The 55873-nt window shown below is 68.8% G+C and carries 54 protein-coding genes (1 of these 54 cut by a window edge); 34 read left to right on the top strand and 20 right to left on the bottom strand.

Annotation, left to right across the window (positions count from 1 at the left end; translation table 11 throughout):
- On the bottom strand, nt 1-376 hold a 376-nt coding region (locus tag EBL85_RS03255), incomplete at its 3' end, for an alpha/beta fold hydrolase (protein ID WP_123142158.1).
- Between the two features lie 146 nt (nt 377-522).
- Between EBL85_RS03255 and EBL85_RS03260 the strand changes: the two genes are divergently transcribed.
- Nucleotides 523-1077, top strand: a complete 555-nt coding sequence (locus EBL85_RS03260) for a DUF2939 domain-containing protein (RefSeq protein WP_123139149.1) — start codon at nt 523-525, stop codon at nt 1075-1077.
- A 31-nt stretch (nt 1078-1108) separates the two neighbouring features.
- Here EBL85_RS03260 and typA read toward each other — a convergent pair whose 3' ends face one another.
- The gene (gene typA, locus EBL85_RS03265) at nt 1109-2935 is read right to left on the bottom strand and encodes a translational GTPase TypA (protein WP_190287858.1); all 1827 of its coding nucleotides are present in this window, start codon (nt 2933-2935) and stop codon (nt 1109-1111) included.
- A gap of 395 nt (nt 2936-3330) precedes the next feature.
- On the opposite strand from typA, the gene EBL85_RS17045 reads away from it, so the two are divergent.
- The 5 genes from EBL85_RS17045 (at nt 3331) to draG (ending at nt 7117) form a co-directional block, all read left to right on the top strand.
- The gene (locus tag EBL85_RS17045) at nt 3331-3516 is read left to right on the top strand and encodes a hypothetical protein (RefSeq protein WP_148040250.1); all 186 of its coding nucleotides are present in this window, start codon (nt 3331-3333) and stop codon (nt 3514-3516) included.
- 226 nt (nt 3517-3742) lie between these two features.
- On the top strand, nt 3743-5236 hold the full coding sequence (gene nifB / locus EBL85_RS03270; RefSeq protein ID WP_123142159.1) for a nitrogenase cofactor biosynthesis protein NifB: 1494 nt from the start codon (nt 3743-3745) through the stop codon (nt 5234-5236).
- A 17-nt stretch (nt 5237-5253) separates the two neighbouring features.
- A complete protein-coding gene (locus EBL85_RS03275) occupies nt 5254-5532 on the top strand; it encodes a ferredoxin (RefSeq protein WP_123142160.1) in 279 nt (92 codons plus the stop codon).
- A gap of 75 nt (nt 5533-5607) precedes the next feature.
- Nucleotides 5608-6189 (top strand): nitrogen fixation protein NifQ, encoded by a 582-nt coding sequence (locus EBL85_RS03280; protein ID WP_123142200.1) that lies wholly within the window; start codon nt 5608-5610, stop codon nt 6187-6189.
- Nucleotides 6164-7117, top strand: a complete 954-nt coding sequence (draG, locus tag EBL85_RS03285; protein WP_123139145.1) for an ADP-ribosyl-[dinitrogen reductase] hydrolase — start codon at nt 6164-6166, stop codon at nt 7115-7117. The genes EBL85_RS03280 and draG overlap by 26 nt, the downstream gene beginning before the upstream one ends.
- Here draG and EBL85_RS03290 read toward each other — a convergent pair.
- From EBL85_RS03290 to EBL85_RS03300, 3 genes are all read right to left on the bottom strand, one after another.
- Nucleotides 7105-8433, bottom strand: coding sequence for an SLC13 family permease (locus EBL85_RS03290; RefSeq protein WP_123139144.1), 1329 nt, complete (start codon nt 8431-8433; stop codon nt 7105-7107). The genes draG and EBL85_RS03290 overlap by 13 nt on opposite strands.
- Nucleotides 8430-8888, bottom strand: a complete 459-nt coding sequence (locus EBL85_RS03295; RefSeq protein WP_123139143.1) for a CBS domain-containing protein — start codon at nt 8886-8888, stop codon at nt 8430-8432. The genes EBL85_RS03290 and EBL85_RS03295 overlap by 4 nt, the downstream gene beginning before the upstream one ends.
- Before the next feature lie 296 nt (nt 8889-9184).
- Entirely contained in the window at nt 9185-10063 is an 879-nt protein-coding gene (locus EBL85_RS03300; protein ID WP_123142161.1) for an SIR2 family protein, read from the bottom strand.
- A 257-nt stretch (nt 10064-10320) separates the two neighbouring features.
- Between EBL85_RS03300 and EBL85_RS03305 the strand changes: the two genes are divergently transcribed.
- On the top strand, nt 10321-10932 hold the full coding sequence (locus EBL85_RS03305; protein WP_123142162.1) for an SIS domain-containing protein: 612 nt from the start codon (nt 10321-10323) through the stop codon (nt 10930-10932).
- Here the strand turns inward: EBL85_RS03305 and EBL85_RS03310 are convergent.
- Nucleotides 10881-11690 carry a glutaminyl-peptide cyclotransferase gene (locus EBL85_RS03310; RefSeq protein WP_223806048.1) on the bottom strand — a complete coding sequence of 270 codons (810 nt, stop codon included), beginning with the start codon at nt 11688-11690 and terminating at the stop codon, nt 10881-10883. The two genes, EBL85_RS03305 and EBL85_RS03310, sit on opposite strands and share 52 nt — an antisense overlap.
- 57 nt (nt 11691-11747) lie before the next feature.
- Nucleotides 11748-12152, bottom strand: a complete 405-nt coding sequence (locus EBL85_RS03315) for an antitoxin Xre/MbcA/ParS toxin-binding domain-containing protein (protein WP_123142201.1) — start codon at nt 12150-12152, stop codon at nt 11748-11750.
- Between the two features lie 723 nt (nt 12153-12875).
- Here EBL85_RS03315 and EBL85_RS03320 point away from each other — a divergent pair.
- From EBL85_RS03320 to EBL85_RS03350, 7 genes are read left to right on the top strand one after another with little or no spacing between them, the layout of a single operon-like run.
- Nucleotides 12876-13835, top strand: a complete 960-nt coding sequence (locus EBL85_RS03320) for a MoxR family ATPase (RefSeq protein ID WP_123142164.1) — start codon at nt 12876-12878, stop codon at nt 13833-13835.
- Nucleotides 13836-13843: 8 nt separating this feature from the next.
- Complete coding sequence (locus EBL85_RS03325; protein ID WP_123142165.1) at nt 13844-14758, top strand: DUF58 domain-containing protein; 915 nt, start codon at nt 13844-13846, stop codon at nt 14756-14758.
- On the top strand, nt 14755-15273 hold the full coding sequence (locus tag EBL85_RS03330; protein ID WP_123139137.1) for a DUF4381 domain-containing protein: 519 nt from the start codon (nt 14755-14757) through the stop codon (nt 15271-15273). Before EBL85_RS03325 ends, EBL85_RS03330 begins: the two co-directional genes overlap by 4 nt.
- Nucleotides 15266-16279 carry a VWA domain-containing protein gene (locus EBL85_RS03335; protein ID WP_123142166.1) on the top strand — a complete coding sequence of 338 codons (1014 nt, stop codon included), beginning with the start codon at nt 15266-15268 and terminating at the stop codon, nt 16277-16279. The genes EBL85_RS03330 and EBL85_RS03335 overlap by 8 nt, the downstream gene beginning before the upstream one ends.
- The gene (locus tag EBL85_RS03340) at nt 16276-17316 is read left to right on the top strand and encodes a VWA domain-containing protein (protein ID WP_123142167.1); all 1041 of its coding nucleotides are present in this window, start codon (nt 16276-16278) and stop codon (nt 17314-17316) included. The genes EBL85_RS03335 and EBL85_RS03340 overlap by 4 nt, the downstream gene beginning before the upstream one ends.
- Nucleotides 17313-18536: a tetratricopeptide repeat protein gene (locus EBL85_RS03345; protein WP_123142168.1), complete on the top strand. Its 1224-nt coding sequence runs from the start codon at nt 17313-17315 to the stop codon at nt 18534-18536. The genes EBL85_RS03340 and EBL85_RS03345 overlap by 4 nt, the downstream gene beginning before the upstream one ends.
- A complete protein-coding gene (locus EBL85_RS03350; RefSeq protein ID WP_123142169.1) occupies nt 18530-19933 on the top strand; it encodes a BatD family protein in 1404 nt (467 codons plus the stop codon). Before EBL85_RS03345 ends, EBL85_RS03350 begins: the two co-directional genes overlap by 7 nt.
- Here EBL85_RS03350 and EBL85_RS03355 read toward each other — a convergent pair.
- Nucleotides 19917-21206: an O-antigen ligase family protein gene (locus EBL85_RS03355; RefSeq protein WP_190288030.1), complete on the bottom strand. Its 1290-nt coding sequence runs from the start codon at nt 21204-21206 to the stop codon at nt 19917-19919. The genes EBL85_RS03350 and EBL85_RS03355 overlap by 17 nt on opposite strands.
- Nucleotides 21207-21401: 195 nt before the next feature.
- Here EBL85_RS03355 and EBL85_RS03360 point away from each other — a divergent pair, with 195 nt between their 5' ends.
- Genes EBL85_RS03360 through EBL85_RS03385 form a run of 6 tightly spaced genes read left to right on the top strand, consistent with a single transcriptional unit; the run spans nt 21402 to nt 27194 of the window.
- A complete protein-coding gene (locus tag EBL85_RS03360; RefSeq protein WP_123142171.1) occupies nt 21402-24194 on the top strand; it encodes a monovalent cation/H+ antiporter subunit A in 2793 nt (930 codons plus the stop codon).
- Between the two features lie 5 nt (nt 24195-24199).
- The gene (locus EBL85_RS03365; protein ID WP_123139131.1) at nt 24200-24541 is read left to right on the top strand and encodes a Na+/H+ antiporter subunit C; all 342 of its coding nucleotides are present in this window, start codon (nt 24200-24202) and stop codon (nt 24539-24541) included.
- Entirely contained in the window at nt 24538-26058 is a 1521-nt protein-coding gene (locus EBL85_RS03370) for a monovalent cation/H+ antiporter subunit D (RefSeq protein ID WP_123142172.1), read from the top strand. Before EBL85_RS03365 ends, EBL85_RS03370 begins: the two co-directional genes overlap by 4 nt.
- The gene (locus EBL85_RS03375; protein ID WP_123139129.1) at nt 26055-26549 is read left to right on the top strand and encodes a Na+/H+ antiporter subunit E; all 495 of its coding nucleotides are present in this window, start codon (nt 26055-26057) and stop codon (nt 26547-26549) included. Before EBL85_RS03370 ends, EBL85_RS03375 begins: the two co-directional genes overlap by 4 nt.
- Nucleotides 26543-26812, top strand: coding sequence for a K+/H+ antiporter subunit F (locus EBL85_RS03380; protein WP_005222186.1), 270 nt, complete (start codon nt 26543-26545; stop codon nt 26810-26812). The genes EBL85_RS03375 and EBL85_RS03380 overlap by 7 nt, the downstream gene beginning before the upstream one ends.
- Before the next feature lie 7 nt (nt 26813-26819).
- Complete coding sequence (locus EBL85_RS03385; RefSeq protein WP_123139128.1) at nt 26820-27194, top strand: Na+/H+ antiporter subunit G; 375 nt, start codon at nt 26820-26822, stop codon at nt 27192-27194.
- Here EBL85_RS03385 and EBL85_RS03390 read toward each other — a convergent pair.
- The 8 genes from EBL85_RS03390 to glgB form a co-directional block, all read right to left on the bottom strand.
- Nucleotides 27171-30419, bottom strand: coding sequence for an EAL domain-containing protein (locus tag EBL85_RS03390; protein WP_123142173.1), 3249 nt, complete (start codon nt 30417-30419; stop codon nt 27171-27173). The genes EBL85_RS03385 and EBL85_RS03390 overlap by 24 nt on opposite strands.
- Before the next feature lie 212 nt (nt 30420-30631).
- A complete protein-coding gene (locus EBL85_RS03395; protein ID WP_123139126.1) occupies nt 30632-31108 on the bottom strand; it encodes a molybdenum cofactor biosynthesis protein MoaE in 477 nt (158 codons plus the stop codon).
- A gap of 13 nt (nt 31109-31121) precedes the next feature.
- Nucleotides 31122-31694: an NnrU family protein gene (locus EBL85_RS03400; protein ID WP_123142174.1), complete on the bottom strand. Its 573-nt coding sequence runs from the start codon at nt 31692-31694 to the stop codon at nt 31122-31124.
- A gap of 371 nt (nt 31695-32065) precedes the next feature.
- On the bottom strand, nt 32066-32704 hold the full coding sequence (locus tag EBL85_RS03410) for a class I SAM-dependent methyltransferase (protein ID WP_123142175.1): 639 nt from the start codon (nt 32702-32704) through the stop codon (nt 32066-32068).
- An 84-nt stretch (nt 32705-32788) separates the two neighbouring features.
- Nucleotides 32789-33682 carry an AraC family transcriptional regulator gene (locus EBL85_RS03415; protein WP_190287855.1) on the bottom strand — a complete coding sequence of 298 codons (894 nt, stop codon included), beginning with the start codon at nt 33680-33682 and terminating at the stop codon, nt 32789-32791.
- Nucleotides 33639-34094 (bottom strand): YaiI/YqxD family protein, encoded by a 456-nt coding sequence (locus EBL85_RS03420; protein WP_123139122.1) that lies wholly within the window; start codon nt 34092-34094, stop codon nt 33639-33641. The genes EBL85_RS03415 and EBL85_RS03420 overlap by 44 nt, the downstream gene beginning before the upstream one ends.
- The gene (locus EBL85_RS03425) at nt 34055-34429 is read right to left on the bottom strand and encodes a DUF2288 domain-containing protein (protein ID WP_123142176.1); all 375 of its coding nucleotides are present in this window, start codon (nt 34427-34429) and stop codon (nt 34055-34057) included. Before EBL85_RS03425 ends, EBL85_RS03420 begins: the two co-directional genes overlap by 40 nt.
- 97 nt (nt 34430-34526) lie before the next feature.
- Nucleotides 34527-36785, bottom strand: coding sequence for a 1,4-alpha-glucan branching protein GlgB (gene glgB / locus EBL85_RS03430; RefSeq protein ID WP_123139120.1), 2259 nt, complete (start codon nt 36783-36785; stop codon nt 34527-34529).
- A 238-nt stretch (nt 36786-37023) separates the two neighbouring features.
- Here glgB and glgC point away from each other — a divergent pair, with 238 nt between their 5' ends.
- From glgC to EBL85_RS03465, 7 genes are all read left to right on the top strand, one after another.
- Nucleotides 37024-38295, top strand: a complete 1272-nt coding sequence (glgC, locus tag EBL85_RS03435; RefSeq protein WP_123139119.1) for a glucose-1-phosphate adenylyltransferase — start codon at nt 37024-37026, stop codon at nt 38293-38295.
- A 14-nt stretch (nt 38296-38309) separates the two neighbouring features.
- Nucleotides 38310-38510 (top strand): sulfur carrier protein ThiS, encoded by a 201-nt coding sequence (gene thiS / locus EBL85_RS03440; protein ID WP_123139118.1) that lies wholly within the window; start codon nt 38310-38312, stop codon nt 38508-38510.
- A gap of 120 nt (nt 38511-38630) precedes the next feature.
- A complete protein-coding gene (locus EBL85_RS03445) occupies nt 38631-39428 on the top strand; it encodes a thiazole synthase (protein WP_123139117.1) in 798 nt (265 codons plus the stop codon).
- A gap of 209 nt (nt 39429-39637) precedes the next feature.
- On the top strand, nt 39638-40330 hold the full coding sequence (trmB, locus tag EBL85_RS03450) for a tRNA (guanosine(46)-N7)-methyltransferase TrmB (RefSeq protein ID WP_123139116.1): 693 nt from the start codon (nt 39638-39640) through the stop codon (nt 40328-40330).
- On the top strand, nt 40330-40947 hold the full coding sequence (locus EBL85_RS03455; protein ID WP_123139115.1) for an ATP-binding cassette domain-containing protein: 618 nt from the start codon (nt 40330-40332) through the stop codon (nt 40945-40947). The genes trmB and EBL85_RS03455 overlap by 1 nt, the downstream gene beginning before the upstream one ends.
- A complete protein-coding gene (gene fetB / locus EBL85_RS03460; RefSeq protein WP_123142177.1) occupies nt 40944-41753 on the top strand; it encodes an iron export ABC transporter permease subunit FetB in 810 nt (269 codons plus the stop codon). Before EBL85_RS03455 ends, fetB begins: the two co-directional genes overlap by 4 nt.
- Before the next feature lie 513 nt (nt 41754-42266).
- Nucleotides 42267-43676 (top strand): FAD-dependent oxidoreductase, encoded by a 1410-nt coding sequence (locus tag EBL85_RS03465; protein WP_123142178.1) that lies wholly within the window; start codon nt 42267-42269, stop codon nt 43674-43676.
- Nucleotides 43677-43779: 103 nt separating this feature from the next.
- Here EBL85_RS03465 and hemE read toward each other — a convergent pair whose 3' ends face one another.
- Nucleotides 43780-44844: a uroporphyrinogen decarboxylase gene (hemE, locus tag EBL85_RS03470; protein WP_005222211.1), complete on the bottom strand. Its 1065-nt coding sequence runs from the start codon at nt 44842-44844 to the stop codon at nt 43780-43782.
- Between the two features lie 525 nt (nt 44845-45369).
- Between hemE and uvrD the strand changes: the two genes are divergently transcribed.
- From uvrD to EBL85_RS03505, 7 genes are all read left to right on the top strand, one after another.
- Nucleotides 45370-47556, top strand: a complete 2187-nt coding sequence (gene uvrD / locus EBL85_RS03475) for a DNA helicase II (protein WP_123142179.1) — start codon at nt 45370-45372, stop codon at nt 47554-47556.
- A gap of 32 nt (nt 47557-47588) precedes the next feature.
- Nucleotides 47589-48548: a UDP-glucuronic acid decarboxylase family protein gene (locus tag EBL85_RS03480; RefSeq protein WP_123142180.1), complete on the top strand. Its 960-nt coding sequence runs from the start codon at nt 47589-47591 to the stop codon at nt 48546-48548.
- Nucleotides 48549-48880: 332 nt separating this feature from the next.
- Nucleotides 48881-49357 carry a pantetheine-phosphate adenylyltransferase gene (coaD, locus tag EBL85_RS03485; RefSeq protein WP_062274882.1) on the top strand — a complete coding sequence of 159 codons (477 nt, stop codon included), beginning with the start codon at nt 48881-48883 and terminating at the stop codon, nt 49355-49357.
- Nucleotides 49358-49410: 53 nt separating this feature from the next.
- Nucleotides 49411-49662, top strand: coding sequence for a YfhL family 4Fe-4S dicluster ferredoxin (locus tag EBL85_RS03490; RefSeq protein ID WP_062274879.1), 252 nt, complete (start codon nt 49411-49413; stop codon nt 49660-49662).
- A 358-nt stretch (nt 49663-50020) separates the two neighbouring features.
- Nucleotides 50021-50890, top strand: a complete 870-nt coding sequence (locus EBL85_RS03495) for a Tim44 domain-containing protein (protein ID WP_062274876.1) — start codon at nt 50021-50023, stop codon at nt 50888-50890.
- Between the two features lie 318 nt (nt 50891-51208).
- Nucleotides 51209-52123, top strand: coding sequence for an HDOD domain-containing protein (locus EBL85_RS03500; RefSeq protein ID WP_123139109.1), 915 nt, complete (start codon nt 51209-51211; stop codon nt 52121-52123).
- A gap of 92 nt (nt 52124-52215) precedes the next feature.
- The gene (locus tag EBL85_RS03505) at nt 52216-52959 is read left to right on the top strand and encodes an MBL fold metallo-hydrolase (protein ID WP_123142181.1); all 744 of its coding nucleotides are present in this window, start codon (nt 52216-52218) and stop codon (nt 52957-52959) included.
- Here the strand turns inward: EBL85_RS03505 and mutM are convergent.
- The 3 genes in view from mutM to EBL85_RS03520 are tightly spaced (at most 51 nt apart) and all read right to left on the bottom strand, a layout consistent with a single transcriptional unit that may run on beyond the window.
- Complete coding sequence (gene mutM / locus EBL85_RS03510; RefSeq protein ID WP_123142182.1) at nt 52950-53777, bottom strand: bifunctional DNA-formamidopyrimidine glycosylase/DNA-(apurinic or apyrimidinic site) lyase; 828 nt, start codon at nt 53775-53777, stop codon at nt 52950-52952. The genes EBL85_RS03505 and mutM overlap by 10 nt on opposite strands.
- Before the next feature lie 51 nt (nt 53778-53828).
- A complete protein-coding gene (locus tag EBL85_RS03515; protein WP_123142183.1) occupies nt 53829-54821 on the bottom strand; it encodes a hypothetical protein in 993 nt (330 codons plus the stop codon).
- On the bottom strand, nt 54818-55873 hold the 3' portion of the coding sequence (locus EBL85_RS03520) for a GldG family protein (RefSeq protein WP_123139105.1). The gene runs 309 nt beyond the window's last position; the window shows 1056 of its 1365 coding nt (coding positions 310-1365); the start codon falls outside the window, past its right edge — the gene reads right to left on this strand; it ends in the stop codon at nt 54818-54820. The genes EBL85_RS03515 and EBL85_RS03520 overlap by 4 nt, the downstream gene beginning before the upstream one ends.

Here is a 55873-nt window from a genome sequence, read left to right on the forward strand (position 1 = left end):
ATCTGGCATAGGCCAGCGCCAGGGTCGAGCCCCAGGAGCCGCCGAACACCAGCCAGCGCTCGATGCCGAGGTGCTCGCGGATCCGCTCGATGTCCTCGACCAGATCCCAGGTGGTGTTGGCGCCGAGTTCGGCGTGCGGGCGCGAACGTCCGCAACCCCGCTGGTCGAACAGCACCGCGCGATAGCGCCCGGGGTCGAAGAAACCGCGGTGTGCCGGCTCGCAACCGGCACCGGGACCGCCGTGGAGGAAAACGGCGGGCACACCGTCGCGCCGCCCGCACTCCTCGACATAGAGCTGGTGCCCGTCGCCCACGTCCAACCGGTGGACAGCGAAGGGGTCGGTGATGGGGTGGAGGAATTGCGCTGTGCTCTGCATGGGTCGCTCGGGGTTGCGGTGGACTCGGCACGAGGCCAGGACTCCCCGATGGTACGCAACCACCGTCGATCACGCACCCGCCGCGCCGACGGACGCCATGCTAGCCTTGGGGCGCGGCAGACCGCCGTACACCAAGGACGTCCGTGATGAAGCTCCTCCCCCTGCTACTTGCCGTCGCCCTGCTGCTCGGGCTCGGCTATGTCGCCGCCGGCCCTTACCTGACCGTGGCGCAGATCCGCACCGGTCTCGTCGAGCGCGACCCGGTCATGCTCGAACAGCACGTCGACTTCCCACGGCTGCGCGCCGGGCTCAAGGACCAGCTCAACGTCCGTCTGCTCGAAGAGGCCCAGGACGACGGCGAGACGTCCAACCCGCTCGCGCTGGCGCTGGTGGGCCTGGCCACGCAACTGATCGACAAGGTGGTGGACACCTTCGTCACCCCGGCGGGGCTGGCCAGGATCATGGCCGGCGAGACCCCGGAGCCGGGCGCGGAGCTGCCGTCGGTCCCGGCTGGAGAGGCGGACGCGCCCGACGACGACGGCGGCGAGCGCCGACCCTTCGCCGACGCGCGCTATGTCTACGACGACCTCGACACCTTTTCGGTCTGGGTGCCGACCGAGGACGGGCGTGAACTCCGCTGTGTGCTCGAGCGCGACGGACTGCGCTGGCGGCTGGTCAACATCGTGTTGCCACGGGACTGAGCCCGCGCCAGCCGCCCCGCGCCCGAACCGATCAGAGACCGCGGCTGGCGCGCTTGCGGTCCTGCTCGGTGAGGTGACGCTTGCGCACGCGGATGGCGTTGGGGGTGATCTCGACCAGCTCATCGTCCTCGATGAACTCCAGCGCCTGCTCCAGGGTGAACTTCACCGGCGGGGTCAGCAGGATGTTCTCGTCCGAACCGGCGGCGCGGATGTTGGTCAGCTGCTTGGCCTTGAGCGGGTTGACGGTGAGGTCGTTGTCGCGCGAGTGGATACCGACCACCTGGCCCTCGTAGATCTCGTCGCCCGGCGAGACCAGCATCCGACCCCGCTCCTGGAGGTTGAACAGCGCGTAGCCGAGCGCCTTGCCGGTGGCGTTGGAGATCAGGGCGCCGTTGCGCCGCTCGGCGATGCCGCCGGTGGTGGCCGGACGGTAGCGCTCGAAGACGTGATACTTGAGGCCGGTGCCCGAGGTCAGCGACATGAACTCGGTCTGGAAACCGATCAGGCCGCGCGAGGGGATCTCGTAGTCGAGCCGCACCCGCCCCTTGCCGTCCGGCACCATGTCCTTGAGTTCGGCACGACGCTCGCCGAGCGCCTGCATGATCGCACCCTGGCACTCCTCGTCGACGTCGACGGTGAGCTGCTCGTAGGGCTCACAGATCTCGCCGTCGATCTCGCGGAAGATGACCTCGGGGCGCGAGACGGCCAGCTCGTAGCCCTCGCGACGCATGTTCTCGAGCAGGATCGAGAGGTGCAGCTCGCCACGCCCGGAGACGCGGAACTTCTCCGGATCGTTGCCTTCCTCGACACGCAGCGCGACATTGTGGATCAGCTCGCGCTGGAGCCGGTCCTTGAGCTGGCGCGAGGTCAGGTACTTGCCCTCGCGCCCGGCGAAGGGCGAGGTGTTGACCTGGAAGGTCATGGTCACGGTCGGCTCGTCGACGGTCAGCGGCGTCATCGGCTCGACATGATCGGGGTCGCAGAGGGTATCGGAGACGTTCGGCGCCTCGATCCCGGTGAGCGCGACGATGTCGCCGGCGCTGGCCGAGTCGACCTCGTGACGGTCGAGCCCGAGATAGCCGTAGACCAGACCGATCTTGACCTTCTGCCGGGTGCCGTCGCGCTTGACCACGGTCACCTGCTGATTGGGGCGCACGCTGCCCTGGCGAATGCGCCCGACCGCAATGGCGCCGACGAAGGCGTTGTAGTCGAGGGTCGAGACCTGCATCTGGAAGGGCGCCTCGGGCTTGACCTCGGGGGCCGGGCAGTGCTCGACGATGGCCTGGAACAGCGGGCTCATGTCGCCGTCGCGCACATCGTCCTCGAGTCCGGCATAGCCATTGAGCGCCGAGGCATAGACGATGGGGAAATCGAGCTGCTCATCGGTTGCGCCGAGACGGTCGAAGAGATCGAAGACCTGGTCGATGACCCAGTCCGGACGCGCGCCCGGACGATCGATCTTGTTGACCACCACGATCGGACGCAGACCGTGGGCGAAGGCCTTGCTGGTGACGAAGCGGGTCTGCGGCATCGGTCCCTCGCGGGCATCGACGAGCAGCAGCACCGAGTCGACCATCGACAGCACACGCTCGACCTCGCCGCCGAAGTCGGCGTGCCCGGGGGTGTCGACGATGTTGATGCGATAGTCGTTCCAGCGGATCGCGGTGTTCTTGGAGAGGATGGTGATGCCGCGCTCCTTCTCCAGCGCGTTGGAGTCCATCACCCGCTCCACCGGCCCGAAGCGCTCGCCGAGCGTGCCCGACTGCTGCAGCAGCTGATCGACCAGGGTGGTCTTGCCGTGGTCGACGTGGGCGATGATGGCGATATTGCGGAGTTTCTCGATTTGGTTGCTTGACAATGCCTTATCACTCGTTGACGAGGCGTCGCGCGCCTCTTTGGGTGTTCACTGGGCCCGGGGATTATGGGGCGGACTCCACACGGCCCGCGCCAGGGGCATCACGGCGAGGGATGCGCCCGAACGGGTCCGATCTCGTCGAATATGGACGCGCGGGATGGTCTTCTTGACCCGTGGTCGCGACCAAGGAGTTGGTCGACAGGCACCCGGACGCGCGCAACCGGCAAAGCTGTCGGTCAGCGGCTCGACGATGGAACGGGTGATCACCAGGCGTGCCAGGGTTGGGAATCCATAAGTATACACCGTACGGGCCAGGGCCCAGCAGGGGCGACGAAAAAAAACCTGTCGGCCCCGTCATCATCGTCGCCACCCTGTGCTTCCACCAGCGCGCGGACCGGATGTCCGACCAAGCCCATCTCGAGCGAATGGCGGGGCACGCCAGCCGCGTCGGCAGCCTCGAGACCTACCGGGCGCGGGCCGACGGCAACGCCGATCTGTTCGAGGGCGTGAACATGACGCCCGCGAGCGGCGCCCGCCCGGAGATCTATCGCGGCCTCGGCAACACCCCTGACCTGCGTGACTGACCGCCCGGCGGCGCCGGGAAACACCACCGCGCACTGTACCGATTGTCACAAAGCCCGCCGACACGGCCTGTTGCGATCCCCACAAGGGTCACGGGTCCAACCATTCGACAGACCAAAAAACAGACGGTTAGCGGGACCCTCCCAGTCAGGCACGCTGCTTGCTCATGCACGACAGAACCATTGAATCCGCGGGGCCCGACGCCCCGTCAGTCGTGGAGGCCAGACGATGGAGTCGAAGCAAGCGGGTCACGATCGAAAGACCCCCACCTCGGGTTGCGCTGCGGGGGGCTGCGGTGGCGGGAGCGCGCTCGACCGGCTCCCCGCCGCGACCCGCGAGCGGGTGCGCAACCATCCCTGTTTCTCGGAGGACGCCCATCAGCACTACGCGCGGATGCACGTGGCGGTGGCGCCGGCCTGCAACATCCAGTGCCACTACTGCAACCGCAAGTACGACTGTGCCAACGAGTCACGTCCCGGCGTGGTCTCCGAGCTGCTCGAACCGCAGCAGGCGGCGGACAAGGTGGCGGCGGTGGCCGCCCACATCCCCCAGCTCTCGGTGGTCGGCATCGCCGGTCCGGGCGATCCGCTGGCCAACCCCGAGCGCACCTTCGCAACCTTCCGGCTGATCGCCGAGCGCACCCCGGACCTCAGGCTGTGCGTCTCGACCAACGGCCTGGCGCTGCCCGAGGCGGTCGACACCCTGTGTCGCTACAACATCGAGCACGTCACCATCACCATCAACTGTCTCGACCCCGACATCGGCGCCGAGATCTACCCCTGGGTGTTCTGGAACAACCGCCGCGTGCGCGGTCGCAAGGGCGCCGAGATCCTCATCGAGCAGCAGCAGCTCGGGCTCGAGCGGCTGGTCGAGCGCGGCATGCTGGTCAAGGTCAACTCGGTACTGATCCCCGGGGTCAACGACCAGCACCTCACCGAGGTCAGCCGCGCGGTCAAGGCCAAGGGGGCCTTCCTCCACAACCTGATGCCGCTGATCGCCGAGCCCGAGCACGGCACCTTCTACGGCCTGATGGGCCAGCGCGCGCCGCGCGCCAGCGAACTGCGCGCGCTGCAGACCGAGTGCGCCGGCGACATGGCGATCATGCGTCACTGCAAGCAGTGTCGCGCCGACGCCGTCGGCATGCTCGGTGAGGACCGCAGCGCCGAGTTCACGCTCGAGCGCATCGCCACCCTGGAGATCGACGACGCCGCCGCGCTGGCGCGACGCACCGCCGCACGCGAGGCGATCGAGCAGCGGCGCCGGGGCGTCGCCCCGGCGCTGGTGCCGCTGTCCACGCTGAGCGCCTCCCGCCCCCGCCCCGCCACCCACGCGGCACGCATCGCGGTAGCCAGCAGCGACGGTCGACTGGTCGATCAGCACTTCGGTCATGCCGAGCGCTTCCTCGTCTACGAGGTCGACGAGCAGGGCGAACGGCTGCTCGACGAACGCCCACTCGCGCGCTACTGCAACGGCGCCGAGCACTGCGACGAGGACGACGACGCCCTGGCCCCGGCACTGGCCGCGCTCGCCGACTGCGCCATGGTGCTGTGCTCGCGCATCGGGCTCGCCCCCTGGGAGCGGCTCGAGACGGCAGGCATCCGTCCCAACGGCGAGCTGGCGATGCTGCCGATCGAGCAGGCGCTGCGCGCGGCCCACCGCGAACTCGCCGAGCGGGGCGCCCTGAGCATCGACGAACCCCAGCGCGCCACCCTCAGCGCCTAGCCACGGAGGTCCCCGAGATGGCCCTGAAGATCACCAGCGGATGCGTCAACTGCTGGGCCTGCGAGCCGCTCTGTCCGAGCGCGGCGATCGAGCCCGCCAGCCCACACTTTCGCATCGACCCAGCCGCCTGCAGCGAGTGCGCGGGCGAGTACGCCGACCCGCAGTGCGCGAGCATCTGCCCGATCGAGGGCGCGATCGTCGACGCCAGCGGCGCAGCGCTCAACCCACCGGGTTCGCTCACCGGCATCCCGCCGCGCCTGCTCGAGCAGACACGCGCGCGCATCCAGGCCCGCTGACCCGATCACCGGGTCCGGCAACAGGGACGCCCGCGGACCCGGCACCATCACCAGGAGACCGATGGAGGCGAGACCATGGCCACGCCCTGCCCCGAACGCACCCGCGAGATCCAGCGGATCTTCGTCCGGTTGATGACCCGGGCGATCGGCGCGGGCAACGACCACGCCTTCGCCTGCATGATCGCCAGCCGCGCCAGCGGTCTCGGCGCCCTGCCCCCCTGGCTCGGGCTCGCGCCCGAGGCGTTCAATGCGCTGATGGGCTATCACTTCCCCGGGGTCTCGCCCGAGGTGCTCTCCAGCCTCGAGGGGGTGGCACCCAACCCCGCGCGTGAGGACGAGCGCGCGGAGCTGGTCGCATTGCTCGGCGGCCAGCGCGCCGGGCACACCCACTCGGAGCTGTGGATGGCCGAGGTGGTTGCCGCCGGCTGCCTGGCGACCGATCATCTGTGGCAGGACCTCGGACTGTGGAACCGCCGCGCGCTGACCGCGCTGATGCGTCGCAACTTCCCGCGCCTGGCCATGGCCAACACCGGCGACATGAAGTGGAAACGCTTTCTCTACAAGCAACTGTGCGAACGCGAGGGCGTCTATCTGTGCCGGGCACCATCATGCGAGGAGTGCGCCGACTACCATGTTTGTTTTGGACCTGAGGACTGAGCTCGCCGCCGGCGAGACCACCGCCAATACCATCCACGCCCGCGCCAGCGGCGCCTATCTGGGACTGGCCATCGGCGACGCCCTCGGCGCCACCGTGGAGTTCATGACCCCGACCGAGATCCGCACCCGTCACGGCGTCCACCGCGACCTGGTCGGCGGCGGCTGGCTCAGGCTGCGTCGCGGTCAGGTCACCGACGACACCGCGATGTCGCTGGCACTCGGCCAGGCACTGCTCGACCATGGCCGCGTCGAGGCCGCGCCCATCGCCGAGGCCTTCAGCGCATGGATGCGCACCAAGCCGGTCGACATCGGCCATACCGTGCGCCGGGGCATCTCGCGCTATCGCCGTACCGGCGCCACCGAGGTCCCGGAGAACACCTACGACGCCGGCAACGGCGCCTGCATGCGCACCCTGCCGATCGCGCTCTTCACCCTCGGCGCCGAGGCCGAGGCCGTCGCCGCGGCATGCCGCACCCAGGCCCATGTCACCCATCACAACCCGCTCTCGGACGCCGCCACCCTGACCGTGGTGCGCATGGTGCAGAGCGCCATCCTCGGCGCTACCCGCGAGCACCTGCGCGAGCTGGCCGAGGCACTGATCGCCGAGGAGCCGTGCTTCGCCTTCGATCGCGGCCGGGTCGAGAACCCGAGCGGCTATATCGTCGAGACGATGCGCGCGGTGCTGCAGGCGTTGTTCGCCACCGACGGCCTCGAGGCGGCGCTGATCGACGTGGTCAACCGTGGCGGCGATGCCGACACCACCGGCGCCATCCTCGGCATGATCGTCGGCGCGCTGCACGGTCCCGAGGCCATCCCGCGACGCTGGCTCGACGGACTCGAACACACCAGCGCCACGGCCTGCCGTGAACAGGCTCAGGCGCTGGTGCGTGCCTCGGCGCTGTGCCGAGGCCGCGCTCAGCCGCGATAGAAGTCGAACAGCAGCACGAACACCGCGCTCGCCACCACCAGCCCGGTGAGCATCACCGGGATGCCCACGCGCAGCCAACCGAGCGGGGTGATGCGCGCCTCGGGGATACCGCTGCGCTCGGACTCGGCCACGCAGATGACGTTGGCGGTGGCGCCGATGTGCGAGCCGTTGCCACCGAGCCCGACGCCGATCGCCAGCGCCCACCACAGCGGGGTGATGTTCACCCCCTGCTGCTCGAGCCCGAGCACGATCGGGATCATGGTGACGGTGAAGGGGATGTTGTCGACCACCGCGCTGAGCAGCGCCGCCACCCACATCAGCGCCAGACAGGTGAGCAGCAGCGTCTGCGGGTCCTGCGCCAGCCGCGCCAGCCGGAAGCCGACCCAGTCGAGCAGCCCCGAGGCCTCGACCCCGCCGACGATCACGAACAACCCGGCGAAGAACACCAGCACCGACCACTCGAGCTTGCCGAACAGCGATTCCGGGTCGGGGCGCAGCAGCACCAGTGCCAGCGCCACCGCGATGAAGGCGACATAGGCCGGGAACAGGTGCAGCCGGTGATGGACGAAGAACAGCGCGATCGCCACCCCCAACGCGATCAGCCCGCGCCGCAGCCGCAGCGGATGCTTGATCGCGCGCCGCTCGTCGAGATCGATCTGCGCCCCCGGGCCGCTCGGCGCCAGCTCGCGCCGAAACAGCAACAGGATCAGCACCACCGTGACCGCCCAGGAGACGACGACCAGCGGCGCCATGTGCACCAGGAAGCGGGTGAACTCGATGCCGCCGGCGCTGCCGATCATGATATTGGGCGGGTCGCCGACCAGGGTCGCCGCACCGCCGATGTTCGAGAGCATCGCCTCGGCCATCAGGAAGGGCAGCGGATTGAGCGAGAGGATGCGGGTGATCAGCACCGTCAACGGCGCGAAGATCAACACCGTGGTGACATTGTCGAGGAACATGCTGATCAGGCTCACCGCCAGCGCCAGATAGACCAGCAGCAGCCGGGGGTTGCCGCGCGACCACTTGGCGATGCGGATGGCCAGATAGTCGAAACCGCCGGTGGGCCGCAGCAGCACCACCAGCATCATCATCCCGGCGAGCAGGAACAGGGTGTTGGCGTCGATCGCCATCACCGCCTCGGCCTGGCCGTAGAAGCCGCCGATCATCCCCACCCCGATCATCACCACCGCGCCGATGAGCGCCGCGCTGGTACGGTGGATCACCTCGCCGAAGATCAACACATAGGCGGCGATCATGGTCAGCCCCGCGGCCGCCATCTGGCCGCTGAACTGGGGTGCCATCGCAAGCTCGTTCACGCGCCCTCCTCGTCTCTGGCCAGCATGCAGCCGACGACCGCCATCCGGGTCACCACGCCGCGGTACTCGCCGGCGTCGACCAGGAACAGATAGGAGCTGTTGTAGCGCTCCATGATCGCCAGCCCCTTGATCAGCGGCGAGCCGGCGCTGATCGTCGCCCGGCTCTCGAGCACGTAGCCGCTCGCCTCCTCGGCGAGGATGGCGCGACGCCGCGCCTCGGGCAGGTCGACGTTATCGATGTTGTCGCCCAGATAGTCCGCAGCGCCGACCAGGAAGTCGGGAATGCAGGTGTGTTTGACGATATGACGCAGCGACACCCGGCCACAGATCCGCCCCTCGGCATCGGCATAGGGCAGCCCGCCGACGTTGCAGCGCACGCACTCGCGAAATACCTCGCGCAGGGTCATGCCGGACCTGACCACCAGGGTCGGGACGGCAAGTTCGATCAGCTTCATGGAGATTCAGCCTTCCGCTTCGAGTGACCCCGGATCGCGCGTCGATCCGGGGCTGGACGCGCCCCGCAGGCCCAGGAGCAGGGTCCGTGTCGCGGGGCGCCGCGGCACGAACCGCGCGGCGGAGGCAGGGACGGGGTTGGGCTCACGCCCGTGTCAGCGCCGTGGCGACACCGCCCGTCACCGCAGGTCGTGAGCGGACCCGCCCGTGGCGCCGGGAGCGGCGCCGGGACAGGAGAGGTCGGGGTCGGCTCGGATCGCGCGATCGCGCATGCGGGTCGAGATGTCGCGCGATCAGTCTAGCACCCGAGCGCGCCCGCCGTCGCACAGGCCTCGTCATCGAAATAGGCCAACCCCTCGAGCAGCTCATCCACCCCGGCCTCGACGATGGTGATGCCCTGACGCGCGCAGAAGCGGCGCGCCCTGGGGGTGGGATCGGGGATCAGCGCCCAGCCCGCGGGCGAGGCGGCGGCGTGGATCAGCTCGGTGACCAGCATCCGCTCGGTGTCGCGATCGAGGTTGAGTCCCAGCAGCAGATAGCGCAGCCCGCGCCGACGGGCCTTGACGAACGCGGGGATGGCAAAGCCGCCCATCAGCTCGGTGAGATAGTCGACGAAATCGGCGTCCGAGGCGATATAGGTCGATCCCGGCTCGGGGCTGCCGAGCGGCTTGAACAATACCGGCAACGCCGGATCGACCGCATCCTGATCGACCTCGCGATACCCCGAGCCGTCGTGGACATGGATGCGGAAGCGGTAGTCCGTCCCCCCCACCCGGGCGATGCCGCGCACCAGCACGTGCGGGCGCTCGGCATAGAGGTGCTGGAGCTGGAGATCGCGATTGAGATCGATGACATAGCCGGGAGCGGTCCCGGCCAGCCAGGCGTGCAGCGGTGCCTGCGTCCATGGCCGCCCCGCGTAGGTGGCATCGAGGAAGCGCTGCACCGCGCCGCGCCCGCGCTTGAGCTCGACGTTCATCGCCGCGCGCGAGAACTCCCACATCAGCCGCCGCGACATCGGCCGCCCGCCGTTGAGCGCGAGGATCAGCGAATCGCTGTCGGCCGGGATCGGCTCGCCGCGTTCGCGATCGACCACCCCGGCGAGCGCGCCGGGTCCCAGACAGGGCACCAGCTCGCCCCGCGCAAGGGCATCAACGAGAGATTCCAACAGGCTCGACATCCGGACCTCCGTGGCTGCGACGCTGTATTCAGGTGCAAACCATTGCAAACTCCGGACCATGGCAGGCCAGACACCCGCGATCGGCGCCGGAGCGCTGGCGGCGGGCGTGATCGCCACCCCGCCACGCCCGCCCGGCGACGTCCGTGATCCGACGAACCCCGACACAGCGTCGCAAACCCCACAGCCCTCGCTGGCTGGCACGCGCCGGTTTCGGCTAGCATGCCTCGATCGCCCGACAGCCCTGGACAGCCCGACCGATGACGCCCTCCCCATCCGCCCTCGCCGACCTGCTCGCCGAGCGTCTTGCCGCCACCGCCGACCTGCTCGAGCGCACCCGCGCCGATCGCGCACTGCTCGAGGGCTGCGTGCGCGCGGCGACGCGCACCGCCGAGGCGATCGCCGCCGGCGGCACCCTGTTCATCTGCGGCAACGGCGGCAGCGCCGGCGAGGCCACCCATCTCAGCGGCGAGCTGATCGGCCCCTTCGCCGACAAGACCCGCCCGGCGCTGCCGGCGATCGCGCTCGGCTTCGACCCCAGCGCCGCCACCGCGGTGGCCAACGACTTCTCCTTCGACGAGGTCTTCGCCCGCCAGCTCGCCGGACTCGCCCGGTCCGGCGACGTGCTCTGGGCGCTGACCACCAGCGGGCGCTCGCCGAATGTGCTGCGCGCCCTCGAGGTCGCCGCCGAGCGTGGGCTCTACGGCGTACTGCTCACCGGCGCGCTGCCCGCCGAGGCCGCCCCGCGCGGCGCCGATCAGGTGCTCGCGGTACCCTCGACCGAGACCCCGCGGGTGCAGGAGCTGCACCTGATGCTCGGTCACTTCCTCTGCGAGGCGGTCGAGGCGCTCGCCGCCAGCTCCAGGGCATAGAGCCAGGGCCAGCGCTTGCCGGTAACATAGAGCAGGTCCTGCTCGGGGGCATAGGCGATGCCGTTGAGCACGTCGGCCCCGGGGGGACGTTGCGCGCGCGGCCACAGCATGCTCAGGTCCAGGGTCGCGGTCACCGCCCCGCTGGCGGGGTCGATGCGCACCAACCGGTCGCTGCGCCAGACATTGGCCCAGACCCCCGTCGGGGTGTACTCCAGCTCGTTGAGCCAGCGCAGCGCACGCCCCCGCTCGCGCACCAGCACGCGGCGCCGGATCACGCGCCGCTCGGGATCCATGAAGCTCAGATAGGCGCTGCCGTCGCTGATGATCCAGTCGCGCCCGTCATGGGTGATGCCCCAGCCCTCGCCGGGGAGGGTGAAGCGATCGACCGGGGTGAGGGTCGCGCGGTCGTAGATCAGCCCGACCCGGGCACGCCAGGTGAGCTGCACGATCCGATCCTCCCAGGGGGTGATGCCCTCGCCGAAGAGGCGCTCGGGCAGGTCGTGACGCTGCAGCACCCGGCCAGAGGCGAGCGCCACCCGACGCAGCGACGAGCCGCCATACTCGCCGGTGCCCTCGAACAGCGCGCCGTCGGCGAAGGCCAGCCCCTGGGTAAAGGCCCCGGGGTCGTGGGCGAAGCGCGCCACCACCCGATAGTCGAGCGCGGCGACGGCGCCCCCGTCACCCGAGTCCGCGGCATCACAGCCCGTCACCACCAGGACGAGCAGCAGCAGCCACCCGATCCTCGCCCCTTGCATCATCGTCACCATGCTCGTCCGGCCATGTCCGGGAGCATGCCCCGCTCGGCGGCCGTCCGGCTAGTCGCCGTCACCGAGACGCTGGTAGTCGCTGCGCGAGCCGGTCAGGTCCCAGGCGAAGGTACAGTCGAGATGCGAGAGCACCGCGATCAAGCCGGGTTCGCCGTCCTCGAGCATCACCTGCAGCGGCGCGCGGCGTGCGAACTGACGACTGGCGCGGCGCACCCAATGGCGACGCATCTCCGGGCTGCGCGGGAAGCTGGTGCGCAGCGCCGCCTCGATGCGCAGCAGATAGTCGGCGCGACGGGCGGTCTCGGGATGATCGGACAGCGCTACACGCCCCAGCTGGCGAGGTCGGACCCCGGCGGGCAGTTGCAGCAGGGCGGAGATCTCGGCCGCCCCCAGCTGCCAGGAGCCGAGCAGAGCGATGAGATCGCGGGTCTGGTCGAGGCGGGGGTCGGGCATCGGCATCTCCATCGGAGCGGCGGTGGATGGGCGAGACGTTGACGAGACGTGTCTCAGCGGGGAACCGTCCAGCGGACATCATGGATCCGAAAGATGGCGGTCGCGCACGACCAAGACAAGGATGCCCCTCGACCTCGATGGATCGATGTTCAGTTAGCCGTCACTCTTCTTACGTCTTCTCGTCACTCGCTCGCAACCTCGCGTCCGGATTGGGCATTTCCGCATTCGTCGAACTTGTGGATAACTTTGTGCACAAAACTGGCGCAACCGCCGCCGATTCTCACTCAATCACTCTCTACCCCTTGCTCCAAGGGCCCCGGGGAAATAAAAATAATCCAATCAAATCAAAAATATAAAATCAAAAAAAACACTTCCTCGCACCATCACCCTGAGTGTCCTGGGCTATCGCAAGCGGGGGTTGACAGATGTGAACAACCCACGAAAACGCCCAATCACCCCATCTCCACGCCGCCTCGCGACACCCACCGGAGAACCCGGTCGAGATGACGACGGACGAACGAGACGATCGGCGAACATCGATCTGCCACGGCCCCGATGCCGAATCGTCAGCACGCAGACAACCGGCCCGGACTTGGAACTCGCGGTCACGATCCGTATATCGTTAAATCGGTATCCCCACTGCCCTCGCCCGAGTCCGCCCGCCGGCGCCCGACACGGCGCCCGGCGATCCATCCACGCCATTCGGACAGGACGCGCACCAGCATGACAGCGAACGCCCCTCTCGAGCCCTTGCGCGCCCACGTCAGCGCGCGCATCGTCGGCCAGCACGCCTTCGTCGACAGCATGCTGATCTGTCTGCTCAGCGACGGCCACCTGCTGGTCGAAGGCATGCCCGGGTTGGCCAAGACCTCGGCGGTCAAGGCACTCGCCGAGGGGCTCGAGGGCGACTTCCACCGCATCCAGTTCACCCCCGACCTGCTGCCCTCGGACCTGATCGGCACCGACATCTATCGCCACGAGCGCGGCGAGTTCGAGTTCCGTCAGGGACCGCTGTTCCACAACGTGCTGCTCGCCGACGAGATCAACCGCGCCCCGGCCAAGGTGCAGTCGGCGCTGCTCGAGGCGATGGCCGAGCGCCAGATCACCGTCGGCCAGCGCACCTATCCGCTGCCCGGGCTGTTCATGGTGCTGGCGACCCAGAACCCGGTCGAGCAGGAGGGCACCTATCACCTCCCCGAGGCCCAGCTCGACCGTTTTCTGATGCAGGCGGTGGTCGACTACCCCAGCCGCGACGAGGAGCTTGCCATCCTCGCCCTCGACCAGCGCCGCCACACCGAACCCAGCCCACCGCCAGACCAGCTGCTCAGTCAGGCCGAGCTGCAGCACGCCCGCGCCGAGGTCGCCGCGCTGCACCTCGACCCCAGGCTCGAGGGCTATGTCGTCGATCTGGTACAGGCCAGCCGCGACCCCGGTCGCTATCACCCCGACCTGGCGCGCTGGTGCCGCTTCGGCGCCTCGCCACGGGCGAGCATCGCCCTGGCCCGCTGTGCCCGCGCCCGCGCCTGGCTCGACGGCGAGCGCTTCGTCGCCCCGCACCACATCCAGGCGGTGGCCCCGGAGATCCTCCGTCACCGCCTCTTGCTCAGCTTCGAGGCCGAGGCCGAGGGGGTGACCACCGACACCCTGATCGAGCGCCTGCTGGCCCTGGTCGCCATCCCCTGAGCGCCGCCATGCAGCAGCCCGGCGTCCGCCTCGACGACCTGCTCGAACTGCGTCACCAGGCCCGCGCCCTGGGCCTGCCCGCGCACCACCTGGTCAACTCGCCCTTCGCCGGACTCTACGCCTCGGTGTTCCGGGGCGCCGGCATCCACTTCGAGGAGGTGCGCGAGTACCGTGCCGGCGACGACATCCGTTACATGGACTGGAAGGTCACCGCGCGCACCGACACCCCGCATCTCAAGCTGTTTCGCGAGGAGCGCGAGCGCGCCGTGCTGCTCTGCGTCGAGCGTGGCGCGCACCTCGAGTTCGGCACCCGCAACACCTTCAAGTCGGTGCAGGCGGCGCGCGCCGCAGCGCTGATCGGCTGGGCCGCGAGCCGACTCCACGACCGCGTCGGCGGACTGGTGTTCGGCACCCCGGCGCCGCAAATGCTGCGCCCGGCACGGGGTCGACGCGCGCTCTGGCAGCTGCTGCGCACGCTCGCCGCGCCGCTCGACCCCGGGTCGCCGACCACGCCGGTGATCGAGACCCTGCGCCGCGCCGCCGCCGGACTGCCGCCGGGCTCGCTGCTGTTCCTGATCGCCGATCTCGACCGCGACCGACCGGGGTTCGAGACCCTGCTCGGCGAGCTGCGTCAGCGCCACACCCTGGTGCTGCTCGCGCTCGACGACCCGGCCGATCGCGAGATCCCGGCGATGGGCCGGGTCGGCTTCGTCGGCCCCGACGGGAGCCGCCACCTGCTCGACACCGATGACCCCGCCGCCCGCAACGCCTATCGCGCGGCCTGGGAGGCGCGACGCGCACGACTGCGCGCCAACGCCCACCGACTCGGACTGATCCTGATCCCGACCGCCACCGACAGCGAGATCCATCTGGCGCTGATCCACGGGCTGGCGCGTCACGCCCGGTCGAGGGCACACCGATGATCGAGCACGGCGGACTGCGCGACATCCACGACATCGACGCCGTCCCCTGGTGGCCGCCGGCCCCCGGCTGGTGGCTGCTCGCGCTCGCCCTCGGGCTCGGCGGTTGGCTGCTGTGGCGCGGGCGCGCGCCGCTCGGTCGCGCGCTCGTCCGGCTCGCGCGCAGCCACAGCGGCTGGCGTGTCGACGCCCGCAGACGACTGCACGCGCTGGCGCGCCGCGAGCGCGACGGCGAGGACCCGGCACGCCTGCTCGCCGAGTTCTCCGAACTGCTGCGCCGCATCGCCATCGCCCGCTGCGGGCGCGACGGCGTCGCCGGGCGCTGCGGCGAGGCCTGGCTGGAATGGCTCGAACGCGCCGACCCGGCGGGCTTCCCCTGGCGCGAGCACGGCCAGGCGCTGATCGGCGCACGCTATGCCCCACCCGGACAGACCCCCATGCCATCACTCGCGCCACTGATCGCGGCGACCCAGTCCTGGACCCGGGCCGCGCCCTACCGGGAGGCCGGCGATGCTTGAGTTCCACTGGCCCTGGGCCGCGCTCGCACTGCCGCTGCCCTGGCTGCTGCCACGGCTGCTGCGGCGCCGGATCGGATCCAGCCCGACGCCACCGCGATCGACCACCCCGGGACTGCGCCACCCCCACCCCGAGCGCTTGCGCGCGGTCTTCGCCGCAGGCGGCGACGGCACCGGCGGCGAGGCGCGCCTCGACCGGCTGCTGTGGCTGCTGCTGTGGCTGGCACTGGTCGCCGCGCTCACCCGCCCGCAGTGGCTCACCCCGCACACCGAGATCAGCACCCCGGGCTACGACCTGATGCTCGCTGTCGACGCCTCGCACTCGATGGCCGCGCTCGACCTCGGCGACGGGCGCCAGCTCGATCGCATGCAGGTGGTGCGCACGGTGATGGATCGTTTCGTCGCCGGGCGCAGCGGCGACCGCGTGGGGTTGATCCTGTTCGGCGCCCAGGCCTTCGTGCTCGCGCCGCTGACCCTCGACCGCACCGCGGTACGCCAGCAGCTCGCCGACCTGGTCCCCGGGATCGCGGGCGCGGCCACCGCGCTGGGCGACGCCATCGCACTCGGCACGCTCAAGCTGCGCGAGCGGCCCGCCGGCTCGCGGGTGCTGCTGCTGATTGCCGACGGCGACAACAACGCCGGCGGCTTCGACCCGCGCGAGGCGGCGCGACTGGCCGCGCACTACGGCATCCGCATCCATGTCATCGGCGTCGGCAGCCAGCAGCAGCGCATCCCGATCCGCGAGGAGGGACAGATCCGCTATCGCGACGACCTCACCATGGACGAGGAGACGCTGCGCGCGATCGCCGCCCTCACCGGCGGCGATTATTTCCGCGCCACCGACGGCGACGCCCTGGCGCGCATCTCGGCGCAGATCGACGGGCTCGAGAAGACCGCGAGCGAGGCGCGCACCCTCTACCTGCCCCAGCCGCTCTACCGCTGGCCGCTGCTGCTCGCGCTGGCGGCCCTGCTCGCGCTGGGGATCCGGGATCGCGGGGTGGCGTCATGAGCGTCGGCGGACCGCACCTGGCCGAACCGCTGTGGCTGCTCGGGCTGCTGGCGATCCCGGCGCTGTGGTGGTGGCGCCGCCGCCGCGCGCCGCTGGCAGGCGCGCCGACGGCGTTGCGCGCCTATGCCGACGCCCATCTGCTGCCGCACCTGCTGGTCGCGCCGTCGAGGCCGGGACGACGGGGCCACCCACTGCGCCGCTGGACGCTGCTCTGGGCCCTGCTGGTGCTCACCCTCGCCGGGCCGCGCTGGGGCTATCAGGAGGTGCGGCTGTTCCACCCCGGCAATCACCTGCTGGTGCTGCTCGACGTGTCGCGCTCGATGCGCTGCACCGATCTCGCCCCCGACCGGCTCGGGCGCGCCCGCCAGGAACTCGAGGACCTGATCCGCGCCAATCGCCATCACCGTCTCGGTCTGATCGCCTTCGCCTCGGTCCCGCACGTGCTCGCCCCGATCACCGAGGACAGCGCCACCCTGCTCTCGCGCCTGCCCGTGCTCGCCACCGACCTGGCCAGCCCCCAGCTCCAGGGCAGCAACCTCGAGGGCGCGCTCGAACGTGCCGCACAGCTGCTCGACCCGCTGCCGGCCGATGGCGCGCGCGCCATCCTGCTGATCTCCGACGGCGACTTCGCCACCCCGCTGCCGCTCGAGCAGGTACGCGCGCTCGCCGCGCGCGGCATCCGCCTGCACGTCCTCGGCGTCGGCACCGAGCAGGGTGCGCTGGTGCCCGCGCCCCAGGGCGGCTGGGTGCGCGACCCCATGGACCCGACCCGTCAACCGGTGCGCTCGACGCTCGAACCCGAGCGGCTCGAGGCGCTCGCCGTGGCCGGCGACGGGCGCTACCGCGAAGCGGTCCACGGCGAGGCCGACACCCGCGCACTGCTCGACGCCAGTGCCGAGCGGGCGCGATCCGCCGCGGCCGGTGACGAACGGACGCGGATCTGGAACGAGCGCTTCTGGATCCCCCTGATCGTCCTCGCGCTGCTGGTACTGGCCGAGTTCCGCCATCCCTGGCGGCGTCCAGGGGGTGGGTCTTGAGCAGGCGCACGATACTCGCGCTGCTGCTCGGTCTCGGCACCGCAGCGGGCGCCGCCGACTGGTTCGAGAACCGTGCCCAGCGCGCCTATGGCGACTATCTCGCCGGCGACTACGCCGCCGCCGCCGAGGGCTTCAGCGATCCCTACCGACGCGGTGTCGCACTCTATCGCGCCGAGCGCTACCAGGAGGCCGAACGCGCCTTCACCGAGGCCGCCGAGACCGGCGAGCACGGCAGCGCGGCGCACTACAACCAGGGCAACGCCCGCTTCCAGCTCGGCGACTACGCCGGCGCCGCCACCGCCTACGGCGAGGCGCTGCGGCTCGATCCGGAGGACGCCGACGCCGCGCACAACCTCGCCCTCACCCGCGCCCTGCTCGCCCGGCTCGAACCCGAGGAGGAGGAAGAGGACGAGAACCAGGAACAGCAGGAACAGCAGGAACAGCAGGAACAGTCTGAAGCATCGGAGCAGTCGGAGCAGTCGGAGCAGTCGGAGCAGTCGGAGCAGTCGGAGCAGTCGGAGCAGTCGGAGCAGTCGGAGCAGTCGGAGCAGTCGGAGCAGTCGGAGCAGTCGGAGCAGTCGGAGCAGTCTGGTCAGGGTGATCGCTCGGAGGATGCGGGTCGAGCCGAATCGACGACGGCGGGCAACGGGGAGGACGACGGCGAGAGCGGGGCGGCCGACGGGAGCGGCGATGGTGCGGACGACGGCGACCGCGAGCACACCGGTCGCGCCGACGAGACCGAGACCGAGACCGAGACCGAGACCGACCAGGGTGACACGGACGACGCGACACCGGAGACGGGCCGCGAGGACGGTGACGGCGGCGACCAGGGTCCGACCACCCCGGGCACGGCCCCCGCGGACGCGCGAGACCGGGGCAGCGCGGGCGAGCAGGCGCCCGACCGAGGCGCGGGCGAGCAGGGCGAGACCGGCGAGCGCGCCGCACAACCGGGCGAGGGCCAGCGGCGCGGCCCGGACGGCGCGCAGCCGGGGCTCGACCTGCCGGGGAGCGGGCCGGACGAGACGGCCCCCGGCGAGGACGCCCCCCCAGCGGAGACCGGCGACCTGCCCGGGCCGCTCGACCCCGACGCCACCCTGGAGCAACGACTCGAGCGCCTCCAGGGCGACCCGGCGCTGCTGATCCGCAACCAGTTCCGGCTCGAGGAGCTGCGCCGGCTGCGCGAACAACCGCTGCGCTATCGGGAGACCCGCCCATGGTGAGGTCGATCGCCCCACTCACCGCCCTCGCCCTGCTCTGGTGCGCTCAGGCCGGCGCCCAGTTCCAGCCGCCCTGGCCGCCACCCTGGCAGGCCGGCCAACGCCCTGCCTGGCCCACCCAGCCACCGACCACCAGCCGTGCCCCCGACTACCGGCTCAGCTGGTCGATCGAGACCTCGAGTCCCTATGTCCATCAGCCGGTGCTGCTGCGGCTGCGCCTGAGCGGCGATGAACAACCGACCCGGATCGGGCTCGAGCCGCCACGCCCCGGGACCGTGCTGCTGCGCCGACTCCACACCGAGCCGCCCAGACGCGCGGGCGACGGCACCACCATCAACACCCTGGTGTTCGCCCTGCTGCCGCTGCGCCCGGGGCGGCTCGACGCCGGCCCCCTGCGGCTCAGCGGCAGCCATGCCGGCGGCACCTTCGAGGTCGGCAGCGAGCGCCCGCTCAGGCTGCGGGTCCGCCCGCCGGCGCCCGGTATCGAGCCCTGGCTACCGGCGCGCGCACTGACCCTCACCTCCAGCCTGACACCCGAGGGTCCGGTGGCCCCGGGCGAGCCGCTGAGACTGCGGCTCGAACTCTCGGCGACCGGCACCAGCGGCGAGCAGCTCCCCGTGCTCGCCGACCAGCTCGCCGGGGTCGACGGCATCCGCGTCTATCGCGAGCGCGCACAGGTCGACACCCGTCTCTCGCCCGATGGACGACAGCTCCTCGCCACCCGCATCGAGACCCATACCCTGGTGGCGCAGCACGCCGGTCGGCTGCTGCTCCCCGAGATCCGGGTGGCCTGGTGGGACATCGCGCGCGAGCGCGGCGAGCTGGCGCGCACCCCGCTACGCACCCTGCAGGTGACGAACGGCGCGCCGCCCTCCCGGCCCGCGATCCACTGGCACCCGGCATGGATGGCGGTGAGCGCGGTGCTGCTGGTGCTCGCCGGCTATTGGTGGGCGGTGCTCACCCGCCCCCCAGCTGGACGCTTGACGGGCGCGCTCGAGCGCGTGCGTCTGCGCATCCTCGGCCTCGGCGAGAGGCTATGGGCGGGATTGTGGGCCGGTCTGCCCGGCGGCTGGCGGTTGCGCCTGGGGCTGCTGCGCGCGCGCACCGCCACCACCCCGGAGACCTGGCTGGCACGGCTCGCCCCGGCGCTGCCCGATGGCGGACGGCGCGGTCGACCCGAGGTGGTCGCGGCGCTGCTCGCCACCGCGCCCGGCGCCGATCGCACCGCACTGACGCGGCTGGTGGCGCGACTGGAGGCAGCGCGCTACGGCGCCCAGCGGGTGGTGTTCAGTCGCTGGCAGCGCGCGCTGGCGCGCCGGCTCGCCAGCGGACGACGCGCACACCGCCCGGCCCGCCCGAGGCGGCGCGGCGGGCTGCCGCCGCTCAACCCGCCCGATTGAGGCGTCGACCCAGCCCCTGGCTCAGCCCGGCGAGCAGGATCCAGTACATCAGCCAGTCGTGACGCACCATGCGGTAGTTGGTCAACTCCCACAGCAGCAGATAGCACCAGAGCGCGATCAGCAGTGCGCGCAGCAGGCGATCACCGGCGCAACCGCGCCAGGAGGCGGTCAGCAACGCCAGGGTGAGCAGGGCGCAGCAGAACAGACCGGCGACGCCGAACTGCACCAGCACCTCGAGATAGGTATTGTGCAGATGGCGCAGTGCCACCCCGGCGCCATCGCGCACCCCAGGGTCGCCGCTGAGGTCCATCAACCACTGACTGAGCCCCGGTCCCCAGCCGAACCAGGGCTGATCGAGCCACAGCGAGAGCCCGATCAGCTGGGCGCTCCAGCGCTGGCCGAGCGAGGAGGCGGCGGTGCCCTCGCGCGCGCCGCTGATCCAGGCCAGGTCCTCGCGCATGCGCCACAGCAGGTCGTCGGCCTGGAAGGCGACCAGCACCAGCACCACTGCGGCGAGCACGGCGATCCACAGCGCGCGGCGCAGCACCCGACCATCGAGCCGGGCGCGCGCCGGGGCGGCGAGCACCAGACCGAGCAGCAGCGCCGGCAGCCAGGCGACCCAGCTGCCGCGCGACTGGCTCTGCAGGAAACCGAGGGCGAACAGGCCCAGCAACAGCCCCCAGGCCAGGATCAGCGACCAACGGGGAAACGCTCGGGCGGCACGCGCGAGCAGGCGCTCGCGCATCAGCATCAGCCCGAGCAGGGCCGAGCCGGTATAGAGTCCGGTGGCGATGGCGGTGAAGCCGTACTGGTCGCGCTCACCGAGGAAGGCGCCCGGATCGCTCGCCAGCAGCCCCCAGTCGAGCCGCCACAGCATCCCCAGGGCGAGACCGGCGAGGGCCAGCCCGAGCAGGCGCAGGGCACGTGGGCGCTCCCCGGCGAGGAAGTGGGCGAAGGGGATGAACAGCAGCAGCTTGCACCAGTCGAGCGCACTCTCCCACAGCAGCCCGTGTGGCACCGACGGGTCGAGCGCGGCGACGGCGGCGCGCGCCACCACCAGCAGACAGAGCGCCACCACCGCCAGGGACGCGGGCGACCAGTGCCAGGGGGCTCGGGGCGCGGGCGGCGCAAGCACGAAGGCCAACGCCAGCCCGGCCATCGCGATCGAGGCGAGCGCGGTGGAGAGGAAGGCACTGGCGGCGAGCAGATAGAGCATCGCCACCCCGGCGCGCTCGGCCAGCGCGCGCGTGGCGATCGGTGTCGGATTGGGCATCGCGTCGGTTCCGGCTAGGGACGGGATCGGCGTCGCCGGCGGGGGTCGGGCGGCGACAGGCGCTCGGCGGCCAAGCATAGCAGGAATCCGGCCAACCCCGGAGCCGATGATGAAAACAGCACTCGCGCAGCGTTCGAGCGATGGTATGCTTGATCGCTGCGATCCGATCAACGCCTCGCATTCTCAATACTCATCATGAACCTGACACTCGTCGTCCTCGTCCCCTTTCTGGGGGCCGCTCTGACCGGGTGGGTCTCTCGTTACGGACGTTTGCGCTCGGCCTGGATGGCCGGGGCGGTAACCGCCCTGGCGCTGGCCTGCCTGCTGCCGAGCCTGCCGGTGCCCTTTGCCGGCGAGACCCTGATTCAACGCCTGCCCTGGATGCCGGGGCTGGGGCTCGACCTGGTATTCCGTCTCGACGGTCTCGGGCTGCTGTTCGCCCTGATGATCCTCGGCATGGGCCTGCTGGTCATCCTCTATGCCCGCTACTATCTCGACGCGGACGACTGCATGGGGCGCTTCTACGCCTATCTGCTGCTGTTCATGGGTTCGATGCTCGGCATCGTGCTGGCCGAGAACCTGATCCTGCTGCTGATGTTCTGGGAGCTGACCAGCCTCTCCTCGTTCCTGCTGATCAGCTATTGGCGCCATCGCCAGGACGCCCGCCAGGGCGCGCGCATGGCGCTCACCGTCACCGGTCTCGGCGGTCTGGCACTGCTCGGTGGCTTCCTGCTGCTCGGCGAGATCGCCGGCAGCTACGAGCTCTCGGTGATCCTCGCCTCGGGTGAAGCGATCCGCGCCCACCCGCTCTACACCCCGATGCTGGTGCTGGTGCTGCTCGGCGCCTTCACCAAGTCGGCGCAGTTCCCCTTCCATTTCTGGCTGCCGCGGGCAATGGCCGCGCCGACCCCGGTGTCGGCCTATCTGCACTCGGCGACCATGGTCAAGGCGGGCATCTTCCTGCTCGCGCGGTTGTTCCCGGCGCTCTCGGGCACGCCGCTGTGGAGCGCGCTGGTGATCGGCGCCGGGCTCACCACCCTGCTGATCGGCGCCGGGATCGCGCTGTTCAAGCACGATCTCAAGGGGCTGCTGGCCTACTCGACGGTCAGCCACCTCGGTCTGATCACCCTGCTGTTCGGCATCGGCACCCCGCTGGCGGCGGTCGCCGGTGTCTTCCACATCATCAACCACGCCACCTTCAAGGCCTCGCTGTTCATGGCCGCCGGCATCATCGATCACGAGTGCGGCACCCGTGACATGCGCCGGATCAACGGGCTGTGGCGCTTCATGCCCTATACCGCCACCCTGGCGATGGTGGCCTCGGCGTCGATGGCCGGGGTGCCGCTGTTCAACGGCTTCCTCTCCAAGGAGATGTTCTTCGCCGAGGCGGCCAACTTCTTCGACCAGAGCGCCTGGAGCTGGGTGCTGCCGGTGACCGTGGTGCTCGCCAGCGCGCTGGCGGTGGCCTATTCGCTGCGCTTCATCCACGACGTCTTCTTCAACGGCGAGCCGCACGACCTGCCGCGCACCCCGCACGAGCCACCGCACTGGATGAAGGTGCCGGTGGAGATCCTGGTGGCGATCTGTCTGCTGGTCGGCATCCTCCCGACACTCACCGTCGAACCCTTGCTCGCAATCGCCGCCGACAGCGTGCTGCAGTCCAACTCACCGGCCCATGACCTGGCGATCTGGCACGGCTTCAACTCGGCCTTTGCGATGAGTGTGATCGCGCTGCTCGGTGGCCTGCTGATCTATGCCGCGCGCCGGCCGTTGTTCATGGTCGCCGCTCGTCACGAGGGCCTGATCGATGCCGGGGTGCTGTTCGGATGGACCCAGCGCACGGTGATCGCCGCGGCGCGCGCCGTCACCGCCGCGCTCGACACCGGCTCACTGCAACGCATGGTGGCGCTGCTGCTGATCAGCGCGCTCAGCCTCGGCGCCGTCGGCATGCTCGGCGTCACCGCCCCGCTCACCGGACCGGCGACCCTGGTCCCGGCCGACGGCATCAGCCTGATCGTCGCCCTCGGACTCGGCGCCGGGGCGATCGCCACCACCGCGCTGCACCGGCAGCGTTTCACCGCGCTGATCGTGATCGGGGTGCTGGGGCTGCTGGTTGCGCTGATCTTCGCCAAGTTCTCGGCCCCGGACCTCGCCCTCACCCAGCTCTCGGTCGAGGTGGTGACCATCGTGCTGCTGTTGCTGGCGCTCTACTTCCTGCCCCAGCACACCCCGGCCGAGTCCTCGCGGGTGCGTCGGATTCGCGATCTCGCGCTCGCCGCGATCGCCGGTCTCGGCACCGCGGCGCTCGCCTGGGGCATCCTCACCCGTCCCGGCGAGACCATCTCCGGATACTTCCTGGAGCACAGCGTGCCAGGCGGTGGCGGCAGCAACGTGGTCAACGTCATCCTGGTCGACTTCCGCGGCTTCGACACCCTCGGCGAGATCACCGTGCTGGCGCTCGCCGGGCTCGGCATCTACGCCATGCTCAAGGGGCTGCGCCTGCCCGGAATGACGCTCGATCCCCATGGCCGCCCCTGGAACTGGGACCTGCACCCGAGCATCATGGCCGCGCTCACCCGGCTGCTGCTGCCGCTGGCGCTGCTGGTCTCGGCGTTCATCTTCCTGCGCGGTCACAACCAGCCCGGCGGCGGCTTCATCGCCGGGCTGATCACCGCCGTGGCGCTGATCATGCAGTACCTGACCAATGGCGTGGAGTGGACCCACCGCCGGCTCAACGGCAACATGCATCCGCTGATCGCCGCCGGCCTGCTGGTGGGCACCCTCACCGGCATGGCGAGCTTCGTCTTCGGCTATCCCTTCCTCACCTCGACCTTCAGCCATGTGCACTGGCCGCTGGTCGGCGACTTCGAGCTGGCCTCGGCGATGGCCTTCGACCTCGGCGTCTATCTGGTGGTGGTCGGCTCGACCCTGCTGATCCTGATCCATCTCGGGCTGATGCGCAGCGCCGCCGCCCAGGAGCGAGACTGACTGATATGGAAGCCCTGATCTCCATCCTCATCGGCCTGCTCACCGCCTGCGGGGTCTATCTGGTGCTGCGCGCCCGGACCTTCCCGGTGGTGATGGGCCTGACCCTGCTCTCCTACGGGGTCAACCTGTTCCTCTTCGCCACCGGCCGACTGACCATCGGTCAGCCGGCGGTGATCGACGCCCAGGCGCCCGGCTATGCCGACCCGCTGCCCCAGGCGCTGGTGCTCACCGCCATCGTCATCAGCTTCGCGATGACCGCCTTCGTGATCATGCTCTCGCTCAAGGCCCGCGCCGAGCTCGGCAACGACCATGTCGACGGTCACGCCGACGAGGAGGGACGCGCGTGAGTCATCTGGTGATCCTCCCGCTGCTGCTGCCGCTGCTCGCCGGTGCCCTGTTGCTGCTGGTGCGCCGCGCCCTGCCGCTGACGGTGCGTCGGCGACTCAACCTGGTGGCGGTACTCGCCCAGGTCGGGGTGGCGCTGGCGCTGCTGCTCGCCGTCGCCGACGGCAGCGTGCTGACCTACCAGCTCGGTGACTGGCCGGCGCCCTATGGCATCGTCCTGGTGGCCGACCGGCTCAGCGCCTGGATGGTGTTGCTGACCGCCTTGCTCGCGCTGTTCGCGCTGCTCTACGCGATCCGCGGCACCGATGCCGGCAGCCGTCACTTCCAGCCGCTGTTCCAGCTGCAGCTGTTCGGACTCTGCGGCGCCTTTCTCACCGGCGACCTGTTCAACCTGTTCGTCTTCTTCGAGGTGCTGCTGCTGGCCTCCTACGGCCTGCTGCTGCACGGCGGCGGTGCCGAGCGGACCCGCGCCGGACTGCACTTCGTGGTGGTCAACCTGGTCGGCTCGACGCTGTTCCTGTTCGCCGCCGGGACCCTCTACGGCGTCACCGGGACGCTCAACATGGCCGATCTGGCCGGCAAGCTCGCCGCCCTCGGCCCCGACGAACTCGGACTGGCTCGTGCCGGCGCGCTGCTGCTGTTCGCGGTGTTCGCGCTCAAGGCCGCACTCTTCCCGCTCTATCTGTGGCTGCCCACGGCCTATGCCGCGACCTCGGCGCCGGTGGCGGCGCTGTTCGCGGTGATGACCAAGGTCGGGATCTACGCCATCCTGCGCATCCAGACGCTGTGGTTCGGTGATGGCGCCGGGGAGTTGGCCGGGCTGCTCGATCCCTGGCTGTTGCCGCTGGCGCTGGTGACCATGGCGCTCGGCAGCCTCGGTGCCCTGGCGAGCACCACGCTGCGGATCCAGATCGGCTATCTGGTGCTGGTCTCGATCGGGGTGCTGCTGACCGCCATCGCACTCGGCGATCGCGACAGCATCGCCGCCGCACTCTACTATCTGGTCCACACCACGCTCGCCACCGGCGCCTTCTATCTGCTCGCCGAAGGCATCGCCCGACGCCGCGGCGCAGCCGGCGACCGCCTGATCGACGCCCCGACGATGCCCCATGCCGGACAGGTCGGCACGCTCTTCTTCATCGCCGCGATCCTGGTGGCGGGGCTACCGCCCTTCTCCGGCTTCCTCGGCAAGCTGATGGTGCTGCGCGCCGCGCTCGACGACCCGGCGATGGCCTGGATCCTCGCCGTGGTGCTGACCTCGGGGCTGCTCGGCATCGTCGCCCTGGCGCGCAGCGGCAGCCTGCTGCTGCTGCGCGCCGGTCCCGGCGAGCCGCCAGCGGCCACGCCCGGTCGCGCCGAGCTGCTGCCCGCCACCGCGCTGCTCGCGCTGTGCATCGGGCTGACGCTGGGGGCCGGTCCGCTCAGCGCCTTCACCCAGGCCACCGCCGAGCAGCTGCTCGTGCCCGAACACTATGTCGAGACGGTGCTCGGCGGCGACATGGAGGCCCATGCACGATGAAGCTGCGACTGCTGCCCCATCCATTGCTCACCCCGGCGCTGACGGTGATCTGGCTGCTGCTGGTCAACAGCCTGTCGTTCGGCCACGTGCTGCTCGGCCTGCTGCTCGGCTGGCTGATCCCGATCTTCACCCTGCGCTTCTGGCCCGATCGGGTACGGGTGCACAAGCCGCTGACCCTGCTGCGCTTCGTGCTGGTGCTGCTCTATGACATCCTCGTCGCCAACCTGGGGGTGGCCTGGCTGATCGTGCGCGGCCCGCGCCGGGTGAAACCGGGCTTCGTCGAGGTGCCCTTGGCGCTGCGCTCGGAACTCGGTATCAGCCTGCTGGCCAACACCATCTCGCTGACCCCGGGGACGGTCTCGGCCTGGCTGAGTCCGGATCGCGCCACGCTGGTGGTGCACGCGCTCGACGTCGACGATCCCGAGGCGCTGGTCGCGACCATCAAGCACCGCTATGAAACCCCCTTGCAGGAGGTCTTCGAACCATGCTGAGCACCGCTGTGAGTATCGCCTTCCTGCTGGTGGCCGCGGCCTTCGTGATGGCCCTGCTGCGCCTGCTCTACGGCCCTGACCAGCCGGACCGCATCCTCGCCCTCGACACCCTGTACGTGAACACCGTGGCGTTGCTGGTGCTGCTCGGCATCCATCTCGGCAGCGCGCTCTATTTCGAGGCCGCGCTGCTGATCGCGATGATGGGGTTCGTCGGCACCGTGGCGCTGTGCAAGTATCTGTTGCGCGGCGATATCATCGAGTGAGGCCAAGATGCTCGAAATCATCCTCTCGGCGCTGATCCTGATCGGCGCGCTCTTCACCTTCATCGGCTCGCTCGGACTGGCGCGGCTCGAGGACTTCTACACCCGGCTGCACGGCCCGACCAAGGCCACCACGCTCGGTGTCGGCAGCCTGCTGATCGCCTCGATGGTCTATTTCAGCACCCGCGGCGAGGGGCTGAGCCTGCACGAGCTGCTGGTGACGCTGTTTCTCTTCATCACCGCGCCGGTGAGCGCCCATCTGCTGGCCAAGGCCGCGCTGCACCTGCGGCTGCGCTCGATCGCACCGGTACCGCAGCGCACCGAGGCCAGCGATCCGCGCCAGGCCAATGCCGCCGAGGACTCAGCCACCCCGCCTCAGGGCTAGCAGGAAGCGCTCGATCGCCGCCCTCTCGAGCGGGCGCGAGAACAGATAGCCCTGTCCGGTATGACAGCCCTCGCGGGTGAGGAAGTCCTGCTGTTCGCGCGTCTCCACCCCCTCGGCCAGCACCTCCAGCGAGAGGCTGCTGGCGAGCGCGATGATCGCCTTGGCGATGGCCACGTCGTTGGCGTCGTCGGGGATGTCGGAGACGAAGGACTTGTCGATCTTGAGCTTGGTGAGCGGCAGTCGCTTGAGCTGGATCAGCGAGGAGTAGCCGGTCCCGAAGTCGTCGATGGCGATCTTCACGCCGAGCGCGCGCAGTGCGCCGAGCACGTGTCGGGTGCGCTCGATCGAGCGCATCATCGTCGACTCGGTGATCTCCAGCTCGAGTCCCGCCGGGGACAGACCGGTGCGGGTGAGGATACCGCCGACCATCTCGCTGAGCGCGTGCTGATCGAACTGCTTGGGCGAGAGGTTGACGCTGATCAGCACCCCCTCGTCGAGCAGCCCGCCCTGCTGCCAGGCACGCATCTGGGTGCAGGCATGCTCGAGGATCCACTCACCCATGACGATGATGATCCCCGACTCCTCGGCCAGGGGGATGAACTTGCCGGGCGAGACCAGCCCCATCTCGGGATGACGCCAACGCACCAACGCCTCGAGCCCGCGTAGCTCGCCGCTCACCAGGTCGAGCTGCGGCTGGTAGAAGAGTTCGAGCTCATTCCGCTCCAGGGCACGGTGCAGGCTCGATTCGAGCAGCACGCGTTCGAAGGCGCGCGCGGTGAGCTCCTCGGAGTAGTAGCGGAAGCCGTTGCGGCCCTCGTCCTTGGCGCGATACATGGCCGCGTCGGCATTGCGCACCAGGTCCTCGGCGCGCGCGCCGTGCTCGGGATAGAGGCTGATGCCGATGCTCGCGCCGAGAAACACCGAGTGCTCACCGACCTCGAAGGGATCCTTGAACAGTTGCAGGATGGCGCGTGCCACCCGTGCCGCGTCGTCCTGATGGGCGATGCCGTTGAGGATCAGGGTGAACTCGTCGCCGCCCATCCGCGCCAGGGTATCGCCCTCGCGAAACTGCGCCCGCAGCCGCCCCGCCACCACCTTGAGCACCTGATCGCCATAGCTGTGATCAAAGCTGTCGTTGACATGCTTGAAGCCGTCGAGATCGATGAACAGCACCGCCAGCCGGGTGTGCTCGCGGTGCGCCAGTCGGATCGACTGCTCGAGCCGGTCGGCGAACAGCAGCCGGTTGGGCAGCCCGGTGAGCGGGTCGTGATGGGCGAGGTGGGCATAGCTGTTCTCGCGCTCGCGCAATCGGTCGAGCAGTTCGAGATGGTCGCTGATGTCGCGCGACACCTCGATGATGCCGATCACCTCGCCGGCGTCGTCGAGCAGCGGACTGGCAGCGACCTCGAACTGACGCACGCCGCCGTCGGGCAACCGATGGTGGCGCAGCATCTTGCACGGCTCACCGCTCTCGAGGATGGCGTGCAATGGGCACAGCGGATCCTCGGGCAGGCAGGGATGGGGGGCGAGCTGGTAGCAGCCGCACTCGTGCAGTTCGGCATCATCGACCGCGGCGAGACGCTGGGCGACGCGATTCATCCGCAGCACGCGGTGATCGGCCCCGATCACCATGATCGGATCGTCGATACCGTCGATCACGTGCTGCAGGAATGCACGCTCCTCGTGCAACGCGCGCTCGGCGAGCCGGCGCTCGGTGACGTCCTCGCCCGATGACAGGGTGCCGATCACCGTGCCCTCGCCATCGCGCACCAGGTTGTGGTGCCAGGCGATCAGCCGCTCCTCGCCACGCGCGGTCAGGATCGGACCATCGGTCAGGGCGGTCTCCGGGTGGGCGCCCGAGAGCATCTTGCGAAACAGCCCGTGACGCCGCTCGCGCTCGCCCGGCGGCAGGAAGCGGGCGAACCAGTCGAGCCCGATCAGCTCCGACTCGGCACAACCGAGCACGTTACAGCCACGCGGGTTGACCGAGAGGATGTGGCCGTCGAGGTCGAGTGCGAGGAACATCACCCCGGCGATGTCGAGATACTGCTTGGCACGGTTGCGCTCGGTCTCGGCCTGACGCTGTGCCTGCTTGAGCGCGGAGATATCGAGATGGGTGCCGACCATGCGCAACGCGCGACCGCGCTGGTCGCGTACCAGATAGGCGCGGGACAGGACATCGACCCAATGGCCCTCCTTGTGACGCATCCGCATCTCGAGGTTGAAGTCGTCGCAGCGTCCATTCATGTAGTCGCGCAGCAGTCGCCAGCAGCGCTCGCGATCCCTGGGGTCGACCAGTTGCTCCCAGGTCTCGAGCCGGTCGGGCAGTTCGCGCTCGGCGTAGCCGAGCATCGATTTCCAGCGCGCCGACAGATAGATCTGCCGGGTGCGCAGGTCCCAGTCGAACAGCCCGGCATCGCTGCCGCGCATCGCCAGTGCAAAACGCTCCTCACTGTCGCGCAGCGCACGCTCGTAGCAGTCGCGTTCGGTGATGTCGCGCCCGAGCACGATCAACCCCTTGCGTCGGCCGTCGTCCTCGAACACCGGCACCTTGATCACGTCGTAGACCTTGGTCACCCCGTCCGGTCGGGTGATCCGCTCCTCGGCGCGCGACAGCCGGCCGGCGCACCAGGCGATCTCGTCGCTCGACTCACAGGCGAGGAAGGCGTCGCGGTAGCAGGGATCGGTGAACTCGGCCAGCTCGGCGTCGGTCTTGCCGCGATAGTCGACGGTGGTGAGCGAGAACAGCGCGAGATCGGCGTCGTTGGCCTCCAGCCAGCGTCCCTCGCCGTCCTTGAAGCAGATGATGTCGGGGGTGGCGTTGATCAGCGAGCGCAACCGCTGTTCGCTCTCACGCAGCGCCAGCTCGACCGCGCTGCGAGGAGCAACCTCAAGGGCGAAGGCGCACACCAGGGGCTGACCGTCGCACTCGACCAGAGACAGCGTCACCTCGACGGCACAGTCCTCGCCCTCGACGCGCCGGTGTACGCCCTCACGCCGCTCGTGACGCGCCTGATGCAGACGCGCGACGAGCACCGACCAGGCCGCGGCATCGAGACTCATGTCGATGCTGGCGACCGGCTGGCCGATCAGCCGCTCGCGCCCCACGCCGGTCAACCGCTCGACGGTGGTATTGACCTCGATCAGTCGACCGTCGAGACCGGCCCAGTAGATCTCCAGGGCCGTCTGGTCGATGGCGGCTTGCGCCATGTCTTGTCGCAGCATACCTCGGCTCCGGCGCGCGCGGATGCGCTCAGTGCGTCCCGGATCGACCGTACGCGCAGCGGCTTCGCCTCCAGCCCGTCTGTCTCGACAGCGGGATCGAGCCGGGCACGGCCACCATCCTTGTACGCCGAGGCGAAACGTGCGGAGTGGAGATCCAGACACGCGTGTCAGATAGCGGGCAGAGACGACGGCTGCGCCTCGCCCAAGGGCGCTCACTCCGGGTCGCGGGCCGTCGCCTCGGTCCAGCGCCGCGCCGCGACCTCATCGCTGTCACGGGCCTCGACCCAGCGTTCAGCCGTACCGCTCGTCTCCTTTTTCCACAGCGGGACACGGGTCTTGAGGGCGTCGATCAGGAACTCACAGGCGCGAAAGGCCGCCGCGCGATGCGCGCTGCTCACCCCGACGAAGACGATCGGATCACCCGGGGCGAGCCAACCGACCCGGTGCACCAAGACCAGAGCGGTCAATGGCCAATGCTGCTCGGCCTGCGCGGCGAGCGCATCGAGCGCCTGCTCGGTCATGCCCGGGTAGTGCTCGAGGAACATGCCGTCGACCGCACCCTCGGCGCCGAACTCGCGCATCAGCCCGGTGAAGCTCACCACCGCGCCGACCCGTCCGTCGGTGTCGTTGAACACGGCCTGCTCGGCCAGTGGGTCGAGCGGCTCGTGCTGTACCCTGACCTGTCGCATCGGCGCCTCCGCCTCAACCGATCGGGGCCACTCCCAGCAGCGCCCGATGCAGCCAGAACATGAACGCAAGATAGAGTACCAGACCGCCGACGATGGCGAGTGCATCGTTGACGGGCGAGGCCGGCATGCCATAGACCCTGGGCGCGGGACGACGCTTGAGCGAGATGCGATCGGCCACCGCCCAGGCGAGGAAGCCGCCAAACAGCAGCACATCGGCCAGGGTACCGTTGGCCAGCAGGTGCGCCAGCGCCCACAGCTTCACCGCAACCAGCATCGGGTGCTTGAGGGTGTGCTGGATGCGACCCGGCAGATAGGCCGCGAGCAGCAGGGTGAACACCGGCAGCATCAGCAGCAGATTGATATGACGCAGCCAGACCGGCGGGTCATAGAGCGGGATCGGCGCCTGACGCGCCAACCCGTAGCCCCACACCAGCACCAGGAAGCCGAACAGCGCAAACAGCGCGTAGAGCGCCTTCCACGGCAACTCACCGATACGCGCCACCGCGCGCGCGCGCCACTCGGGGGCAAAGATGGACACCGAGTGCCCACCGAGAAAGAGGACCAGACCCAGGATCAGGATCGCCATGCGCAACATCTCCTTCGAGCATCAGAAGCGGATGCAGATCCTATGCGATTGTCGGGCGATCGAGAAACCCGTGTGTCGGGGGAGCAGGCGTCAGTCGTCAGCCGCCAGCGGTCAGCTTCCAGCCGCCGGTGGGCGCGCATGCTCGACAGTTGGTTGGCTAGCTCCCCGCTGGTGGCTAACAACTGACCGCTGGCGGCTGATCGCTGGCGGCTGACGACTGACGGCTGGCGGTTGGCGGTTGGCGGTTGGCGGCTGGCGGCTGGCGGCTGGCGGCTGGCGGCTGGCGACTGGCGACTGGAAGCTGACCGCTGGCGACTGGAAGCTGACCGCTGGCGACTGGAAACTGACCGCTGGCGACTGGAAGCTGAAACTCAGCCCCGCACCGCGCTGGCGCAGAACATCGAGTAGCGGCGCCCGACCCCGGCGGCATCGGGCTTGACCAGGCGGTGCGCGGTCTCCACCCGGATCCGTTCCAGCCCGGCGGCGGCGAGCGTCTCGGCGATCCACTCACGCTCGAAGCCGTGGTGACAGACGCCCTCGTGATCGGCGTGGAAGCTGCCGTCCTCGCAATCGAGGTCGACCAGGAAGAGCGTTCCGCCCGGGACCAGGAGGCCGGCAAGGCGCGCGATCATGGCACCGACGTCGGGCACGTGATGCAGCGCCATCGCCGAGTGGATCAGATCGAAGTCGCTGGCCGGGGCCGGCTCGTCGACCAGATCGACCTGGCGGATGCGGAGGTTGTCGACCCCGGCGGCGCGCCGCTTGGCCTCGAGTTCGGCGAGCATGCCGGGGCTGCTGTCCCAGCCCTCGACCTCGGCCACCTCGGCGGCGAGCGCGAGCGCCGCCAGACCGGTGCCGCAACCGTAGTCGAGCACCCGCATCCCCGGACGCGGCGCGCAATGACCGGCCAGGGCGAGACGGACCGCCCGTGCAAGCTCCCGGATCAACGGGTTGTCGTCCCAGGTCGCGGCGACCTGCTCGAAATCGGTCCGTGGATAGGGGTTGGACATGATGATGATCTCCGGTGGATGAGGACGATCTCCAGACTAGCCGACGACCGTCTCGCCACACCTTCATCACCGACGCAACATCCGTCACCCGTGCCGCAATCGCGCCCGATAGCGACGCGGCGAACAGCCCTCGGCGACACGGAAGCGCGAGGCCAGGTGCGACGGCGAGGCGAAGCCGCACTCGGCGGCGACCTCGGTGATCGAGCGCTCGGTGTGCGCCAGCAGGGCGCGGGCCCGGGCCAGACGCGAACGATAGATCAGCTCGCGCGGACTGCAGCCGAGCCGGGCCCGCAGCAGCCGGTCGAGGGTGGCGCACGAGACCCCGAGATGGGCGGCGATCCGCGCGCGCGAGAGCGGCTCGGCGAGATGGGTCTCGACATAGACCACCGCCTGCTCGACCAGTCGCGCGGTCCGTGCGCTGGCCGGGCGCTCGGCCAGCGCGCGCAGACAGAGACGCGTCAGCTGCTCGGCGAGCAGGCGCAGCATCGCCTCGCGACCCGGCAACCGACCGAGATGCTCGCGGGCGAGCCGCTCGGCGACCGCGAGCACCTCGTGTCCCTCGATCGGCAGGAGCAACGGCGCCCGCAGCGCCTCGGGGTCGAGCCCCTGGGTGTCGGCCAGCGCGGCGAGCCAGTCGTCCTCGACCAGCAGTACCAACTGGGTCGGCACGCCGCACTGCGACAGTGGCCGATGCAGCCGCGCCGGCGGCAGCATCAGCAGGCGACCGCGCTCGACGCGCACGCGCCGCCCCTCGACCTCCATCCACTGATCGCCGTCGAGCACCACCAGCAACAACCATTGCGGATGACGATGCGGCGTCGCCACGGGCGCTCCGGGGTCGACGACGGGCGCGGCATCGGCGATCAGCAGCGACAGCTCGGGACAGTCGAAGGTGCGGCACGCACAGCGTGCCTGGAAGCGATTCGTCGCGCCCTCAGCCGTCGCGAGCGGCGCGGCTGAGCAGGGTGTCGAGGGCATTGGCGAAGGCCTGACGATCGCGCGCATCGAGCGCCGCCGGTCCCCCGGTCTGGACGCCACTGGAGCGCAGCGTCTCCATGAAGTCGCGCATGTTCAACCGCTCACCGATGTTGTGCGCGGTGTAGCGCTCACCACGCGGATCGAGCACCTCGGCGCCCTTGGCGATGGCCTCGGCGGCGAGCGGGATATCGGCGGTGATCACCAGGTCACCGGCGCTGACCCGGCGCACGATCTCGGCATCGGCCTGATCGAACCCGGCGCCGACCCGGATCGAGCGGATCCAGCGCGAGGGCGGCGTGTTCAGCGACTGGTTGGCGACCAGGGTGAGCGCCACCCCACAGCGCTCGGCGGCGCGGTAGAGGATGTCGCGGATCACCCGTGGACAGGCGTCGGCGTCGACCCAGATGTGCATCCCATCTCCTGTACCAGTACCCAGGGCGCGATCACCAGCGCCCAGACCTCGGTATCGCGCGCGAACCAGTCGCGTGCCTCGGCGTCCGGGATCGGGCCGACCTCGCCGGCCTCGATCGCCGCGCCCAGCGCAGCGGTATCGTCGCGGGCGATACGCAGCGCGGTCTCGATCAGATCCAGCCCGACGGCGACGCGGATCACCTTGCCCTGGGCGAAGAAGCGTTGCAGCGACGACCAGGGCGCGCGGGCCGTTTCCTGGTTGAGCTTGGCGCGGAGCAGCGCATCGTCCTGCTCCAGCGGAGTGCCGTCGACGACGGCGGGGTCTTGCTGTGTCACGCGGGGTCGACCTCGTGGAATGACGTGGGGACGCCGCGCGAGGGGCGGCGTCGTTGCAATGGTTCGGCCCGACGTCGCAACGCCGGACCGAGATGGATCAGGCGGCGCTGACCTCACGGTCGGCGGTATCGCCGCGCGCGCCCGCCTCCGGGGCCTCGGCCCGTGACTCGCGCACCAGGATCAGGCCACCGAGCGGGGGCAAGGCGATCGGGATCGAGTAGGGACGCCCCATCCAGCTCACCGCCTCGGTCTCGACGCCACCCTGGTTGCCGACGTTGCTGCCGCCATAGAGCTCGGCGTCGGAGTTGATCAGCTCGCGATAGAAACCGGCCTCGGGGACGCCGATGCGATAACACTCGCGCGGCACCGGGGTGAAGTTGAACACCCCCACCGCCAGGGTCTCGCCGTTGCGGTCCTTGCGCAGATAGCTCAGCACCGACTGCGAGCTGTCGTGACAGTCGATCCACTCGAAGCCCTCGCTGGCGAAGTCCTGCTGATGGAGCGCCGGCAGCGTGCGATAACAGTGGTTGAGGTCGGTCACCAGACGCTTGATGCCCTGGTGCTGCGGCCGCTCGAGCAGCTCCCAGTCGAGCGCGTCGTCGAAGCGCCACTCGCGCCCCTGGGCGAACTCGCAGCCCTGGAACAACAGCTTCTTGCCCGGATAGCTGAACATCAGGGTATAGAGCAGGCGCAGACTGGCAAACTTCTGCCAGCCGTCGCCCGGCATCTTGTCGATCATCGAGCCCTTGCCGTGCACCACCTCGTCGTGTGAGAAGGGCAGCACGAAGTTCTCGGTGAAGGCATAGAGCAGCCCGAAGGTGAGCAGGTCGTGATGGAAGTGGCGATAGATCGGGTCCTTGGACATGTAGGACAGGGTGTCGTGCATCCACCCCATGTTCCACTTCATGCTGAAGCCGAGCCCGCCGAGATAGGTCGGGCGCGACACCGCCGGCCAGGAGGTCGACTCCTCGGCGATCATCAGGGTGCCGGGATGACGCTCGTGGGCCACCCGGTTGAGCTCGCGCAGGAACTCCACCGCCTCCAGATTCTCGTTGCCGCCGTACTTGTTGGGGATCCACTCGCCGGCGTCGCGCGAGTAGTCGAGATAGAGCATGGAGGCCACGGCATCGACCCGCAGCCCGTCGAGATGGAACTCCTCGAGCCAGTAGAGCGCGCTCGAGAGCAGGAAGTTCTTCACCTCGTTGCGACCGAAGTTGAAGATCAGCGTGCCCCAGTCCTTGTGCTCGCCGAGCCGTGGATCGGCATGCTCGTAGAGCGCGGTGCCGTCAAAGCGCGCCAGGGCGTAGGCGTCCTTGGGGAAGTGCGCCGGCACCCAGTCGAGCAGCACGCCGATGCCGCGCTGATGCAGATGATCGACAAAGAAGCGGAAGTCGTCGGGCGAGCCGAAGCGCGAGGTCGGAGCGAAATAGCCGGTGCACTGATAGCCCCAGGAGGCATCGAGCGGGTGCTCGGTGATCGGCAGCAGCTCGACATGGGTGAAACCGAGCGCCTCGACATAGTCGCCGATCTGCTTGGCCAGCACGCGATAGTTGAGAAAACCGCCGTCGGCATCACGTTGCCAGGAACCGAGATGCACCTCGTAGACCGAAAACGGGCGCTGCTGCCAGTCGGCCTCGGCGCGGGCGCGCATCCAGCCGGCGTCACCCCAGCGATAGCGGGTCTCCGGGCAGAGATGGCCGGCGGTCTCGGGCCGCTCCTGGAAAGCCTGGGCATAGGGGTCGATCTTGACCTGGACGTTACCTTGGCGGTCGCGGATCTCGTACTTGTAGAGCCCGCCGGGACCGAGTTCGGGGATGAACAGCTCCCACACCCCGGAGCCACCGCGCACCCGCATCGGATGGGCGCGCCCGTCCCAGGCGTTGAAGTCGCCGACCACGCTCACCCGCGCGGCATTCGGCGCCCACACCGCGAAACGCACCCCGGCGATGCCGTCGACCTGGTGGAGATGCGCGCCGAGAAAACGATAGGCGTGCCAGTGACGCCCCTCGCCGAACAGATGAAGGTCGAAGTCGCCGAGCTGCGGCGGGAGGCAGTAGGGGTCGTGGGTGCGATGCACCGCCCCGGAGGCGTCTTCCCACTCGAGCTGATAGCACTCTGGCAACGCCTCGGGCAGGCCACGCCAGATGAACAGGTCGGTACCCTCGATCCGGGTCATCGCGGCAGCGGCCTCGACCAGCCGCACCCGCTCGGCGCGCGGCAGGAAGACACGCACCACCAGATCGCCATCCTCGTCGAGATGGCGACCGAGCACGCTGAAGGGATCGTGATGACGCGCCTCGACGATGCGTTGCAGGGGATCGGGAAGGGCCCGCGCGGCCTGGGTTGCGGTTGCCATATCGCTGATCTTCCTCCGCTGTCTAGCTGTGGTCGGGGTCAGTGACGGGCCCGCCGCCGGGGCCGCTGACCAGTCGAGACTGGGAACGCACGTCACCGCGCGAGCCTCGCCCGATACTCAGCAAAGATCGGGGAAATGGCTCGACGAACACGGCTCGATCCGCTCTGAAGAACGCCCTCGATGGTATCATAAGGGCACTGCTTAACATGCGGTTGCCTCAAGATTTCAGGAGGATTTCATGCCCCACAGCAACCCCCGTTTCATCAGCCGTCTCACCCGCAATACCCTGGCGCTGATCTTGGCTGGCGGACGGGGATCCCGCCTCAAGCAGCTCACCACCTGGCGCTCCAAGCCTGCGGTGCCCTTCGGCGGCAAGTTCCGCATCATCGACTTCCCGCTGTCGAACTGCATCAACTCGGGGATCCGTCGCATCGGCGTGCTCACCCAGTACAAGGCGCATTCGCTGATCCTGCACATCCAGAAGGGCTGGGGCTTCCTGCGTGGCGAGTTCGGCGAGTTCGTCGAGCTGTGGCCGGCGCAGCAGCGCGTGACCGAGAACTCCTGGTACGCCGGCACCGCCGATGCGGTCTACCAGAACCTCGATATCATCCGTGACCACGACCCCGACTATGTGCTGATCCTCGCCGGCGACCACATCTACAAGATGGACTACGGGGCGATGATCGCCTTCCACGTCGAGTCCGGCGCCGACATGACCGTCGGGTGTCTCGAGGTCGACACCGAGCGCGCCCGCGAGTTCGGGGTGATGGAGGTCGACGCCGGCCATCGGGTGCGCGGCTTCGAGGAGAAACCCGCCGAACCCAAGCCGATCCCCGGCGCCCCCGGGCGCTGCTTCGCCTCGATGGGGATCTATGTCTTCAACCGCGACTTCCTCTTCGAGCAGCTGCAGAAGGACGCCGACACCCGCGACTCGAGCCGCGACTTCGGCAAGGACATCATCCCTTCGGTGATCAAGCAGTATCGGGTGATGGCCTACACCTTCCGCGACCCGGTCAGCGGCGAGCAGGCCTACTGGCGCGACGTCGGTACCCTCGATGCCTTCTGGGCCGCCAATCTCGAGCTGATCGGCGTCACCCCACCGCTCAATCTCTACGACAAGGGATGGCCGATCTGGACCTATCAGGAACAATTGCCCCCGGCCAAGTTCGTCTTCGACGACGAGGACCGACGCGGCATGGCGGTCGATTCCATGGTCTCGGGCGGCTGCATCATCTCCGGGGCCAAGGTGAGTCACTCGCTGCTGTTCTCCAACGTGCGAGTGAACTCTTTCGCCTATGTCGAGGACTCAGTGGTGCTGCCCGACGTCGACATCGGTCGCAACTGCACCATCCGCAACGCCATCATCGAACGCTACTGCCAGCTCGAGGAGGGTACCGTGATCGGACTCGACCCCGAGGCCGATCGCCGCGCCGGCTACCAGGTCACCGACAGTGGCATCACCCTGGTGACCCCGGAGATGCTCGGGCAGAACGCCAACCACGTGCGATGAGGAACACAGAGCACATGCAGATCGAGATCAACGGCGACCGCACCGAGGTCGCCGAGGCCATCACCATGGCCGAGCTGCTCGAGCAGCTCGAACTCACCGGCAAGCGTCTCGCCGTCGAGGTCAACGCCGAGCTGGTGCCGCGCAGCCGCTTCGCCGAGCACCGCCTCGCCGCCGACGACCGGGTGGAGATCATCCACGCCGTCGGCGGCGGCTGAACGGCCACGCCGAGCCTGCCCCGGCGCCATCCTTGACTCACAGCTGCGGCCCTTTTGAATTTGCCTGCCACCGGCCGCATGCTGGTTCGTTTTCCACTTCACGCTTCGACACGGACCCTCATGACCACAGCGACCCAGAACCCAGACCGACTCGTCATCGCCGGCAAGGAGTACGGCTCCCGCCTGCTCGTCGGCACCGGTAAATACAAGGACATGGACGAGACCGCGCGCGCCATCGAGGCCAGCGGCGCCGAGATCGTCACGGTCGCGGTGCGTCGCACCAACCTCGGCCAGAACGCCGATGAGCCCAACATCCTCGACGTGCTGCCCCCGGAGCGCTACACCTACCTGCCCAACACCGCCGGTTGCTTCGATGTCGACACCGCGGTGCGCACCTGCCGCCTGGCACGCGAGCTGCTCGACGGCCACAAGCTGGTCAAGCTCGAGGTGCTCGGCGACCAGCAGACCCTGTTCCCCGATGTCATCGCCACCCTCAAGGCCGCCGAGATCCTCGTCGCCGACGGCTTCGACGTGATGGTCTACACCAACGACGACCCGATCGTCGCCCGCGAGCTGGAGGCCATCGGCTGCTGCGCGGTGATGCCGCTGGCCGCGCCGATCGGCTCGGGCCTGGGCATCCGCAACCCGCTCAACATCCGCACCATCGTCGAGAACGCCAAGGTGCCGGTGCTGGTCGACGCCGGGGTGGGCACCGCCTCCGACGCCGCCGAGGCGATGGAACTCGGCTGCGACGGCGTGCTGATGAACACCGCCATCGCCGCGGCCAAGGATCCGGTGCTGATGGCCGGAGCCATGCGCAAGGGCATCGAGGCCGGTCGCGAGGCCTATCTCGCCGGGCGCATGCCGGCCAAGCGCTTCGCCTCGGCCTCCTCGCCGATCGAGGGGCTGTTCTTCTGATCCCCGCCGACGGGCCGAGGCCCGTCGCCAGCGCGCCCGACCGGGCGCGCTGCCCCACCGACCGCCCGGCTCTTGGTATCCTGCGCATCCCGATCGTGCAGCGGAGCTGCGGCGCCATCGCCTCGAACCGCCAGGACGCAACACCCGCCCAGGGATCGCCCCGCCACGATCCATCCGGTCATCAGTCATCAAGCGTCGAGAATCCATCCGTGCAACCAACAGATCCCCGTCATCGTCAGGTGCGCAGCTTCGTGCTGCGCGAGGGCCGACTCACCCCCGGTCAGGAGCGCGCCTTCGCCGAGCTCTGGCCCCGCTTCGGCGTCGACTGGCAGGCACCGGCGCCGCTCGACCTCGGCGCGCTGTTCGGCAACGACCAGCCGGTGACCCTCGAGATCGGCTTCGGCAACGGTGAGTCGCTGGCGCGGATGGCCGCCGACGACCCGGGGCGCAACTGGCTCGGGGTCGAGGTCCATCGCCCCGGGGTCGGGCACCTGCTGCTCGAGATCGAGCGGCTCGGTATCGACAACCTGCGGGTGATGCGTCAGGACGCCGTCGAACTGCTCACCCACGGCATCGCCCCCGGCGCGCTCGACCGGGTGCAGCTGTTCTTCCCCGACCCCTGGCCGAAGAAGCGCCATCACAAGCGCCGCATCCTCAACCCCGGGATGATCGCGCTGCTCGAGCGCGCCATCCGTCCCGGCGGTCACTTCCACGCCGCCACCGACTGGGAGCCCTATGCCGAGCAGATGCTCGAGACCCTGGAGGCGGCCACGGGCTTCGCCAACACCGCCGGCGCCGGTCACTACACCCCGCGCCCCGAGAGCCGTCCGCTGACCAAGTTCGAGCAGCGCGGCGAGCGCCTCGGTCACGTGGTCCACGATCTCGTCTTCCGCCGCTGCTGATGGACGGGCTCAGGGTCCAGGGGCTCGGCAACGCCCTGTTCGGGCCCATCGACCTGGCCGTCGGCGCCGGCGAGCGGGTGTTCCTGTCGGGCCCCTCGGGCTGCGGCAAGAGCCTGCTGCTGCGCGCCATCGCCGACCTCGACCCGCATCAGGGCGAGGTCTGGCTCGACGACACGCCGCGCTCGCGCCTGCCCGCCCCGCTGTGGCGTCGCCGCGTCGGGCTGCTGCCGGCCGAGTCGGCCTGGTGGGGCGAGTCGGTGGGTGAGCACCTGCCCGCCGCACACCCGCCGCTCGATGACTGGCTGAGCGCGCTCGGCTTCGGCCCCGAGGTACTCGACTGGTCGGTCGCCCGGCTCTCCACCGGCGAGCGTCAGCGCCTCGCGCTGCTGCGCCTGCTCGCCCAGTCGCCACGGGCGCTGCTGCTCGACGAGGCCACCGCCAACCTCGACCCGCAGAACTGCGCCCGGGTCGAGGGGCTGATCGAGGACTACCGCATCGCCCACCGCACACCGCTGCTCTGGGTCAGTCACGACCCGGCCCAGCGGCGCCGACTCGGCGATCGCCGGCTGCGCATCCGCGACGGCCGGCTCGAACCCGAGGACATCGACCCGTCATGACGCTGATCTCGCTCACGCCACTCGATCTCTCGCTCGCCGCGGTGCTGATCCTGCTGCTCGCCGGGGTCTCCTGGCGGCTGCGTCTGGGGGTGGAACGGCGCGTACTCGTCGCCGCGCTGCGCAGCGCCATCCAGCTCAGCCTGATCGGGCTGGTGCTCAAGGTGCTGTTCGCCCAGTCGAGCCTGTCGCTGATCGCCCCGGTGGCGCTGGTGATGCTCGCGGTGGCCGGCTGGGAGGTGATGCAGCGTCAGCGCCGTCGCTATCGCGGTCCCTGGGGCTACGGCATCGGCGCGGTGTCGATGTTCCTGTCCTCGTTCGGGGTGACCTTCCTCGCCCTCACCCTGGTGATCGGGGTCGACCCCTGGTACCAGCCGCAGTACCTGATCCCGCTGCTCGGCATGCTGCTCGGCAACACCATGAACGGCATCGCCATCGCCCTCGACAACCTCACCCGCCACGCCTGGGAGGCGCGCGCGCGCATCGAGGCGCGGCTGCTCGCCGGCGCCGACTGGGGCGAGGCGATCGGCGAGGTGCGACGCGAGGCGATCCGCTCCGGGCTGATCCCGATCATCAACTCCATGGCCAGCGCCGGGCTGGTCAGCCTGCCGGGGATGATGACCGGTCAGGTACTGGCCGGCAGCCCGCCGCTGGAGGCGGCCAGGTATCAGATCCTGATCATGTTCCTGATCGCCGGCGGCACCGGACTGGGGTCGATCTTCGCGGTCTGGGCGGGTTCGCGACGGCTGTTCGACGACCGCCAGCGACTGCGTCTGGATCGGGTGAAGGCACGACCGAGAGGGGGCTGAGGGAGGAACCGGCGCACAAATCGTGCTTTTACCCACCGCCGAACCCGCCTCGGCGATGGATTGATCCTCCCCCAATGATCCTGCACGGTGCTCAGCGAGCGACCCCTCAAGGTCGCGCAAGACACTGATCTGAAAGACTTCACATCGAAAGCGGGCAGTTATCCGAGCGACGCTATTGGTATTTACTTAAATCAATACAAGCAATAATTTGATTGTAAATATCAATACTATAAATCCGTCCCGCTGCGTTCTTTCCCGGCCCCGCATCCGCTAGTGTGAATCCATACCGCGTCGGGTCTGGCCTGACGCGCCTTCCCGACAGGGATCACAGACGGCAACCCGCGCAGGATCGCCATCGGCTCGGGGCCGAACCACCCTCAAGGCCCCGCTCCCGGACCCAGTGACCACCACCCGTGTCGTCACAGCGACCGGTGCATCCCTGCGCCACGCACAAGGCCGAACCCAGGGGCCTTGCGCCAAGAGCCGGCAACGCCGTTGCGGAGGAGCATGCGCATGAACCCATCAACCCACTACGACGTACTCATCGTCGGCGCCGGTGTCACCGGCACCGCCCTGCTCTACGAACTGGCCAGGTTCACCGATCTCGGCCGGCTGTGTCTGGTGGAGAAGTACGACGACGTCGCCACGGTCAACTCACACGCCCACAGCAACAGCCAGACCATCCACTGCGGCGACATCGAGACCAACTACACCCTGGAAAAGGCGCGTTCGGTCAAGCGTACCGCCTACATGGTGATCAACTACGCCACCAAGCTGCCGCCCGAGGAACGCGACCGCATCATCCAGCGCATGCCCAAGATGGTGCTCGGTGTCGGCGCCGAGGAGTGTCGCTACATCCGCGAGCGCCATACCCGGTTCAAGGACCTCTTCCCGCGCATGGAACTGCTCGAGCGCGAGGCGATCGCCGAGCTCGAACCCAATGTGGCACGAGTCGACGGGCGCTGGCGCGACGAGGAGATCGTCGCCACGGGGACCGCCGACGAGTACTGCGCGGTCGATTTCCAGGCGCTGGCCCAGTCCTTCTCGGACGCCTGCGCACACCTGGACCGCACCACGGGCAAGCAGATCACCCAGCTGTTCTCGACCAAGGTCGAGTCGATCCGCAAGGAGGGCGGGGACTACGTGCTGCGCACCAACCGCGGCCTGCTACAGGCGCGCGCGGTGGTGGTCTGCGCCGGGGGGCACTCGCTGCTGATGGCCCAGGAGATGGGGCTGGGGCTGGAGTATTCCTGTCTGCCGGTGGCCGGCTCCTTCTACTTCGCCCCCGAGGCGCTCAACGGCAAGGTCTACACCGTCCAGAACCCCAATCTGCCCTTCGCCGCGGTGCACGGCGACCACGACGTCAAGGAGCGCGGCAAGACCCGCTTCGGCCCCACCGCGCTGATGCTGCCGATGCTCGAGCGCTACAACCGCGCGAGCATCCGTGAGTTCTTCAAGGTGCAGCGCTTCGACCGCGACGTCGCAGCGGTGGTCTGGGACCTGATGCGGGTGCCCGACATCCGCAACTATGTGCTGCGCAACTTCCTCTACGAGGTGCCCTGGCTCAACCGCCAGCTGTTCGTGCGCGAGATCCGCAAGATCGTCCCCGCGCTCCAGGCCTCGGAGATCAGCTATGCCGAGGGCTTCGGCGGGATCCGCCCACAGCTCATCGACAAGCGCGCACGCAAGCTGCGCATGGGCGAGGCCAAGATCAGCGACGGCGGCGGCATCATCTTCAACATGACCCCCTCGCCCGGCGGCACCAGCTGTCTCGGCGCCGGCGAGGGCGACATGCGTGCCATCGCCGAGTATCTCGGCGCCCGTATCGACGAGCGCGCCTTCGAGCAGGAGCTGCTGATGGGGTACGAGGACACCCGCGACCACGAGGACCGGAACACCGAGGCGCTGGCCACGGCGGTCTGATCCCGCAACCGAGCGCGGAAAAACGGGCCCGACCACGCTGAGGCGCGGTCGGGCCCGTTCATGTCGGCCGGATGACGCCGTCCGAAGACGGCGTGACAGCGACTCAGGCGTGGTAGGGACGGCTCAGCTCGTGCACCGCCTCGATCATCGCGCCGGCATTCTCGGGATTGACGTCCGGGGTGATGCCGTGGCCGAGGTTGAAGACGTGGCCGGGGCCCTTGCCATAGCTCTCCAACACCCGCGCGACCTCCTCGCGGATCCGCTCGGGCGAGGCGTAGAGGGTGCAGGGGTCGAGGTTGCCCTGGAGGGCGACGCGATCGCCGACCATGCGCCGCGCATCGGCCAGATCGGTGGTCCAGTCGACGCCGAGGGCATCGCAGCCGGTGTCGGCCATGTCGGCGAGCCACTGACCGCCGTTCTTGGTGAACAGGATCACCGGGACGCGGCGGCCCTCGGCCTCGCGGGTCAGGCCGTCCATCACCCGCTTCATGTAGGCCAGCGAGAACTCGCGGTAGTGGGCCGGGGCCAGGGCACCGCCCCAGGTGTCGAAGATCATCGCCGCCTGGGCGCCACGAGCGATCTGGGCGTTGAGGTAGGAGGTCACCGAGTCGGCGACCTTGGTCAGCAGGCGGTGCAGCAGGTCGGGACGGTCGAACATCATCGCCTTGGTGTGGGAGAAGTTCTTGGCGCTGCCGCCCTCGACCATGTAGGTGGCCAGGGTCCAGGGGCTGCCGGAGAAGCCGATCAGCGGCACGCGACCGTCGAGCTCGCGGCGGATCACCGACACCGCGTCCATGACGTACTTGAGCTCACCCTCGGGATCGGGGATCGGCAGACGATCGATGTCGGCCTCGGTGCGCACCGGACGCTCGAAGTTCGGACCCTCGCCCTCGGCGAAGTAGAGCCCCAGGCCCATCGCATCGGGCACGGTGAGGATGTCGGAGAACAGGATCGCCGCGTCCAGCGGGAAGCGATCGAGCGGCTGGAGCGTGACCTCGCAGGCGAGCTCCGGGCTCCTGCACAGATCCATGAAACTGCCCGCCTTGGCGCGGGTGGCACGGTACTCGGGGAGATAGCGCCCGGCCTGGCGCATCATCCAAACCGGCGTGTAATCAACGGGTTCGCGCATCAGGGCGCGCAGGAAGGTGTCATTCTTCAGTTGGGTCATGAAGCAGTGCCCGGGCAGTTTGATGTGTTAAGAACGCAGGTTTTGCAGGGCTATTCTACTACGGGTTGACGACCGAACGCCCGACGAGAACGAACGTATCCCGCAGCGACCCTGCACAGCCCTCTCCCGCTCGCCCCGGATCTCCAGCGAGATCGCCAAGACACTGAAAACAAAGGAAACCTTAATAAGCTGTGCGCAACCCTGTGGATAAGTCGGTGGACAAAGAGGTGGACAAAATCAGGCCCTGATTCAGACACAAGTTATCCACAGGATATCTCCAGCTTCATCCACTCGCAGGCGCCTTGCAAGCCGCTGATCAACAAGAAGAAAACGGAGTTATCCGGATATCCACAGGAATCAATAATAACTACAGACTTTAAATATCTATATTTTATTTTGATTAGATTTTCGCGAAACGGCGGGGCCGAGCGGATCCAGCATACCCCAGATCCGGCCATCCGCGGACCGAAAATGTCAGTGAGATCCTCGTCTTCCGTCGCCCCCGCACTGGGGTAGAATTCCCCGATGAATGCTTCAGCCCTCCTCGACTCGCTCAACCCCGCCCAGCGCGAGGCCGTCTCGGCCCCTCCGGGCAATCTCCTGATCCTTGCTGGCGCCGGCTCGGGCAAGACCCGCGTGCTGGTCCACCGCATCGCCTGGCTGCTCCAGGTCGAACAGGTCCCGCCCTGGGGGATCCTTGCCGTCACCTTCACCAACAAGGCCGCTCGCGAGATGCGTGGACGCATCGAGACCATGTTCGCGCAGCCGGTCGGCGGGATGTGGGTCGGGACCTTCCACGGCCTGGCCCATCGTCTCCTGCGCGCGCACTGGCAGGAGGCGGGGCTGCCGCAGCACTTCCAGATCCTCGACGCCGACGATCAGCTGCGCATGATCAAGCGCATCGTCAAGGACCTCGGTCTCGACGAGACCCGCTGGGCACCGCGCCAGATCCAGTCCTTCATCAACAAGCACAAGGACGAGGGGTTGAGACCGACACATCTCGACTTCTCCGGTGACTTCTTCGGCGAGCGGATGCTCACCGTCTATCGTGAATACGAGCAATTGCGTCAACGTGGTGGTCTGCTCGATTTCGCCGATCTGCTGCTGTGCGCCCATGAGCTGTTGCGTGATCGTGCCGACCTGCTCGAGCATTATCAGCGCCGTTTCCGTCATATCCTGGTCGACGAGTTCCAGGACACCAATGCCATCCAATACGCCTGGCTGCGTCTGCTCGCCGGTGGCGAGGACAAGTTGTTCGCGGTCGGTGACGATGATCAGTCGATCTATGGCTGGCGTGGTGCTCGGGTGGAGAACATCCGTTCCTTTCAGCGCGACTATCCGGAGACCCGTGTCATTCGTCTGGAGCAGAACTATCGCTCCACCGCCACCATTCTCGCCGGCGCCAATGCGCTGATCGCCAACAACCCCTCGCGACTGGGCAAGCAGCTGTGGACCGAGGGTGAGTCCGGCGCACCGATCCGGCGCTATGGTGCATTCAACGAGGTCGATGAGGCCCGCTTCGTCGTCGAGCGTATTCGCCGTCATGCCGAGACGCCGGGTGGGCGTCACGATCAATGCGCCATCCTCTATCGTACTACCGCGCAGTCGCGGCTCTTCGAGGAGGCCCTGATGCGTGCCGCCGTCCCCTATCGGGTCTATGGCGGGCAGCGTTTCTTCGAGCGCGCAGAGATCCGTGACGCCCTCGCCTATCTGCGCATGATCGCCAACCAGGACGATGACGCGGCCTTCGAGCGGGTGGTCAATACGCCCTCGAGGGGGATCGGACTGCGTACCCTCGATCAATTGCGCGATCATGCCCGGGGGCACGGGTTGTCGCTGTGGCGCGCCGGCGCACAGCTGATCGCCGAGCAGGGGCTGGGTGGCCGGGCGGCGAATGCGCTGGGCGCCTTCATGACCTTCATCGAGCAGCAGCGTGCCCGCAGCGCCACCCAACTGCTGCCCGATCTGACCGCCGCGCTGATCGACGAGGCGGGGCTGCCGGCGCACTACGAGAAGCAGAAGGACGGCAAGGGGCGCGATCGCATCGAGAACCTCCAGCAACTGGTCGAGACCGCTGCGCGCTTCGCCCATGAACTCGAGGCGCCGGATGGCGAGGTACTCGGCGCCTTCCTCGCCCATGCCGCGCTCGAGGCCGGCGAGACCCAGGCCGATGCCGAGACCGATGCGGTACAGCTGATGACGCTGCACAGCGCCAAGGGGCTGGAGTTTCCGGTGGTCTTCCTGGTCGGACTCGAGGAGGGCTTGTTCCCGCACGCCATGTCCGCCGACGATCCGGACCGGCTCGAGGAGGAGCGCAGGCTCTGCTACGTCGGCATGACCCGGGCGATGGCCGAGCTTTATCTGACCCATGCCGAGAGTCGGCGGCTCTATGGGCGTCAGGATCTGCCGCCGCCATCGCGCTTTCTGCGCGAGATCCCGGAGCGGCTGATCGAGGACGTGCGCGCTCGCGCCGCGCCCCCCAGACCGTCGCCTGCGTTCAGGCCCTCGCCGCCACCCGTTGCCCGTCCTGCCGCGGCGCGCGAGACCGGCGGTTTTCAGGTCGGACAGCGGGTCCGCCACGCCAAGTTCGGCGAGGGCGTGGTACTCGATGGCGAGGGACGGGGCGCCCAGGCGCGTATCCAGGTCAAGTTCCAGGGCAGTGCCGGTACCAAGTGGCTGGTGCTCGCCTATGCCAAACTGGAGGCGGCATAGCCTTGTCGCCGGTGGCCGACTCTGGAGGCAGAATGAAGACACTCAACAAACGCGTGCTGGTCACCGGCGGCGCCGGTTTTCTGGGGAGTCATCTCTGTGAGCGTCTGCTCGAGCAGGGTTGCGATGTCCTCTGTGTCGATAATTTCTATACCGCGACCAAGGACAACATCCGCCATCTGCTCGGTCATCCGCACTTCGAGCTGATGCGTCATGATGTCACCTTTCCGCTCTATGTCGAGGTCGATGAGATCTATAACCTCGCCTGTCCGGCCTCGCCGATCCATTATCAATCAGACCCGGTACAGACCACCAAGACCAGCGTCCATGGCGCAATCAACATGCTAGGTCTTGCCAAGCGGACCGGGGCGCGGATCTTTCAGGCCTCGACCAGTGAAGTCTATGGTGATCCCGAGGTCCATCCCCAGGACGAGGGCTATTGGGGACGGGTCAACCCAATCGGTCCACGCGCCTGCTATGACGAGGGCAAGCGATGCGCCGAGACCCTGTTCTTCGATTATCACCGTCAGCACGGACTGCGGGTCAAGGTGGCGCGGATCTTCAATACCTATGGCCCGCGGATGCACCCTGACGACGGACGAGTGGTCTCCAACTTCATCATTCAGGCATTGCGCAATGAGCCCATCACCCTCTATGGCGATGGCAGTCAGTCGCGCGCCTTCTGTTATGTCGATGACATGATCGAGGGGATCGTGAGACTGATGGAGAGTCCGGAGGCGGTCACCGGGCCGATCAATCTCGGCAATCCGGTCGAGTTCAGCATGCGTGAACTGGCCGAATGCGTGCGTGAGCTGACCGGCTCGAATGCGCCCTTGATCGAGCGACCGTTGCCCGTCGACGACCCGCGCCAGCGCCGCCCGGACATCCGTCTGGCGCGCGAGCTGCTCGCTTGGGAGCCTCGGGTCCAGCTCGTCGACGGGTTGCGGCGAACGGTGGAGTATTTCGAGGCGCTGCTGCGTCGTGGCCTGGCCTGAGCCGATCTTCGGGCCGGTTGATGAAGGCTTTTTTGTTCAATGGTTTATTTGTTTCTGCCCCGGCGCTCGAGGCGCTAATCTGAGACCGGCGGTAGGCGCTGCGCGGGGGCTCGGTCGTCGTCGAACGGGGATGTCGGTCAGCGTTTCGCCCAGTGCTGTGCTATGGTTCGCGCCGGCGGTAGACGACCCGAGCGGGTTGCGCCCCCGAATCTCCCGGGGATGGCCGCCGTTCATGCCGGTTGCTCGGCCGCTGGGTTCGCGGGCGCCGGAGGATTCGATCCAGCCCCCGGAGAACACCGAACTCGGGGTGTCCATTCCAGAGGCTTGAAGATTTGCGCAGCGTGGTCTATCCCGGGACCTTCGATCCCATCACCAACGGTCATGTCGACCTGATCCTGCGCGCGGCGCGTCTGTTCGATCGGGTCGTGGTCGCCGTTGCCGCCGACACCGGCAAGCAGACCCTGTTCACCACCGAGGAGCGGGTTGCCCTGGTGCGCGAGGCCGTGTCCGATATCCCCAAGGTCGAAACCGTTGATTTCCAAGGGTTGTTAGTGGATTTCACGCGCGAGCTCGGGGTCGATGTGATCATGCGTGGGTTACGCGCGGTGTCCGACTTCGAGTACGAGTTCCAGCTCGCGGGCATGAACCGGCGCATGGCGCCGGACATCGAGACCCTGTTTCTCACGCCAGCCGAGAAATATGCCTACATCTCGTCGTCCCTGGTGCGGGAGATCGCCCGCCTCAAGGGCGACGTGTCGGCCTTCGTCGTCCCGACGGTCGAGGCTGCACTGAAGGCGCGCTTTGGATAAGATCCGCGCGCTTTTTCTCCATCCACTGAAGCTATAGCTCAAGGAGTTCTTCCATGGCGCTGTTGATCACCGACGAATGCATCAACTGTGACGTCTGCGAGCCCGAGTGCCCGAACGGCGCGATCTCGCAGGGTGACGAGACCTACGAGATCGATCCCAACCTCTGCACCGAGTGCGTCGGTCATTACGAAACCGCGCAGTGCGTCGAGGTCTGCCCGGTTGACTGCATCATCAAGGACCCCAATCACGAGGAGTCCGAGGACGCGCTGCGGGCCAAGTTCGAGCGCATCGCCGGCGGTAACTGACCGCGGTCCGCCACGGCAGTGCGCGACAGGCCGGTCTTTTCCGGACGTCCGCTGCTGTGGCTGTCGGCCTCGTCCCGGCGGTGTCGCGTCATGTCGGCGCGTGCGCGGGCGACGATCGAACCCCTTCGTCCCGCCCGTGACGTGCTCCGCTCGCCGAAGACACCGCATGGGATGCATGGCGGTTGCCTGGGGTCGTGCATCGGTCACTGATGCCGTCGCGCGCCCCTCCTCCCTGCCGATCCGCGATCTTCCACCGGCCCCGGAAGACGGCACGTCCGGTCTCGAGGCCGGCGGCGGCGCCTCGTTTGTCGCGCCTTGATTTGCATCGATTTCGACAACCTGAAGGAGATCCTCGCTAATGACCGTCAAGACCCTGTTCACGACCGCGCTGGCGCTGGTCGTGGTCGGCTTCATGTCCGTGTCCACGGACGTCGAGGCCAAGCGATTCGGGGGTGGATCCAGCCTCGGCAAGCAGTCGAGCAGCCTCTCCTCGCGCCCGGCGCAGCGTCAGCAGCAGGCGGCGCAGCCACGCAGCTCGACCGCGGCCAACGCCCAGCAGCCGAAGAGCGGCGCGAGTCGCTGGCTCGGTCCGCTCGCCGGTCTGGCCGCCGGTGGTCTGCTCGCCTCGCTGTTCTTCGGCGACGGCTTCGAGGGTTTCCAGTTCATGGACTTCCTGCTGATCGCGCTGCTGGTGTTCGGCGCGGTGATGCTGTTCCGGGCGCTGCGGCGGCGGCAGGCGGCGGGGCCCGTGCCCGCGGCCGCCGGCGCCCATGGTCGGGTGATGCCGGGCCAGCAGCGTCAGGCTCACCCGGGTGCGGCCGGCATGCGTCGCGCTGGCGGGACCCAGCAGCAGCCGTCCTGGTTCAATGCCGCCGGCTTCCTCGAGGACGCCAAGGCGCATTACGTGCGTCTGCAGTCGGCCTGGGACCAGGCTGACATGAACGACATCGCCGAGTACACCACGCCCGAGCTGTTCGCCGAACTCGAGCGCGAGCGCGCCAAGCTCAGCGGTCCCCAGAGCACCGAGGTGGTGCAGCTCAAGACCGAGCTGGTCGGGGTGCAGCGTGATGGCGATCAGGTGGTCGTGAGCATCCTCTTCTCCGGGCTGATCCGTGAGCAGGCTCAGGCACCGGCCGAGCCCTTCCGTGAGGTCTGGCACATCCAGCACGCCTGGGCCAGCCCTGCGGGTGACTGGTACATCGCCGGGATCCAGCAGGTCGAGGGCTGATCCCGAGGTTGCAGCGGGGCGCGTCGGCGCCCTGCTGCAGCGGCTGGTGCGATCGAGTGAGGGACGAGCGGGGCGAGATGCCGCATAATCCGCTCGACGGCGATTGGCCGAACCTCGCCGATCTCCGCCCCACTCCGGCCCAGTGGGCGTCGCCCGTTGCTGCCCTGGTCGATCAGCTGGCGGATATCGCTGGTGTTCGTTCACTCCGTGCCCAGTTCATGTTCCATGGTGCCGAGACGGTTGTGGGCGCATCAGGTCCCGTCTCATCGAGTGTTGAGCGCGCCCTGAGTCCGCGCGTGTCTACGGAGAGTCCAGATCATGTCCAGCCCGACACCTCCCCCCTCCAGCTCCACCGGATCAAGCGCGCCCGACGGGATCTATCCCTCCAAGGAGGCGCTCGAACTCGCCTTCAAGGCGGTGCGCAAGGCGGTGGTGCCGCAGATCCCCGATGTGATCCTGGCGCTGCGCAAGGAGCTGAATCGGCCTGAACCCGACCTCCAGGTCGCCGCCGATCTGATCGCTCAGGATCTGGCGCTCTCCGGTCAGGTGCTCAAGACGGTCAACTCGCCCCTGTTCGGCGCGCGGGCCAAGATCTCCAGCGTCCATCAGGCGGTAACCATGATGGGGGTCCGGCGGGTCGCCGCGCTGGCCTCGGCCGATGCCATCGAGCGCGCGCTGCGCCACAGCCAGGGGGGCGCGGCGCGGGTGGTCTGGGAGTCGATCATGGAACAGGCCCATGCCGCGGTCGCGATCGCCAGACAGATCGGCTGCATCGATCCCGAGGAGGCCTATCTGTTTGGCCTGATGCACGATGTCGGCAGTCTCATCTTCGCCGAGCAGCTCAAGGACTATGCCACCGTTTGGATCCTCCACGCCGCCTCGCCGAATGCCCTGATCGAGCACGAGCGCAAGGCGCTCGGGGTCGATCACACCACGGTCGGTTTCCTGCTCGCCGGGACCTGGCAGCTCCCCGGCTACACCACCCTGGCGATCTATCACCATCACGATCCCCAGGCGGTCAAGCTCGCCGATGCGCGGGTGCGCACGCTGATTGCGATCGCCAAGCTCGCCTACTATCTGCGGGCACTGCCGCAGGGCAATCAGGATGCCCCCGAGATGCTCGGTTATCTCGACGACGCCCGTCAGGAGCTCGAGTTCAACGATGAGACCCTGAACGCGCTCTCCGAGGAGGCGATGCGGGGGAGCTGGAGCCAGGGTACAGGCGACGGATGAGGGATTAGTCGCCCCGTCTTGCGCTTTTTCATCGCCCGCCGATGTCCTCGGCGTCGAGACTCGTGTCCTTCGCAGCACGAGGAGAGACGCCGGTGAAGCCTTCCGACCTGACCATCCTGTTCGACAACCATGATCCCGCCGGCGGTCCGCGTACGCTCTGGGGGTTTGCCGCGCTGGTGCGGGTGAACGGTCAGCGGTTGCTGTTCGACACCGGCAGCAACGGCCCGGCGCTGTTGCGCGGGATGCGCGCCCAGGGGGTCGATCCGGCGACCCTCGATCAGGTCTTCCTCTCGCACCAGCACTGGGATCACATCGGCGGTCTGGATGCGGTGCTGGACGCCAATCCGGGTGTGTCCTGCGTGCTCCACGACGGCTTCTCGGCGCATCTGGTCGAGGACATCGACGGGCTCTGTGGCGAGCTGATCGTGGTCGGGGCCGAGCCGCGTGAACTCGCTCCCGGCGTCTCTTCCACCGGCCGGCTCGAAGGGCCGCCCGACGAGCAGGCGTTGGTGATCGACACCGGCGCCGGGATCGCCCTGGTCAGTGGCTGCGCCCACCCCGGGATCGAGACGCTGGTGGCACGTGCCCGCGCGCTCGCCGATGCCCCGGTGCGCTGGGTGATCGGCGGGCTGCACCTGATGCGTGCCGAGTCGGTGGAGATCGCGGCGACGGTGACCGCGCTGCGCGACCTCGGGGTCGAATGGGTGCTGCCGACCCATTGCACCGGCGCCGCCGGGGTGGCCGCCTGTCAGCGCCTCTATGGGGGTCATGCGCTCGGCGGCGGGATCGGTGCCAGGGTCGATTTCGCCGCCCTGGGCGCAACCGCTCAGCGCTGACAGCGCGGACAGTAGACGGTCGAGCGCTGGGCGATGCGCAGCTCGCGCAGCGGGGTGGCGCAGTCGCGACAGGGCTGGCCGCCGCGCCCGTAAACCCTGAGCGACTGGGCGAAGTAGCCGGGCTGGCCGTCGTCGCGGAGGAAGTCGCGCAGGGTGGTGCCACCCTGGTCGATCGCCGCCTCCAGCACCGCGCGGATGGTCTCGGCGAGCCGTCGATAGCGGGCCAGCGAGATCCGATTGCTTGGGCGCGTCGGGTGGATCCCGGCAAGGAACAGCGACTCGTTGGCATAGATGTTCCCCACCCCGACCACCACACTGGCGTCCATGATCAGCGACTTGACCGCGATGCGCCGGGTGCGGCCGATGCGGTGGAGATGATCGCCGTCGAACTCGGGGGTGAGCGGCTCCGGGCCGAGATGACGCAGCAGCGGGTGCGTGGCGCGGGCCTCGAGCGGCGTCTGCGGGGTCCACAGAAAGAGCCCGAAGCGTCTGGGGTCGTGCATTCGCAGGCAGGGGCCGCCGGCGCAGACCAGATCGATGTGGTCGTGACGACGCGGCGGCGTTGCCGGGTCGAGGATGCGCAGACTGCCGGACATCCCCAGATGGATCAGCAGGCTGCCCTGCTCGAGTCCGAGCAACAGATACTTACTGCGTCGCTCGAGTCCGAGGATATGGGTGCCGGCGATCCGCTCGGCGGTGTCGGCGGCGACGGGCTGGCGCAGCCGCGGTTCGCGTACCAGCAGCCGCTCGATCCGCCGCCCCTCGAGATGGGGGCGGATGCCGCGCAGGGTGGTCTCGACCTCGGGGAGTTCAGGCATCTTCGGGGCATACTTTCGAACGGGGACGATCGGCCGTGACAGTCGTCATCGTCAGGGCGGATCCGGGGCGAAGGGGTCCTGGCCGAAGCCCTGGGGCGGACGCTTGTAGGGCTCGGCGCCGAAGCCGGCCTCGGGGCTGGGGCGTTCGGGGCCGAGGCGGACCTCCGGTGGCGGTCCGAGCAGGGCATCGCTCGGCAGCACCGGCTCGTCCATCGCGCCGCTCTCCGGGGCGAAGGGATCGGCGCCGATGGGGGCTGGTGGCGCCATCGGTTCGGGCAAGGTCGCCAGCGCCGGATCGGTCGCGAGCCTGGGCGCCGTGGCCAGCAGATAGCGCAACGGCTGATCGAGTCGTCGCCAGCTGCGCTGATCCTCGGAGAGACGGAAGCGCAGCATCCGACCGTCCTCGGCGCGCAGACTGAGGGCGGTGCCGTGTGGTGGCTCGGGGTCGTGCTCGACCCGCTCGGCGCTGAGCGCGGGCAGCGCGGCGAGCGACTCCGGGGTCAGCCCGATACCCTCGAGCGTGCCCTGCACCGGGACGAAGTCGGCCGGCAGCGGGCGCGTCGAGACATAGTCGCGCAGCGGCGCGATCAGCAGGTGGTAGGCGCGATCGTCGATCAGGTGTACCAGGTCCCCGGCGGCGACATAGCGATGCTGCTGGAGCGGATCGGTGGCGCCGAAGGCGAACGCTCGGGCATCGACCCGCAGCTGCACCCGAGGGTGCGACAGCCCCAGGGGAGCGAGTTCGAGCCCACTGACCGGGAAGCTCTGTTGCACCGGTGTCGCGAGCACCCCGAGCAGGCGTTCGATGCGCTCGACGTCGGCCGGTGCGCGGAAGGGCGCGCGCAGCTCCCAGCCCGCGCCGGCGCGCATGAACTCGAGCGGCGGCTCGCCATCGCGCTCGAGACCGATGCGCTGGATCTGTGTCGGTTCGATCGTCGCCAGCAGCGGGCGCGCATGGTGCTGGTGCAGCTCATCACGGATCGCCAGTGCGAGTCCGAGCAGGAGTATCGCCAGGACCAGATTGATCCGCCAGCGTCGATTCATCGTACCCTCCCGCGCCGCCACTGGATCAGCAGCCAGATGGCGAGCAGCAGTCCGGGGATCACCCCCAGGCTGCCCAGGCCGAGCAGCAGGCGCCGCTCGTCGTCGAGTTCGAGTGGCGGATGTCCGGGCGCCGGTGACGGCAACGGGTGCATGCGCGCGCCACTGAGCCAGTCGATCAAGGCGAAGGCGAGCGCCCGGTTGCCCTCGCGGTTGATCCAGGCGTTGCTCATGAAGTCACCGTCACCGACTATCGCGATGCGCTGGTGGCGGTCGCCCTCGGTGCTCGCGCGGGTCAACGCGAGCAGGAGCGCCTGAGGACCGGCCAACTCGCCGACGACCTCGTCGCGGTAGCTCCCGGGTTCGATGCGTCCGACCTCGTTCCAGCTGCGCGGACCGCTGACCAGCGGCTGCGCGAGTGTCCAGCCCGCGGCGCTCTCGGGGGCGAAGACACGCGCCCCGGGGAGCAGCACCGACTGCGACAGCTGGGCGGTCAGCGGGTGGGGGGTGGCGGTTCCCTGTGCGAGGGTCGGGGTGTCGGCGCCCTGCTCCAGGCTCTCGGGGTCGAGCACCACCCCGGGCAGCGGGTGCAGTCCGAGCCGTTCGAGCAGTGGCTCGAGGCCGTTGAGCGGGCCGGGGTCGAGCAGCCACAGCAGGTTGCCGCCACGATCGAGATAGTCGATCAGTCGCTCGACCTCGCCGGGGAAGAGCGCGATCTCGGGCTGGCTGAGGACCACCAGGTGGGTGTTGACCGGCACGTCGCTGACCAGCGCCAGGTCCAGTGGACGGGCGAGAAAGCCCTGGGCCTCGAGTTCGCGCCCGAGCCGACCGAGATCGGTGGCGGCCTCGCCATCGATGTCGCGCTCGCCGTGCCCCTCGATCACCGCGACCCAGGGTCGCCGATCCTCCAGCAGTCGGGCGATGGCGGCGCTGAGATCATGCTCGTCGAGCCGCTCCAGGGTCTCGCGTCGGCCGCGATACTCGACCAGCAACTGGCCATCGACCCGGACCTGGGCGTTACGCGCGCGCTCGGGGAAGCGGCGCGGGTCGACGAA

It is taken from the genome of Marichromatium sp. AB32 (genome assembly GCF_003718675.1).
GTDB lineage: Bacteria > Pseudomonadota > Gammaproteobacteria > Chromatiales > Chromatiaceae > Marichromatium > Marichromatium gracile.

Excerpts from the sequence above, each read along its gene's own strand:
- EBL85_RS03260 (WP_123139149.1), top strand. The coding sequence starts at position 523 with ATGAAGCTCCTCCCCCTGCTACTTGCCGTCGCCCTGCTGCTCGGGCTC.
- EBL85_RS17045 (WP_148040250.1), top strand. The coding sequence starts at position 3,331 with ATGTCCGACCAAGCCCATCTCGAGCGAATGGCGGGGCACGCCAGCCGC.
- nifB (WP_123142159.1), top strand. The coding sequence starts at position 3,743 with ATGGAGTCGAAGCAAGCGGGTCACGATCGAAAGACCCCCACCTCGGGT.
- EBL85_RS03275 (WP_123142160.1), top strand. The coding sequence starts at position 5,254 with ATGGCCCTGAAGATCACCAGCGGATGCGTCAACTGCTGGGCCTGCGAG.
- EBL85_RS03280 (WP_123142200.1), top strand. The coding sequence starts at position 5,608 with ATGGCCACGCCCTGCCCCGAACGCACCCGCGAGATCCAGCGGATCTTC.
- draG (WP_123139145.1), top strand. The coding sequence starts at position 6,164 with ATGTTTGTTTTGGACCTGAGGACTGAGCTCGCCGCCGGCGAGACCACC.
- EBL85_RS03295 (WP_123139143.1), bottom strand. The coding sequence starts at position 8,888 with ATGAAGCTGATCGAACTTGCCGTCCCGACCCTGGTGGTCAGGTCCGGC.
- EBL85_RS03300 (WP_123142161.1), bottom strand. The coding sequence starts at position 10,063 with ATGTCGAGCCTGTTGGAATCTCTCGTTGATGCCCTTGCGCGGGGCGAG.
- EBL85_RS03305 (WP_123142162.1), top strand. The coding sequence starts at position 10,321 with ATGACGCCCTCCCCATCCGCCCTCGCCGACCTGCTCGCCGAGCGTCTT.
- EBL85_RS03310 (WP_223806048.1), bottom strand. The coding sequence starts at position 11,690 with ATGATGCAAGGGGCGAGGATCGGGTGGCTGCTGCTGCTCGTCCTGGTG.
- EBL85_RS03315 (WP_123142201.1), bottom strand. The coding sequence starts at position 12,152 with ATGCCCGACCCCCGCCTCGACCAGACCCGCGATCTCATCGCTCTGCTC.
- EBL85_RS03320 (WP_123142164.1), top strand. The coding sequence starts at position 12,876 with ATGACAGCGAACGCCCCTCTCGAGCCCTTGCGCGCCCACGTCAGCGCG.
- EBL85_RS03325 (WP_123142165.1), top strand. The coding sequence starts at position 13,844 with ATGCAGCAGCCCGGCGTCCGCCTCGACGACCTGCTCGAACTGCGTCAC.
- EBL85_RS03330 (WP_123139137.1), top strand. The coding sequence starts at position 14,755 with ATGATCGAGCACGGCGGACTGCGCGACATCCACGACATCGACGCCGTC.
- EBL85_RS03335 (WP_123142166.1), top strand. The coding sequence starts at position 15,266 with ATGCTTGAGTTCCACTGGCCCTGGGCCGCGCTCGCACTGCCGCTGCCC.
- EBL85_RS03340 (WP_123142167.1), top strand. The coding sequence starts at position 16,276 with ATGAGCGTCGGCGGACCGCACCTGGCCGAACCGCTGTGGCTGCTCGGG.
- EBL85_RS03350 (WP_123142169.1), top strand. The coding sequence starts at position 18,530 with ATGGTGAGGTCGATCGCCCCACTCACCGCCCTCGCCCTGCTCTGGTGC.
- EBL85_RS03355 (WP_190288030.1), bottom strand. The coding sequence starts at position 21,206 with ATGCCCAATCCGACACCGATCGCCACGCGCGCGCTGGCCGAGCGCGCC.
- EBL85_RS03360 (WP_123142171.1), top strand. The coding sequence starts at position 21,402 with ATGAACCTGACACTCGTCGTCCTCGTCCCCTTTCTGGGGGCCGCTCTG.
- EBL85_RS03365 (WP_123139131.1), top strand. The coding sequence starts at position 24,200 with ATGGAAGCCCTGATCTCCATCCTCATCGGCCTGCTCACCGCCTGCGGG.
- EBL85_RS03375 (WP_123139129.1), top strand. The coding sequence starts at position 26,055 with ATGAAGCTGCGACTGCTGCCCCATCCATTGCTCACCCCGGCGCTGACG.
- EBL85_RS03380 (WP_005222186.1), top strand. The coding sequence starts at position 26,543 with ATGCTGAGCACCGCTGTGAGTATCGCCTTCCTGCTGGTGGCCGCGGCC.
- EBL85_RS03385 (WP_123139128.1), top strand. The coding sequence starts at position 26,820 with ATGCTCGAAATCATCCTCTCGGCGCTGATCCTGATCGGCGCGCTCTTC.
- EBL85_RS03390 (WP_123142173.1), bottom strand. The coding sequence starts at position 30,419 with ATGCTGCGACAAGACATGGCGCAAGCCGCCATCGACCAGACGGCCCTG.
- EBL85_RS03395 (WP_123139126.1), bottom strand. The coding sequence starts at position 31,108 with ATGCGACAGGTCAGGGTACAGCACGAGCCGCTCGACCCACTGGCCGAG.
- EBL85_RS03400 (WP_123142174.1), bottom strand. The coding sequence starts at position 31,694 with ATGGCGATCCTGATCCTGGGTCTGGTCCTCTTTCTCGGTGGGCACTCG.
- EBL85_RS03410 (WP_123142175.1), bottom strand. The coding sequence starts at position 32,704 with ATGTCCAACCCCTATCCACGGACCGATTTCGAGCAGGTCGCCGCGACC.
- EBL85_RS03415 (WP_190287855.1), bottom strand. The coding sequence starts at position 33,682 with ATGCCCTCGACACCCTGCTCAGCCGCGCCGCTCGCGACGGCTGAGGGC.
- EBL85_RS03420 (WP_123139122.1), bottom strand. The coding sequence starts at position 34,094 with ATGCACATCTGGGTCGACGCCGACGCCTGTCCACGGGTGATCCGCGAC.
- glgB (WP_123139120.1), bottom strand. The coding sequence starts at position 36,785 with ATGGCAACCGCAACCCAGGCCGCGCGGGCCCTTCCCGATCCCCTGCAA.
- glgC (WP_123139119.1), top strand. The coding sequence starts at position 37,024 with ATGCCCCACAGCAACCCCCGTTTCATCAGCCGTCTCACCCGCAATACC.
- thiS (WP_123139118.1), top strand. The coding sequence starts at position 38,310 with ATGCAGATCGAGATCAACGGCGACCGCACCGAGGTCGCCGAGGCCATC.
- EBL85_RS03445 (WP_123139117.1), top strand. The coding sequence starts at position 38,631 with ATGACCACAGCGACCCAGAACCCAGACCGACTCGTCATCGCCGGCAAG.
- EBL85_RS03455 (WP_123139115.1), top strand. The coding sequence starts at position 40,330 with ATGGACGGGCTCAGGGTCCAGGGGCTCGGCAACGCCCTGTTCGGGCCC.
- fetB (WP_123142177.1), top strand. The coding sequence starts at position 40,944 with ATGACGCTGATCTCGCTCACGCCACTCGATCTCTCGCTCGCCGCGGTG.
- EBL85_RS03465 (WP_123142178.1), top strand. The coding sequence starts at position 42,267 with ATGAACCCATCAACCCACTACGACGTACTCATCGTCGGCGCCGGTGTC.
- hemE (WP_005222211.1), bottom strand. The coding sequence starts at position 44,844 with ATGACCCAACTGAAGAATGACACCTTCCTGCGCGCCCTGATGCGCGAA.
- uvrD (WP_123142179.1), top strand. The coding sequence starts at position 45,370 with ATGAATGCTTCAGCCCTCCTCGACTCGCTCAACCCCGCCCAGCGCGAG.
- EBL85_RS03480 (WP_123142180.1), top strand. The coding sequence starts at position 47,589 with ATGAAGACACTCAACAAACGCGTGCTGGTCACCGGCGGCGCCGGTTTT.
- EBL85_RS03490 (WP_062274879.1), top strand. The coding sequence starts at position 49,411 with ATGGCGCTGTTGATCACCGACGAATGCATCAACTGTGACGTCTGCGAG.
- EBL85_RS03495 (WP_062274876.1), top strand. The coding sequence starts at position 50,021 with ATGACCGTCAAGACCCTGTTCACGACCGCGCTGGCGCTGGTCGTGGTC.
- EBL85_RS03500 (WP_123139109.1), top strand. The coding sequence starts at position 51,209 with ATGTCCAGCCCGACACCTCCCCCCTCCAGCTCCACCGGATCAAGCGCG.
- mutM (WP_123142182.1), bottom strand. The coding sequence starts at position 53,777 with ATGCCTGAACTCCCCGAGGTCGAGACCACCCTGCGCGGCATCCGCCCC.
- EBL85_RS03515 (WP_123142183.1), bottom strand. The coding sequence starts at position 54,821 with ATGAATCGACGCTGGCGGATCAATCTGGTCCTGGCGATACTCCTGCTC.